The organism is Dactylosporangium sp. NPDC049525, assembly GCF_040676755.1.
In the GTDB taxonomy this organism is placed as follows: Bacteria; Actinomycetota; Actinomycetes; order Mycobacteriales; family Micromonosporaceae; genus Dactylosporangium.
The window spans coordinates 1-40,738 of sequence record NZ_JBFAPO010000080.1 but is presented as its reverse complement, the minus strand read 5'-3'; the positions used below and the strand labels follow the sequence as shown (position 1 = coordinate 40,738).

Sequence of the window (40,738 nt, the reverse complement as noted above, 5' to 3'; positions counted from 1 at the left end):
CCGGCCGCGGCGGCCCGGATCGCCGCGACGAGGTCGGTGAGGTCGGTCGGGCCCGACGGGTCCGCCGCGGCGGACACCGGACGGGGGCGGCCCAGGTCGTCGACGCGGCGCAGCGCGACGCGGACCGGCGGGCCCGCCTCGGCCGTGCCCGGCCGGGGCCCGCCGACGCGGGCGGCCTGGAACTCGGTGAGCTCGCCGTGGCCGGTCCGCAGGAACGCGCGGCCGGGCCGGCGGTGCGGGATGCGGGCGGCGTCGGGTGCGTCGATGACGTCCTGCGAGTCGGCGACGGACGTGACCCGCAGGCTGATGCGCAGGTTGACGTTGGCGCGCAGGTCGGCGGTGACCACGCCGCCGGGCCGCTGGGTCGCGAGGATCACGTGGACGCCGAGGCTGCGGCCGCGCATGCCGATGCCGACCACCCCCGGGACGAACTCCGGCAGCTCCTCCACCAGCGACGCGAACTCATCGATGATGATGACCAGCCGGGGGAGCCGGGCCGCGGTGCGCGCCCAGTAGTCCTCGATGTCGGTGGCGCCCGCCTCGGCGAAGAGCGTCTCCCGGCGGCGCAGTTCGGCGGCGAGGGAGTCCAGGGCGCGCTTGGCGAGGTGCCCGTCGAGGTCGGTGACGAGCCCGACGCAGTGCGGCAGCTCGGCGCAGGCGGCGAAGGCGCTGCCGCCCTTGTAGTCGACCAGCACGAACGTGAGCGCGTCCGGGGTGTTGGCCAGCGCGAGCGACGCGACGAGGGTCTGCAGCAGCTCGGACTTGCCGGCGCCGGAGGTCCCGGCGATCAGGGCGTGCGGGCCGTCCCGGCGCAGGTCGACGGTCACCGGCCCGGCGGTGCCGGTGCCGAGCACGGCCGTGGTCGACCGGCCGTCCCGGGAACGGCCCCAGCCGGCCTTGACGGCGTCCGCGTCGATCTCGCCGACCAGGTCCAGCAACCGCACACGCTCGGGCAGCGCGGTGTCCGCGCTGTGTTCGCCGAGCGGGCGCAGCGCGGCGAGCGCCCGGGCCGCCGCGGCGGCGGCCGGCAGGGTCAGGCCGTCGACGAGCACGTCGGGCTCCGGTGGGTGCCCGCGGCGGCGCAGCATCGCCCGGGAGCCGGTCCCGTCGGTGCCGACCAGGGTGGCGCCGCACTCGTCGGGCAGCGACGGCTCGTCGGCGTCGAGGCAGATCGCGTGGACGCCGGCGGCGGGCCCCGCGGCGAGCAGGCCCGCCAGGCCCGGCAGGTCGCGCAGGCGGCGGGCGCCGTCGAGCACGACCAGCATCGTGCGGCCCGGCGGCGGGCCCTGCCGCAGCGCCAGCCGGCGCTCCTCGATCCGCTCGTCGACGAGCCTGCGCAGCTCGGCGAGCCGCGCGTCGGCCTGTGTCGCGTCGGTGGCGACGAGCCGGGCGCAGTCGGCGGCCAACGTCGGCAGGGTGTGCGGCAGCCACGTCACCCAGTCCCAGTCACCGGCCGCGTCCCGGCCGGTGAGCAGCACGATGCCAAGATCCGCGGGGGAGCGCAGCGCCGCCGCGTGCAGCAGCAGGGCACGCGCGACGGCGAGCGTCATCGGTCTGGGACCGGCGACCCCGAGCACCCCGGCGTCGGCGAGGTCGACGCACACCGGTACATCACGGACCACCGGAAGCTCCGGCAACGGTTCGTCGGCCGTCGGCTGGTCGGCCCGCAGCAGCAGGCGGGCCGGCCGGTCTTGCAGGCCGAGCCGCAGGTGCAGGGCGTCGGCGTCGGTGCGGCGTCGCTGCCACAGCGTGGCGGCCGGCGCCAGCGTGCGGGCCACCACCTCGGTCGGGTCGGGATGGGCGAGCCGGGCCGCGATCTCCTCCGCCGTGGCGGCCGCCGCCAGCGCCGCCTCGAAGCCGGCCGCCGCGGTCGCGTGGGCGGCCATCGCCCGCCGGTGGTCGCGCCGCCCGTGCCGCCGGTCCTGGACCAGGTTCGCCAGCGCCAGGATCGGTGACATGGCCATCATGAGCAGCAGGTAGATGGCGTACCCGCCGGGCGGCAGCACCAGGTACAGGGCGCCGCAGACGACGGCCGGGGCGAGCGTGGCCAGCCACGGGAACCGGAACCCGGTCGGTGGTTTCGGCGGCGTCGGCACCACCAGTTCCGGCAACGCGTCCGGCGGTGCGATCCGCGGCGGCCGGTTGATCAGGCGCAGACCGTCGGGGCCCGGGGCGGACTCGGCCGGCCGGCGGTCCGGGCGCCGCACGGCGAGGACCGAACCGCCGATGCCGAGCACCCGCCCGGCCTCGTCGACCTCGAGGCGGGCCGGCCCGGTCAGGCGCCACCGGCCGAGCCGGATGCCGTTCGTCGAGCCGGGGTCGGTGACGGTGGCGGCGCGGCCGTCGCGCTGGGCGTGGACCGTGACGTGCGTGCGGCTCACCTCCGGGTCGGGCAGGCGCAGGACGTTGCCGTCGCCGCGGCCGACCGTCACCGTGCCCGCCGGGGGCAGCACCGCCGACAGGCCGCAGTGCAGGCCGCCGACGACGGCCACCTCCGCGGTGCCGGCCGCCGGTGTCCGGGCGGGACGGACCCCGCCGCCGGACACGGCGAGCACCGCGCCCGGTCGCAGGCCGCACGCCGACAGCGGGGCGTCGTCGCTCAGCCGCGCCCGCCCGTCGAGCAGGACGGGCCCGGCGGCCGGTGCGGCGGTGGTGAGGGCGAGGTCGGTCAGGGCGCGACGGAGGTCGGCGACCGTCGCCGAGGGCTGCGCGGCGACGACCACCGGCACCTGTTCCGCGCCGGTGTCGACCACCAGGTCGAGGTCCACTGTGGGCTGTGGTCAGTTCGCGGCGTGGTCGATGGCGACCTTGCGGCGGTCGACCTCGTGCGAGGCGTTCGTCAGCTCCCGGGCCAGCGCGTCGAGCGCCGGGCGGAACTGCGACTCCCACGCGTGCCGGAACCGGTCGGAGGCGCCGCCGGTCCACGTCGTGGTGCCGATCAGCGTCGTCAGGGCCCGCTTGAGGTCGTCGACCTCGCCGCTGCAGGTGTGCAGCCGCCGGGACAGGGTTTCCAGCTGGGAGAGCTCGGCCTTGATCATCGGGGTCCTCCTGGGTTCGGTTTCGGACGACCCGAACCTAGGCGCCGCGGCACCGGCCCCGATATCGGAAGCACTCCCCAATCGCGCGGCCAGAGGCCGATTACAGGCCGATCCGCACGAGGTCCGCCGGGGTGATGATGCGGTTGGTGAGCACGTACTCGGCGAGGCCCTGCAACGCGGTGAAGCCCTGCAGGTTGGGCACGCCCGCCTTGGTGAGCCGGGCCCGCAGGTACTCGATCCGCTTGATCAGCGTCGTGCGCTCCCAGCCCAGTCGCTTGGCGGCGGCGCCGTAAGGGCGGGGGACCGGGTCGTAGCGGTCGCCCTCCAGCAGATAGCCGGCGAACATCGCGACGAGCGCGAGACGGTCCGCGTCGTTGACGACCACGCCCGCCCCGGCAACCGTCGGCAGGCCGGTGACCATGCCGTCCTCGCCGGGGTCGGCCGGCTCCGGCCCCGCCAGGACCAGCTCGTGGCTGCCGAGGGAACCGTCGACGAGCACCCGGATGCGTCCCTCGACGGGGTTGCGCTCACCGGGGCCGAGCACCCGGCGCAGCCCGAACCGGTCCACCAGCGCCAGCGGCCGGCTCCCGCTGCGGTTCGTGACGAACCAGACGTCGCCGACCTGCGTGACCTGCCCGGCGATCCGGGAGATCCCGCCGTCCTCGGGGTGCAGGCAGACGGTGCAGCTGGTCGCGCGACCGAACGTCAGCGTGCCCCCCGCGGGCACGCTGTGCGTCACTCCGGCCTTGCTCGTGACCACAAGATCCGCCACGGCGCTCCCTCCGCATTGGGGACGAGTTGCCAATGCACCCGCCTGACGCACTTTGTAACCTGTCGGGGCACGCGGCACCAAGCGGCGAAGGGTTTTCCATGCCTCAATGGCTCCGCACCATCCTCCTGCGCATGCCCCGACGCATGCCCCGACGCCCGGTGACCCGGGTCGGCAGCGCATTGCTGACCGTCGCGGTCGGCGCGGGTACGCTCGCCGCCGGGCTCGGCGTCGGCTACACGGTGACGCAGCCCGCGCTCGGCGACGGCTCGGCCTTCCTGGCCCGCGGCCACACCGTGGTCCACGTCAACGGCGAGTCCGGCCGGTCGGACGCGGAGGTCGCCATGCAGCTGGCCACCGGATCGGAGGAGCTGCAGACGGTGCGGCTGCCCGACGGCCGGCTCGCCGTGGTGAACAAGAAGACGGGCACGGTGACGTACCTCGACGCGGCCACCCTGACGCCCGGCGGCGCGCCGGTCCCGGTCACGCCGCCCGCGGCCACCGCCGCTGCCTCTACCGCTGCCGCTGCCGCGTCCTCGAAGCCGACCGGTCAGGCTTCGGCGAAGCCGACCGCCAGCGCGTCCGCCGCCACGAGCCTGCCGCCCGCCGCTGGGCAGGTCGAGCCGATCGCCACCAGCCGCGACGGGTATCTGGTGAACACCGCCGACAACACCGTCACCGTGATCCCCGGGCCCGGTCAGCCCGCCACCGCGCCCGTCCGCGTCGCCGACGGCATCCTCGCCGTGGTGCCCGCCGGCGAGTCCGCCTGGGTCCTGACCGGCAAGGGCGACGTCATCGAGGTGCTGGCCGGGCAGGCGAAACGCACCGTCCACCTGGGCGAGGCACCGGCCGGGATCACGGTCGCCGACGGCCACCCCGTGGTCGTGACGCAGCCGGGCAGCGCCTACACCGTCGACGGTGACGCGCCCCGGCTGCTCGGCCCGATCGGCGTCACCGGCAACAATCTGCTCACCGGATCGTGGCGCGGCGCCGGGCGGTACGCCATCGCCGTTGATCCACGCTCGGGCAGGCTCGGCGCGCTGGACCCGCGCACCAGACACCTGACCACCGTGGACCTGCCGCTCACGACGGGTGCCCAGCTCGGCGCGCCCGTCGTCCTCGACACGTGGGCGTACGTCCCCGAGTACACCAAATCGGTCCTGCTGCGGGTCAACCTGAAGACCGGCCGCGCCGAAGCCAAGCCGCTGGAGGTGCCGGGCCGCAAGGGCCGCTTCACGCTGGAGGTCACCGGCGGGCGGGTGTGGGCCAACAACCAGTACGACCAGCGTGCGCTGCTCGTCGACGCCGACGGCCACGAACACTACGTCGACAAGGGCGCCAGCCCGGACGTGACCGACTCCCAGTCGCAGAACACCGGCGACACCACGACCGGCCAGGGCGGGAACCCGGGCGACACCGGCTCGCAGCCCGCCCCGGGCGGGACGCCGTCCACGGAGAAGGTCGCCGTGCCGAGCTTCGCCGCGGGCACCAACTACAAGGACGCCTGCGCGCGGCTGGTCGAGCTGAAGCTGCGCTGCGGGCCGGTCGCGGACGGCACCAGCGGCGGCGCCACCGGCAGCGTGAAGGGCACCGACCCGCCGGCCGGCACCCAGGTCCTGGTCAATTCCCGGGTCGTCGTGCGATACGTGTCGCCGGTGCGGACACCCACCCTGGCCGGCCTGTCGCGGTCCGACGCCTGCCGGGCCGTGCGGGCGGCCAAGCTGACCTGCGCCGAGCGCCCCGACCGGACCGCGCCAGTCGCCTCGCCCGACCTGCTGGAGCGCGTCACCGCCCAGAACCCGGCGGCGGACCGGCCCGCCGACCGCAACGCCACCGTCACGATCACGTTCCCGGTGACGATCGCGCTGCCGGACCTGACCGGTCAGACGCAGGGCGAGGCATGCCAGCGGGTCCAGCAGTACAAGATGCGCTGCGTGGTCGTCGTGGGTGTGCCCGCCACCCGCGCGGGCCAGGTCCCCGGCGCCGTCTACGGGCAGAACCCGGCGGCCGGCACGGTCGCGGCCACCGGCGACACGGTCACCGTCACGGTCTTCGCCGGCGACGCCACCGTCGGCACCTACACCGGCCTGCCGATCGACGCGGCGTGCGCGGCGGTCGAGGCGGACGGGTTCGCCTGCGTGCGGGCGGTCGGTCGCAGTGCCGCGGGCACCGGTCAGCAGCCCGGCGTCGTCTACGCACAGAGCCCGGCACCGGGCACCGTGCAGCCGGTCCGGCGGCCGGTCACCCTGACCTTCTACAGCTCGGACACCACCCTGCCCGACGTGACGAAGATGGCCCCGGACGCGGCCTGCGCCGCCCTGGCCGCGCAGGCGCTGGACTGCGCGCGGGCCGAGGAGCCGAACCCCTCCACGAACGTCGTCTTCAGCCAGGACCCGCCGCCCGGCACCGTGCCGATCGGCACGCGGGTGACCATCCACTACTCACCCTGGGGCCTGGTCAACTACTGGATCTACCAGCACAACTCGTTGAACGTCTGGGTCCTGCGCGCCGAGGGCAACATCCCGGCCGGCTACGGCCGGCAGCAGTTCCAGGTCGGTCTGGCGTACGCGCCGGGCACGGCGCTGCCGGGCGGGCTGGCAATCCACGGCTTCAGCTGCACCACGGGCGGCACGAGCTGCAACGGCATCTCCACCAACCACTTCTACTCCCGGGTCGAGTCCTACCCCGGATTCGACCGCTCCGAAGCCGCCGTCTTCTTCGACTGCGCCCGCGGCGGCAGGGCCATCTACCGGACCTGGAACGCCGGCATGCCACGGTTCTACGGCATCACCAGCCAGCCACCGGCCGACCCGTCACTCGGGGAGCTGCTCGGCTGCGTGTGGTGAACGGGCTCGAGCCCCGCTCCGGCATCGCCCGGGGCGGGGCTCGTCGTTCACCGCACCACCGGCGAGGACCCGGCCGTGCCACGCCGACCTTGCGGGCCGGAGAGGCAGGCGGCGATCCGCAGGGCCAGGGCGTCGCCCCAGGTCTTCGCGTTCGCCTTCGCCTGCGCCAGGTCCGGGGTGAACAGGACAGGGCGCCCCAGCTGGACCCGCGCCACCAGGTTGCCGTCCCACCACGCCACCTCGTACCTCAGGTCGCCTCGCAGGTCGCCGCCCGCCGGCCGGGTGGGCTCGGTCAGGCTCCAGTAGCCGTGCGGGCCGACCTTCGTCCACGTGCCGAAGCCGTGGGAGGTCGCGGGCGCCGAGGCCGCCGGGGTGGCGGCCGGTCCGGCCAGGGACTGGAACGCGGGCTTGGCGCCGGTGGTGACGCCGTCGAAGACGTCCGCGGTCGCGGTCACGGTCCAGGGCTCCCCGTAGAACCGCAGCGACCAGGTGCACCGCAGCTCGACCTCGTCGATGTCGACCCGCCGCGACGCCGGCTCCGCTTCGACCTCCGTGACCGCGGGATCGAACGGCGTGAGCCCCACCGCCGCGCAGAGCCCGTCGGGCGGCACGACGTAGTGCCCCGGTTCGCGCCCGCCACATCCGGCCGCCCCGGCAAGCAGCGCCACCATCATCAGCAGCCTGCCGGCTGTCCTTCGCATCGACATCCGTCAAGGCTGGCGGGCGGGCAGCCTTGCGGTCCAATACCGGCTGCGGTCCCTGCCATAAGTTGCGCTTATCGCCGTCCGATGACGCCGGGCCGGCGCGTTCAGCCGGCCAGGGCGGCCAGGAGGGCGAAGACCTCAGCCGGGGTGATCGCCACGACACCGACGCAGCCGCCGGTCGGGTCTGCTTCCGCGGCGTCGGCGGCCAACGGGCCGGGCAGCTCGTCCAGGACGCGGAGCAACGGGAATGCGGGCCCGCGGTCGACGACCTCCAGGGTCCCGGCGGCCGAGACGTGCGCCGCCGACCAGTCGCCGTCGGGTTGCGTCATGTCGCCGCGGCCGACGAGCCAGTCCAGCCGCCAGCGGGCGAAGCCGTCGAGGTCGTCCCGCGAGCCGAGCGTCAGCTCCACCCGCTCCGGAGCCGGGCGGGGCGACAGGCCCACCGCCTCGGCGAGCAGCGCGGGCAACGTCGACGCCGGCACCGGCACCGTCGCACCGCATTCGGCGACGGGGCCGCACCGGCGGGCGGTGAGCACCGCGCCGTCGAGCTCCAGCCAGGCCTCGGCGAGTGGTACGCCGTCCCGATCCGGATCCCCGGCGCCCGGACGTGCCCGGCGACCCGCCATCGCCCGCCGGGCGGCGGCGCGGTCGGTGAGGTAGCGGTGCATGGGCGAGACCCAGCTGAACACCGCCCCCTCGCGGTCCAACCGGGTCTCGACCACGATGCCCTCACCGTCAGGGGCGGTCGCTGCGTGTACCAGATGCACAATGCGACCCGAGGTCTCAGCGTGGATCGCTCGCACGGCGGCGAAGCGTGCGGCCAGGCCGGCCGTCGCGTCGGCGACGATGGCGGCCAGCGGCGCGGTGCGTGCCACGCCGGCGGGCAGCGCGACGCGGACGACCGCGGCCGGACCCGGCATGCGCTCCCAGTCCGTCACAGGCCCACCAGGTTGCCGGCGCCCTCGATCGCGCCCTTCGCCTTGGCGCCGGCGCCCTTGACGACCGACCCGGCCGCATCGCCCACGGCGTCGACCGCGTCGGCCGCCGCGTCGCCGACCTTGTCGGAGATGTGCAGCTTGCTGTCGGCGAAGCCCCACGCCATCCCGGCCCCGAAGCCAATGACCGCGCCGGCGGGACCACCGGCGGCGGTGCCGAACATGGCCGCCGCGGCCGCCGAGCCCATGGCGCCCGCCCCACCGGCCACGGCCGCGTCCGCCGCCACCGAAGCCGCGGTCCGAGTGACTTTCTGGGTGTTGGTGAGGTACGGGTTGCGAAGGTTCGAGTAGCCCGTCACCGCCGCGTCGACACCGACGAGGGCCCGTCCCGCGCCCCGGCTGAACGCGCCGAGCTTCCCCGCCGCGCCGGCGCCCTTGGTCGCCCCCTTGAGCCGCGCGTACTCGGCCCGGAACGCGTCCCAGGTCAGCGGTCCGCCGCCGCCACGCAACTGCCGGAACACGCCACCGAACGCGGTGCCGGCCGCGCCCGCGCCCTTGAGCTCCGGGATCGAGAACGACTTGGCGTAGAAGGTCAGCAGCGGCAGGCTGAACCCGGCCGCCTGCAGGGCCGGCGACTCGGCGAACTGCGCGGCGGAGACGCGGCGCAGCAGCTCGTCGGGGATGCCGTCGAGCCGCCGCGCGGCGGTGCGCAGCTCCCGCTCGGCGGCGGCCACGGTGTGCCGCACCCGCGCGCCGATCGCCGGTGGCACGCCGGCCGGCATGTCGATGCCGCCGAGGCCGGCGATCGCGCTGTCGAGGGTGTCGAGGAGCGCCGTGACGGCAGGGATGGCGACCCGCATCGCCGCGGCGTCGACGGTCATGGTTGCGCTCATTGCTCGGCCAGCTCCATTCGCCACTTCGCCAGCCGCCACTGCCGTTGATCGGCTTCGAGCGTGTCGGCCGCCCGCTCCAGCGCGTCGGCGCCGGCCCGCACCTCACCGGCATGCCGGTGGGCGGCGGCAGCGGCGCCGGTGAGCTGGGCCCGGATCCGCGAGGCGGCCGGCGACCGCCACCCGCCGATGCTCGGCTGGGGCACCGCCCCGAGCGTTCCCGCCACCCGCCGCAGGGCGGCCGCGGTGGCCCGGATCGCTTCGGCGTCACCCGCCGGATAGGCGCCCAGACCGGGCACGGAGCCGCTGGTCGACACCTCGGAGAAGCTCATCTGCCGCACAGCTCGACGCTAGGCCCGCACCGGTCCCGGGAAAATGGGAAGCCCTCGCCATGGCCGCGCCGGACGCGGACCCGTTGGCTACAGCCGGAACTGGCCGACCAGGCGGCGCAGGTCCTCGGACATCGCGCCCAGCTCGGTGACGGCGTCCTGGGTGGCGGTGACGCCATTGGTGGTGGTCGTGGTCGCGTCCGCGACGCCGGCGATGTTGCCGGCGATCGTCTCCGCGCCGACGGCGGCCTGGGCGACCGAGCGGCTCATCTCCGCGGTGGTGGCGGACTGTTCCTCGACGGCGGAGGCGATCGTCGCCTGGTACTGGTTGATCTCCTCCACGACCTCGGACATCCGGCGGATGGCCTGGGCGGCCGCGCCGGTGCCGGCTTGGATCGTGGTGACGCGTTGCCGGATGCCCTCGGTGGCCTTCGCGGTTTCCTGGGCCAGGTCCTTGACCTCGTTGGCCACGACGGCGAAACCTTTCCCCGCCTCTCCGGCGCGGGCGGCCTCGATGGTGGCGTTGAGCGCGAGAAGGTTCGTCTGCTCGGCGATCGCGGTGATGAGCTTCAGCACGGAGCCGATTTCCGTCGACGACTCGGCCAGCTTGTCGACGGTCTCGTTGGCGGCGGCCGCCTCGCGGACCGCACCGGAGGCGACACCGGCCGCGTCGGCGGCGTTGCGGGCGATCTCCTGGATGGCGACGCCCATCTCCTCCGCACCCGCGGCGATCACGTTGACGTGCCGGGACACCGCGTCCGAGGCGGTCGACGCCTCGGTCATCTGCCGGCTGGACGCCACGGCGGCGTTCGAGATCCCCTGGTTGACCTTCTCAAGGTTGCGGGACGCGCCGGCCAGCGCGTGGGAGCTGCTGCTCACCTCGACGATCGAACCGTGGATGCTGTCGATGGCGTTGTCGAGGGCGACCGCCATCTGCCCGATCTCGTCGCGACCGGTGACGCCGGAGCGGCTGGTGAGATCGCCCTGGGCCAGTGCCTCGATGACGTTGCGTACCCGGCGGACGGGACCACTGATCGCCCGGATGACCGGTACCGACAGCAGCAGGAAGAACAGGATGCCGATGGCGATCACGCCGATGGTCGACCAGCGGGCGGTGGCCTGGGCCTCCCTCATCGTGGCGCGTTCCCGTGCCACCTGCGCGTCGATCGCGTCCTGCAGCGCGCCGAGCTTGTCGTCGACGGCGTGGTTGCGTTCGGCGACCTCGGGTTCGCGGGCCCGCACCGACGCCTGGTCCCGCTGGGCGTCGCGGACGAACGTGTCGATGAACGTGTTGAAGGCGAGCGCGTCGGCCTTGATGTCGTCGACGTCCTGGCGGATCGCGGGCGGCAGCTTGATCTGGTCCAGCTCGGCGATGGTGTCGGTGACCGACCCGAGGTCGTCGGGCAGGTCCGCGATGATCGCCGCGATGTCGCCCTCGGCAAGGGCTCGGTAGGCGTCCACCTTGAGCTCCGCCTCGCGGGTGTCGAGGTGGTGCATCAGGCCACTGGCTTCCTGCAGGTCACGTACGATGCGGGCCTGATCGGTCAGCTTCAGCTGCGCGGCGATGCCGGTGGCGCCGGTGACCGCGGACACCACCACTCCCGCGGCGCAGAGCACCCCGATTTTCTGCACGATGCCGATATCGGCGAACATGCCCACGTGCGCACCCCCGATCCCACCGTCCTGCTCCCTAGCAGCTACATCGGCGGCACGGGACCGGTACTGAGCGCGAACCACGAACAGCACCGGAAAATGTCCCGGCAGCACACCTGACGGCGTGGTTGCGGAACGCCGGGGTGGTGCGCTGGAGTGGCGGGATGAAGGAGGCCGACACGGAACTCGTTGCGCGGCAGGCGGCCCTGCAGGCCGACGGCGCCCGGCTGCTGGCCCGGCTCGATCGCCTCGGTCCGCTCGCGCCGACCGGCAGCTTCGTGTCCGGCCTGATGGTGTGGCGCGATCTGGACGTGATGCTGCTGGGCGGGCCGTCGTTCGGCCCGCGCGACGTGCTGGCGCTGCTCGACCGGGTGGTCGACCTGCCCGACCTCACCGGCTTCGACTACGTCGACGAACGCGGGGACCGTTCCCCGACCGGGCAGCGACGCGACGAGCGTTTCCACGTGGCGCTGCGGGTCGGTGCGTGGCGGGTGGACCTGTCGATCTGGCTGCACGACGACCATGCGGATGTGACGGCGTACCACCGAGGGCTGGCAGCCTCGCTCACCGGCGAGCAGCGGCTGCGGATCCTGCGCATCAAGGACGTCTGGCATCGGCGCCCGGAGTACCCGGACGAGGTGAGCGGCTTCGAGATCTACACCGCCGTCCTCGAGCACGGCGTCGCCACACCCGAGGAGTTCGAGGCGTGGCTCCGGCCACCGGCCTGACGGACCGGCCGGCGCCGCTGCGGGCGTCACGGACCCGGGCGAGCAGGTCCTCCGCCTCGCGGGTCCGGCCGAAGTAGACACCGGCCCAGCGCGACGTGTACGCGGTGAGGCCCGGCCACGGGTTGCCGTCGCTCCACACGGGACGGTGGATGCCGGCCCGCCGGACGTCCCACGCGGCCTTCACCCCGACGGCGACCAGCAGGCCGGCGCCGATCGCGGGGGAGTAGGTCGCGATGGGCTGCAGCGCGGCCGGCCAGTGCGACGGGTCGCCGGTGATCAGGTTGGTGATCAGGCCCATACCGGTGCCGAGCAGGAAGGTCCCATACCCCGTGCCGACCCACCGGCCCATGCCCGTGATGGTACCGGCCGGCAGCCACCCGGTCAGACCTCCGACGGCGGGTCGCAGCACCCGCCGGGTGCCCGGCCGGCTCGGGTCACACCGGCGGGTCCTCGCCGGCCAGCAGCGCGACGACAAGGTCTGTGAGCGCCGGATCGGCGAGGGGCACGGCGGCGAGGAACTGGGGCGTCTCCGTCGGCCGGGTCGCCAGGGCGTGGGCCAGCGCGGCGCGGCACCGCTGCGGATCCATGGCGGCCCAGGTGCGGACGCATGCGGCGATCGCGCGGTCGGTGCCGGCCGCTCCGCCCTCGCGGGACAGCAGGCAGGCGAACGCCTCGCCCGCGACCTCCCGGGCGCGTGCGGTCTCGCCGGCGCGCTCGTACGCCTGTGCCCGCGCCGCAAGCGCCGGCGCCCGCTGGTCCGGGCGGGCCTTCGCCAGCCGCTGCAGGAGGGCGTCCGCGCGGTCCGGCTGGTCCAGTTCGGCGGCCGCGACGGCGAGCGTGGACAGTTCCCCGCTGATCGCCGCGGGCACGGCTCCCGACCAGTTGAGGCTGGCCTGGACGCCGAGGTCGATCAGGGACCCGACGACGTCCGCGCGCCCCCGGGCGGCGGCGACGGCGGCGAGCGCGGCCACGGCGTCCGCGATCGGCGGGGCGCCGTCCGTCACCTGCCGCACCACCGGCTCGAGGTCGCCGCGGATTCCGTCGAGCGCCGGCATCGACCAGCCCGCCCGCTCGGGCGGCCGGGCCAGCCGGCAGAAGTCGTCGACCAGCGGGCTGCCGGCCCGCAGCGCCAGGAGCGCGACCCGGGTCGCCGGGTCCGGGCCGAGCATCCACACCCCGCCGGGCGCCGGCGCCTCCCGGTCCAGCTCTGCGGCGCGGGTGAGCAGCTCCAGCGCCGTTTCGAAGCGGCCGGCCTCGGCGGCGCCGGCGGCGGCCTTGCGCAGGTGCGGGGCGCGGAGGGCGGGCTCGACGAGTTCGTCCACAAGAGACAGCCGGCCGGTGCGCCCGGCCGCCTCGGTGAGGGCCGGCAGCATGCGCGCCCGCAGGTCCTCGTCGTGGCCGGCCGAGGCGATCGCCAGCAGCGGCTGCGCCTGGTCCAGACGGCCCACCTCGGCAACCGCCCCGGTCAGCGCCAGGAGCTCCCAGAACGGCAGCCGGGTGCGGCTCATCGCGCGCAGGATCCGTTCGGCCGGCTCGGGTCGTCCGGCCTCGGCCAGTGCGACGACGAGGTCCAGCCGCGGCTCGACCTGCTGGCGGCGGGGCCGCGGGTCGGCCAGTGCCAGGGTGCCGGCCTGGTCGAACAGCGTGCCGGCGCGCTCCTCGTCGCCGGTCTCCGCCGCGGCCTGGGCCAGCCGGGTCAGTGCCGTCAGCCGGGCGTCCGGGTCGGTGACGTGTTCGACCAGTCCGGTCGCGGCCGCCCGGTCGCCGAGCAGCTCGTGCACCGTGGCCAGGCGGACCAGCAGCTGGTGCTGGCTGCCGTCGTAGCCGAGGCGGCGGACCGCCCCGCCGGCGACCTCCAGGCACCGGCGGGCCCGCTGCGGCTCGCCGACGCGGGCCGCCGTCGCGGCCACCTTGGCCAGCGCGAGCAGCGCCTCCCGCAACCGCAGCTCGCTCATGCCGTGCACGACGGTGCCGTCAGCCTCCGGCACCGTCAGCAGCCGGCCCGCGGCCGTGTCGAGCAGCCGGCCGGCCGCGTCGCGGTCTCCCGCCGCGGCGGCGGCCCGGGCAAAGCCGGCGTGGACGCGTGCCGTGTACGCCGGGTGGCGCGGGTCCGGGAACGACCGGACCGCCGCGTTCACACCCCGGACCTCGGCCGACGCGAACGCGATCAGCGACAGGTAGTACGCCCGCATGCCGGCGTCGCGCAGCCCGTCCAACTGGCCCTCCGCCTCGGCGACGAGCTTGCGGGCGTGCCGCCGGTCGCCGATCGCGGCGTACGCCTGGGCGACCTTCGCCAGCGCCTCGGCCCGCCGGTCGGTGTCCGTCCCGCCGGACGTGCGCCGCAGCGCCGTCTCGGCCTCGCGCAGCAGGTCCCGGGCGAGGCCGGGGCGGCCCAGCCGCGCGGCGGCCCGGCTGAGGACCGTGCGGTCGCGGGACGTGAACCAGTCGAACCCGTGCTGCCGCGCCGGGTCGCGGGCCGCGTCCAGCATGCGCCGGAACCGCTCCGCGTCACCGCCGGCGGCGGCGACCTCGGCCAGCCCGGCGTACGCCTGAGCCGCCGGGCCGATGTGTTCGGCCAGGAACTCCGCCCGGCTCCAGTCGCCGAGCCGCGCCCACGCCACCGGTATCGCCGCCGGATATCCGTAGCTGCGGTCGGCGATGAGCTCGATCTGCCGGTAGTTGCGCATCGCCAGGATGCACGCCTCGCCCAGCTCGCGTTCTCGGCCCCCGTCCATCGGAGCACCGTACCGCTGCGCCCGCCCGCACCATCCGGCCGCCGACGGGTCGACGGTATCGCTCCATACATCGTTCTGTGATGACATACCTTACGCACGGTCACATGAGGACGAGTGCGGGGGACAACGATGCGCGACGCCGGTCAGATCTGGCGCGCCGCGACTGCGGTGGGACTGGTACTGGGCACCGCAACCGTGCTCGTCGCGCCGCCTGCGGTGGCGGCACCCGTCAACTACGACATCCTGATCACGCCGGGGAACGGCGGCGGTCAGGACATCGCCTACACGGTCCCGGCCGGCGTCTGCGCCATCGCCTGGAAGGTGTTCGGCGGGTCGAACCTCGCCCCGTCCGACGCGACCATCAACGGCACGTTCACCGGCACCGGCAGCGGGAAGATCCTCGGCCAGTACACCGCCTGCCCGACGGGCCCGGTCACCCCGAACGCCGGCCCGCCGGACGCGCCGACCGCCCTCACCGCCGCGGCCCGCAACGGATCGGCGACCCTGACGTTCACGCCCGGCGCGGACAACGGCAGCCCGATCACCGGCTACGAGTACAGCCTCGACGGCGACACCTGGCAGACCTTCCCGACCGCTGACGGCGCCGCCGGCACCCGCAGCGGCACCGTCACCGGCCTGAGCAACGGCAACCAGGCCGCGATCCGGATCCGGGCCCGCAACGCCGCCGGCCCGTCACCGGCCACCGCCGCGGCCACGGTGACGCCCACCGCCCCGCCCGCCGCACCCGCGGGGGTCTCCGCGGTCGCCGGTACCTCGTCGATCACCGTGACCTGGACGGCGGCCCCGGCCGGCGGTGCGCCGGTCACCGGGTACACCGCGATCGCCAGCCCCGGCCCGGCGACCTGCTCCACCCTCGTCAGCGACCCGGCACCGACCAGCTGCGTGCTCGGGGCCGAGGCCGGCGTCACCTACACCATCACGGTCGTGGCGAACTCCGCGTCCGGCGACTCACCGCCGGCCGGACCGTCCACCGCGGTCGTTGCGGCACCACCGGCCGCGCCCGCCGCGCCACCGGCGACCAATCTCACCCTGACCACCGACAAGGGCCGCATCAGTACCGCCGAGCCCGGCCAGCAGATCGTCGTGATCGGCACCGGCTTCGCGCCGCACTCCACCGCCACGATCACCATCTACTCGACGCCGGTCAATCTCGGCACCGTCATCACCGACGCCGACGGCAACTTCAGCAAGCCCGTCACCGTGCCGGCCTCCCTCGCCGACGGCACCCACACCGTCCTCGCCCAGGGCGCCGCCCCGGACGGGTCGCTGCGCTCGATGGCGCTCGCCGTCACCGTCGACACCACCAGCACCACCCTGGCCGTCACCGGGCACAACCTGACCGGCCTGGCCCTGGCCGGGCTGACCGCGCTGCTCGTCGGCGCCGCCATGCTGCACCTCGCCCGCCCCGCCCGGCGCTACCGGCGGGTCCTGCCGTTCGGGGTCGCCCACAGCTGACCCGATGCCGGCCCGCGTCCTCTCAGGCCATGCGGTAGCCGCGGCCGACGACCGTGACGATCGGGTCGGGGTCGCCGAGCTTCTGGCGCAGCGTCTTGACCGTGGTGCGCACGGCGGTGGTGAACGGGTCGGCGTGTTCGTCCCAGACCCGGTTGAGGAGGTGCTCCGCGCTGACGACCTCGCCGTCGGCGCGCAGCAGCTCGGTGAGGACGCCGAACTCCTTGCGGGTCAGGGTCACCGGCCGGCCGCCGCGGCGCACGTCGTGGCGGCCGACGTCGACGCTGAGGTCACCGTGGCGCAGGACGGTCGGGATCCGGTTCGGCGCTCGCCGGCCGAGCGCGGTCACCCGCGCGATGAGCTCAGCGAACGCGAACGGTTTGGCGAGGTAGTCGTCGGCGCCCAGGTACAGGCCCTCGACCCGGCTGTCGAGGGACGCGGCGGCGGTCAGCATCAGGATGCGGGCCGGGGAACCGAGCCGGATGAGTGCCCTGGTCACGTCGTCGCCGTGCAGGACGGGCAGGTCACGGTCGAGGACGACGACATCCGCGGCCACGTCGGTGACCCGGCTGACGGCGGCGGCGCCGTCGTGGACGACGTCGACGACCATGTCGTGCTCCCGCAGGCCGTCGGCGATCAGCTGGGCGAGGACGGTGTCGTCCTCGACGACCAGTACCCGGAGCACGGCGGTCACCGGCCCGGAACGGCGACGGTCACGGACAGGCCCCCGCCGTCGCGCGGGACGAGGGTCCAGGTGGCGTCGTGCGCGGCGACGACGGCCTCCACGATCGCCAGCCCCAGCCCGGCACCCGACGCGCCGGTCCGTCGGCCCTCGCCCCGCTGGAACGCCTGCCGCAGCGCCGGCAGCTCGGCGGACTCCACGACCGGCCCGGTGTTGTCGACGCGCAGCCAGGCAGTGCCGCCGTCGTGCCCGGTGTCGTGGCCGGCGTCGTGACCGGTGGTCAGCCACACCTCGCCGCCGGCGACGTTGTACCGGGCGGCGTTGTCCAGCAGGTTGCGCAGGACCAGCTCCAGCTGCACCGGGTCGCCGGTGCAGCGCGCCGGCGCGAGCCGGTGGTGCAGCCGCGGGGCGTCCGGCGGCCAGGCCGCCACCGCGCCGGCGGCCACGGTGGCCAGGTCGACCGGCTGGCGCACGGCACCGCGCTGCGTCTGCGCCAGCTGCAGCAGGCTGGTGAGCATCGCGTCGCTGCGCGCGGCGGCCGTGGCGACCGTCTGCAGCGCCTGACGGTACTGCTCCTCGGTGCGGACCGGGCGGGACAGGGCCATTTCCGCGGCGGTGCGGATGATGGTCAGGGGCGTGCGCAGCTCGTGCGAGGCGTTGGCGACGAACAGCCGCTGCCCCTGGAACGCGAGGGCGAGCCGGTCGAGCATCGCGTCGAACGTGACCGCGAGGGTGCGCAGCTCGTCACGTGGCCCGTGCAGCCCGATCCGGGCGTCCATCGCGTCGTGCGACAGCGCCGCGGCGGTGCTGGTGATCTGCCGCAGCGGGCGCAGCGCCCGGCCGGCGACCAGCCAGCACAACACCAGCGAGACGACGGCCAGCGCGACGAAGACGCCCCCCGTCTCGAACACGATCGTGCGCAGCGCGTCGCTGCGGGCCGTGGTGGTGGCCATTTCGACCGCCGTAGCGGGCTGCGGACTCGCCTCGATGACGTTGCCGGTGCCGGTGCCGGTGCAGATGGGCGCGATGGCGGTGCTGTCGGCGACGGTGAGGTCGGCGACCAGGGCGTCGCTGGCGCTGAAGAACTCGCGCCGCACGAACAGGTACATCAGCGTGAGCACGACAGCGCCGGTGCCGGCGAAGACAGCCGCGTACCAGAGCGTGAGGCGACCGCGGATGGTGAGCCTGGTCATCCAACCATTGTGGTCTCAGCCAGGTGGCGTCCGTGTGTGGTCGGGCGACACGCTGCCGCCACCGCCGGGTGCCGACGATGGCCGCATGATGAAGCTGAAGATCCTGGTGCCGGCGTTGGCGTTGGCCGCGGTGCTGCTGACCGGTGCCGGGGTGTGGCTCGTGGTCGGCGGGCCCGGCGGCGGGAAGGCCGACCCCGGCGCGTCGGCCGGGACCGATCAGGAGCAGGCGTTGAAGTTCGCGCAGTGCATGCGCGACAACGGCGTCGACATGCCTGACCCCGGTGACGGGAACATCGTGACCGGTGCCGGCGGGGACGGCTCGGGTCCGATCGGGGGTGCGGACGCGGTGGACCTGGACGCCGACGGTGCGGCGTTCGAGGCGTGCCGCAAGTTCCTGCCCAACGGCGGGGAGATGCGCAAGCCGACCGCGGCGGAGCTGGAGCAGCAGGTGCGCTACGCCCAATGCATGCGGGCCCACGGCATCGACTACCCGGACCCCACCGCCGACGGCATCCAGCAGCTGCCCGGCATCCCGGTGGACGACCCCGGCGCGATGCAACGGTTCGACGACGCCGCCCGCGCGTGCGACGCCGCGAACAGCCCGGCGCCGAAGCGATGAGCCGGCGCATCGTCGCCGGTGTCATCGGCGGTGCGGCCACCGTCGCCGTGGCCGTCCTGGCGACCCTCGGCTACGGCGGCCGCGGCCACGGAGACACCACACCGGCCGCGGCGCCGCCGAAGACCGCGCCGGTCACCCGTTCCACCCTCGTCGACGCGATCCGCCTCACCGGCAAGCTCGGCTACGGCGCCGCCGAACCGTTTGCCGGGCGGCTGTCCGGCACCCTGACCAAGGTCCCGGCGCCGGGCACCGTGCTGCGACGGGGCGACGTCGCCTACCGCGTCGACGACCAGCCGGTGGTCGTGCTGCTCGGCGAGCTTCCCGCGTACCGGGACCTCGCCGTGAACGTCAAAGGCCCCGACGTCAAGCAGTTCGAGGAGAACCTGCGCGCGCTGGGCTACCGCGGCTTCACCGTCGACACGGTCTTCGACAGCTCGACAGCGGTCGCCGTGAAGCGCTGGCAGCAGAAGCTCGGCCTGGCCGAGACCGGCGTCGTCGAGCTCGGCCGGGTCACCTACGTGGCCGCACCGGTCCGGGTCGCCGAGCAGAAGCAGCACGTCGGCGAGCAGGCGGCGGCCGGCACGCCGGTACTGACGACGACCGGCACCACCCGCACGGTCGCCGTCGAACTCGAGAGCCGGCAGGCCGCCGTGGCCAAGGTCGGCACCAAGGTCCAGGTGCGCTCCGCCGCCGGGAAACCGGTCGAGGGCAGCATGACCGCGGTGACCACGTCGCAGGACGAGGGCCAGCGCAAGACCGTCGTCACGGTGAGCGTGGCGGACCAGTCCGCACTCAGCGGCGACGACGGCGACACCGTCGACGTCACCGTCGTGCGGGCCGAGAAGAAGGACGTCCTGACCGTGCCGATCGTGGCGCTGCTGGCCGTCGGCGACGGCTACGGCGTGGAGGTGTTCAGCGGCGGTGCGCGAAGGACCGTGCCGGTCACCGTCGGCATGTTCGCGCAGGGGCGCGCCGAGGTCAGCGCACCCGGCCTCGTCGAGGGCACCCAGGTCGGGGTGGCCGGACAATGAGCATCCTGTCGCTCGTCGACGTCCGCAAGGAGTACCCGGGCGGCGTCGTGGCCCTCGACGGCGTCTCGCTGGACGTCGACGCCGGCGAGCTCGTCGCGATCGTCGGCCCGTCCGGCTCCGGCAAGTCGACCATGCTGCACCTCGCCGGCACGCTCGACCGCCCCACCAGCGGCCGGGTCCAGGTCGCCGGGCACGACATCGCCGGGCTCCCGGACCGCCGGCTCGCCGGGCTGCGCGCCCGCACCATCGGGTTTGTCTTCCAGCAGTTCCACCTCGCCACCGGCGTCGCCGCGCTCGACAACGTCGCCGACGGCCTGCTGTACCTCGGGGTCCCGCTGCGGCAACGCCGGGAACGCGCGCGGGCCGCACTCGAACGCGTCGGGCTCGGGCACCGCCTGACGCACCGGCCCCACGAACTGTCCGGCGGCGAACGGCAGCGGGTCGCGATCGCCCGCGCGGTCGTCGGCACGCCGCCGCTGCTGCTGGCCGACGAACCGACCGGCAACCTCGACACCGCCGCCGGCGCCGGCATCCTGCACCTGCTGCGGGACCTGCACGCCGCCGGCACCACGGTGCTGGTCATCACCCACGACCGTGACCTGGCCGCCGGCCTGCCACGGCAGGTTGTCATGCGCGACGGCCGGATCACCACCGACACCCACACCGACGCCACCGGCGGGCGCACACCGGCCGTTGCCGCGCAGGCCGGAGGCCACGATGCATGACCAGCGATCGGCCCGGCGGCACGCGGCCGACGAGCTGCGTCCGACCCGGCTGCGCCCGCTGGACGTGGCCCGCGTCGGCGCGATCGGCCTGCGCACCCGCCCCGTCCGCGCGGCACTCTCCGCGCTGGGCATCGCCATCGGCATCGCCGCGATGGTCGCCGTCGTCGGCATCACCGCCTCCAGCCGGCTCGACCTGGCGCAGCGCCTCGAGCGGTACGGCACGAACCTGCTGACCGTCACGCCCGGCGTCGACCTGAAGGGGGAGCAGGCGCGGCTGCCCGCCGAGGCGGTCGACATGGTCGCCCGCATCCCCGCCGTCGAGCACGTCTCCGCCACCGGCGCGGTCAAGGCCGCGGTCTACCGGACCGACCGCGTCCCGGCGACCAACACCAACGGCATCGCCGTCCTCGCCGCCCGCACCGACCTGCGGGCCGCCGTCGGCGCCACGCTTGCCGACGGCGCCTGGCTCAACCCGGCAACCGAACGCACCACCGCCGTCGTGCTCGGCGCCACCGCCGCCCGGTACCTCGGCATCCGCACCCCCGGCCCCGACACACGGGTCTGGCTCGGCGGGCAGTGGTTCACCGTGATCGGCGTCCTGGCCCCTGTGCCGCTGGCCGCCGAGCTCGACAGCGCCGTCTTCGTCGGCGCACCCGTCGCCCGCGACCAACTCGGCTTCGACGGGCACATGACCACCGTCTACACCCGCATCGCACCCGACGCCATCGACGACGTCCGCGCGAAGCTCGGCCGTACCGTGAACCCTGAACACCCCAACGAGGTCCGCGTCGAACGCCCGTCCGACGCCCTGCGGGTCAAGGCGGCCACCGACCGCACCTTCACCGCGCTGCTGCTCGGCCTCGGCGCCGTCGCACTGCTCGTCGGCGGCGTCGGCGTCGCCAACACCATGATCATCTCAGTGCTCGAACGCCGCGGCGAGATCGGCTGGCGCCGCGCCCTCGGCGCCACCAAGGGCCAGATCCGCATCCAGTTCCTCACCGAGGCGATCCTGCTGTCCGCGCTCGGCGGCGCCGGCGGCGTGCTCCTCGGCGTCGCGATCACCACCGGCTACGCACTCACCCAGGGCTGGCCCGTCACCGTCCCCGGCTGGGCCCAGGCCGTCGCCGTCGGCGCCACCCTCGCCATCGGCGGCATCGCCGGCCTCTACCCGGCCATCCGCGCCGCCCGCCTCGCCCCGACCGAAGCACTCGCCCTCCCATGACCCCCCGCCGGCACGTCACGCAGATCGACGCCGGCGATGACCTTCCCCGACTGCCGCCCTGCCGCCCACGGCGGCCTGCACCTGTACATCGACGCCGCCGTGCCGCTGCTGGCCGCCGCCATCACCCGCGACCCGATGCCGGTCGCCGGCATCACCATCGCGGCGGAGCTGCCGTCGCTGCTGGTGCGGTGCGCCATCGCCGCCCTGCTGGCGGTCGTCGGGTTCACCGACGCCACGCACATGGTCCTGCTCGTCGCCTTCGTGCTGGCGCTGGGGGTCTGCGAGGTCCTCTTCGACGTGGCCGCGCCGACGATCCTGCCGCGCATCGTCGGCAAGGACCAGCTGCCGCGCGCCAACGCCCGGCTGTCCGCCGTGGAGCTGAGCACCAACGAGTTCCTCGGGCCGCCGCTGGGTGGTGTGCTGTTCCGGCTTGCGCCCGGCGTGCCGTTCGTCCTCGACGCGCTCAGCTTCGCCGTGAGCGCCGCGGCGCTGCAGCGCATCCGGGGCGCGCTGCGGGCCGAGCACGCCGGGGAGCACACCGGGAAGCACGCCGGGGAGCAGGGCGGCACCGGCGTGCGCCGCATGCTGCGCGACATCGCCGAAGGCGGTCGCTGGCTGCGGCACCAGCCGCTGCTGATCGGGATGACCGCGGTGGTCACGTTCATGAACCTGGCCCGGGCGATGACCCTCGCGGTCTTCGTGCTCTACGCACTGGAGCCGCTGCGCCTCGGCGCGATCGGGTTCGCGGTGCTGAGCAGCGCGGTCGCCGTCGGCGCGGTCGCGGCGACGTTCGTCGCGGACCGCCGGGGTTGGCGGCACGTCGGCCCGATCATGCCGGCGTCGGCGATCGGCCACGGCGCGACCACGGCCGCCATGGGCCTGACCTCGAACCCGTGGGTCGCCGGCGCGGCCAGCGCGGGCTGCGGCTTCGCCACGATGACGTGGAACGTGCTGTCGTCGTCGGTTCGTCAGACGGTCGTGCCGGACCGCCTGCTGGGCCGGGTCGGCAGCGTCAACCGCTTCGTCAGCCGGGGCAGCCTGCCGATCGGCGGGCTCTTCGCCGACTGGCACGGGCTACCGGCGCCGTTCTTCGCCGGCGGGCTGGTCGTCGTCGTCGCGGCGCTGGCGGCCTCGCGGCTGCTGCTGGGCATCGGTGCGCTGCTGAAGGAGCAGCAAGAAAGGAACAGCAAGACCGGGGGCCGATGGCCGAAAGCATACTGAACTAATATGATTTTCGAGTCGGAGGTTCGTAGCTGAGCGAGGGGGCCGGTGTGTCCGCACCAGGCAAGCCAGGCAAGCCAGGCAAGGCGGTGGTGGTGACCGCCGCCGGCAGTGGCATCGGCCGGGCCACCGCGGAACTCTTCGCGGGCCGCGGGTTCGCGGTCGTCGGCGTCGACAGCGACCCGGCGCGCCTCTCCGAGCTCGACAAGGTGGACGGTGTCGTGACGCTCCTCGGTGACGTCGCCGAGGAGCGGACGAACGAGGAGATGGTGGCGCTGGCGCTGCGCCGGTTCGGCCGGCTCGACGTCGCCGTGCTCAACGCCGGTGCCGGTGGGGCGCCGCCGCTGGAGGACGGCGGTGCGATCGCGGCGCTCGACGCGATCCACGCCGTCAACGTCCGGGGTGCCGCGCTCGGCATCCGGGCGGCGGCGCCCGCACTGCGCGCGGCCGGCGGCGGGTCCGTCGTCGTCACCGCCTCGGTCGCCGGGCTGCGCGGCGACCCGTACACGTGGGCGTACAACACCACCAAGGCCGCGGCGGTCAACCTCGTGCGGTCGGCCGCCCTCGACTATGCCTACCAGGGCATCCGGATCAACGCGATCGCGCCGGGCCTGACCCGCACCGCACGCACCGCCGCGGTGCTCCAGGATGTCGGGCGTGCCGACGAGCTGACCCGGCGCATCCCGCTCGGCCGCTGGGCCGAGCCGGAGGAGCAGGCCGAGGTCATCTGGTTCCTGGCCTCGCCGGCCGCCTCATACATCACCGGCACGGTCCTGGCCAGTGACGGCGGCCTGAGCGCCAGCAACGGGCTGTTTCTCCCACCCGTCGCCGAAGCCCACCGACCGGGCTGACGGCGCACGCGGCTCAGGGGCGCTGCCAGCCGAGCGCCGGCGCCACCGACTCTGCCACGTCGTGCAGGATCTGCTCGTACTGCGTCCGGTCGAACTCGTACGGCAGCTCGAGGCGCAGCTCGTCCACCGCCTGCACGGCCGCGTCCGCGCGCAGGCGGTCCACGATCTCGGCGCTGGTGCCGATGACGTCCGGGGCGAACAGCGTGCGGCGTTCCCCGTGCGGCCTGCGGGTGCGGTCGCGACGGGCGTCGGCGTAGGCGAGGTACCGCTGCCGGGTCGCGCGGTCGGCGCTGTCCAGGGGGACGATCACCCGGCCGACCGCGATCCGGGCCGGGCGGCCGATGACGGCCCGGTATTCGGTGATGTGCGCGAGCTGCGCGGTCACGAAGTCGTCGGTGTCCTCGCCGGAGACGATGTTGCCGGCGAGGAGGTTCAGGCCGGCCGACGCCGCCCAGCGCACCGACCGGAGGCTGCCGCCGCCATACCAGAGCCGGTCCACGAGGCCTTTGCTGTACGGCTGCAGCCGCGGGCGCTGCACGTTGCCGGGGGAGTGCACGACCGTGTCGGGGCCGCCGATGAACTCGCCGCGCAGGTTGTCCCGCAGGCGGGCGATCCTGTTGTAGGACAGGTCGAAGGAGCGCCAGTCGCCGTCGAAGACGAGGTCGCCGATGAGGTCGGCGTGCGGCGGGGTACCGGCGCTGAACCCGACCTGCAGCCGGCCCCGGGACAGGACGTCGGCCATCGACAGGTCCTCGGCGAGCCGGAACGGGCTCTCGTAGCCGATCGGGATGACGGCGGTGCCGAGCTGCAGGCGGGTGGTGCGCTGGCCGGCCGCGGCGAGGAACACCGCCGCGGACCCGACGCCGTGCTCGAGGTGGCGCTGGCGGATCCAGGCGCCGTCGAAGCCGAGCCGTTCGCCGTACTCGAACAGCTGCAGGGTCGCTTCCAGCCCCGCATACGGGTCGTCGTCGGGGAAGTTGCCCGGTGTCAGGAAGGCGAGGGTGCGGACGGTCACGACGACCGCCAGCGGCCGTGGTGCACGACCTCCTCGATCGGGCGGCGGTCGGGCCTGGCGATCGGGCGCAGCGGCCGGTCGGCGGGGTAGCCGGCGCCGATCAGGTAGGAGATCGTGTGGCCCGGCGGCACGCCGAGGATCGCGCGCGCCTCATCCTGGTCGCCCACGGACGAGTGGCCGGTGCCGATGCCGAGGTCGGCGGCGGCGACCAGGATCGCGTACGCGGCCTGGCCCAGGTCGAACTGGTCGACCAGCCGGGTGCGCTCGTCGTCGGCGTCGGGCACCACGAGGGCGATGGCGGCCGCCGCGCCGGCGATGTGGTGGGCGCCCCGCCACACCGTCGCCAGCCGCCGCAGCTGATCCCGGTCGGTGACCACGACGAAGTCGCGGTGCTGCCGGTTGGACGCCGACGGGGCCCGCCACCCCGCCTCGACGATGCGGCCGAGGTCCGCCGCCGGGATCGGATCCGGACCGTACTGCCGGACATTGCGCCGCGCCGCCAGCGCGTCCCAGGTCTCCATGCCCGGAACCATATCATTGTAAACCGATCGTGTTACTAGGATATTGTGCCGCCGGACGCTGGTGGGTCAGTCGTCCGGCGAGCTCGCCGTGTTCGCCGGGCCCGGGTGGGTGACCCGCCGGACGAGGTCCTCCCAGCCGAGGGCCAGCCGGTCCTCGATCGCCGATTCGGGCGGCCCGCTGCCGTCCAGTGGCATGTAGAGCAGCAGCGGTACGTCCAGCGCCGCGGTCAGTTGCATCGCGAGGATGTCGAGGTCTGCCGCGCCGATCGACATCTGCCGCAGCAGCACCCGGATGTGCATCTGCGCCACCATGGCCGGCGGGCCGAACGGCACCGGTGTGCGGCCGTCCAGCCCGGCCCGGGCGATCTCACGGTTCTCCAGCAGGAACCGGATGCGCTCGCGTCCGAATGCGATCAACCGGTCCAGCGGCTCGGCGCCGGGACCCAGGGGTGGCGGCCCGGACAGCACGCGTCCTTGGAAGGCTCGCTCGCTCTCGTCGAGCAGTGCCATGAAGATGCCGGCTCGGGTGCCGAACCGCCGGAAGACCGTGCCTTTGCCGAGGCCGGACCGCTCGGCGAGGGCGTCCATGGTGAGTTTGTCGACGCCCGCCTCGGCCAGCATCTCGCGCGCTGTCGCGACCAGCACCGCCCGATTCCGGGTGGCGTCGGCGCGCTCTCTGTTCACGCGAACACCCTATCCGCCGTGGTGTGGCTCACGCGCCCTTGCCTCAGCGCGTAAGCGGGGTAGAGTCCGTTTCACCAAGCGGGGTAAAGTCCGCTTACGTGAGGAAGCGAGTGCTGTTATGTCCCAGTTCGATGTCCTGCCCGATGAGCGGACCGTCGCCTCGACCGTGGCCGCGCTGGAGGCGCACGGGTTCGGCGTGGAGGTCGTCGACGACCTCGCGGCGGCCCGCAAGACCGTGCTGGCCCGCATTCCGCACGGTGCCAGGGTGTGGAGCAACACCTCGATCACGCTGGACGAGACCGGGATCGCGGCCGAGATCGACGCCGCCGACGGCCCGTACGAGTCGGTGCGCCTCAAGGTCACCGCGCAGAACTTCGCCAGCCGCCAGATGAAGGAGCTCGCCGCCGCGCCGGACTACGCGCTCGGCAGCGTGCACGCCATCACGCAGGACGGCGAGCTGCTGATCGGCTCCGCGTCGGGCAGCCAGTTCGCGACCGTGGCGTGGGGCGCGGACAACGTGGTCCTGGTGGCCGGCCTGCAGAAGGTGGTGCCGGACCTGGAAACCGCGCGCCGCCGGGTGCGCGAGCACAGCCTGCCCCTGGAGGACGTGCGCGCGCAGGCGGCCTACGGGCAGAACAGCCGCCTCAACAAGACGCTGGAGCTCTACGGCGATATGCCGGGCCGCACCCACCTGGTCCTGATCCGCCAGGTCATCGGCTTCTGAACCGGCCGGCGCGGCGGACGCACCACAGGCACGCCACACGGCCGCGAGGCCGGGTGGCGTGGGCCTGACCTACGAGGCCAGCCGCTCGGCGGTGTTGCGGCCTGAGCCTGCGAGGCCGGCCTCGGTGTCAGCCTGGTTGATCTCCGACCACACCGCGTCGAGGGAGAGGCCGAGGACGTCGGCGATCGCGGCGATGGTCGGGAAGGCGGGGGTGGCGACGCGCCCGGACTCGATCTTCCGGAGGGTCTCCGGTGAGACGCCTGCGTCCAGCGCGGTGGTGAGCATCGATCTCGCCCCCCGGGCGCGGCGCAGGAGGGCGCCGAGGCGCTGCCCGCGTTCGACCTCTGCGGTGCTGAGCGGCAACCTGACCATGGCTCCGATTCTAGTACCGGGATAATATGGCCGGGATACTTATTGGTCGGACGAGTAAGGCGCCGCATGATCGAGATCTTGGACCCCACTGACCTGCCGCGGGCGAAGGACGCGGGCGCCCTGGTCGCCGGCATCCTGCAGACCCTGAAGGGCCGCAGCGCGGTCGGCACGAACCTGCTGGACATCGACCAGTGGGCCCGCGGCATGATCGCCGAGGCCGGGGCGCAGTCCTGCTACGTCGACTATGCGCCGTCCTTCGGGCGCGGGCCGTTCGGCCACTACATCTGCACGTCGGTGAACGACGCGGTGCTCCACGGGCTGCCGCACGACTACGCGCTTGCCGACGGCGACCTGCTGTCGCTCGACCTCGCCGTCTCCGTGGGCGGCGTGGTCGCCGACTCCGCCATCAGCTTCATCGTGGGTGACGTCAGGCCGCCGGAGAGCATCGCGATGATCGACGCGACCGAGCGCGCACTGAGCGCGGGGATCGCCGCGGCCGGCCCCGGCGCTCGCATCGGTGACCTCTCCCATGCCATCGGCTCGGTCCTCAGCGCGGCGGGGTACCCGATCAACACCGAGTTCGGCGGTCACGGGGTCGGTTCGACGATGCACCAGGACCCGCACGTGCCGAACACGGGGCGGGCAGGTCGCGGGTACAAGCTGCGCCCGGGGCTGCTGCTGGCGCTGGAGCCGTGGGTCATGGCGGACACCGCCAAGCTCGTCACCGACGCCGACGGCTGGACGCTCCGAAGCGCGACGGGCTGCCGGACGGCGCACAGCGAGCACACGATCGCCATCACCAGCGACGGCGCCGAAATCCTCACCCTGCCGGCACAACCGTGAGGTGACGAGCGCAGCGAGCCGGTGAACGGCGTCACATGTACCCCCGCGGCCTGCTTTTAACGACAGGATGTCGTAATCTTAGCGACAGGTTGTCGTATAAAGGAGCGTGGCGTCGTGACCAAGCGAACCCAGCAGCTGATCGTCGTGACCGGAGCCTCCACGGGCATCGGCGCGGCGGCCGCCCGCGAACTGGCCCGCCAGGGATTCCACGTCCTGGCGGGCGTGCGCCGCGACCGTGACGCCGACGCCATCCGGTCGGCCGACATCGAGCCGGTCATCCTCGACATCACCAAGCCCGAGCAGGTGGAAGCACTCGCCGCGCGGGTCGCCGGCGACCCGCGGGCGCTGCACGCGCTCGTCAACAACGCCGGCATCCAGGTGAACGCCCCGGTCGAGGCCCTGCCGATGGAGCAGTGGCGGTGGGTGTTCGAAGTCAACCTCTTCGGCCACATCGCCGTCACGCAGGCGCTCTTCCCCGCGCTGCTGCGCAGCAAGGGTCGCGTGATCAACATCAGCTCGGTCGGCGGCAAGGCCGCCATGCCCACCTACGGCGCGTACGCCGGCGCGAAGTTCGCCCTGGAGGCGGTCAGCGACTCGCTGCGGCGGGAGGTCGCGCCGCTGGGCATCCAGGTGGTCGTGGTCGAGCCCGGCGGTGTCCGCACGGAGATGGCCACCCGCGGGATCGCGACGGCGAACCAGCTGGCCGCCCGGATGACGCCGGAGCAGGACGAGCGCTACGGCGGCCTGGTCCAGGCGATCAACACGCTGATGGCCTCGGGCACCGCGTCGGGCGTGACCGCCGATGCCGCCGCCGGGGTCATCGCGAAGGCCGTGACGACGCGCAGGCCGCGCACCCGGTACACCATCGGCCGGGACGCCGCCCTGCTCACCCGGCTGGTCCGGATGCTGTCCGACCGCACGCTCGACCGCGTCATCGCCGCCACCCTGCGCCGCCACTACCCGAAAGGCGCCACCGCGTAGCCGGCACCCGCTTCCCGCGTCGCGCGTGAGGTGCGGCAGGGGCGGGCCGGGGCGTAGGGAAGGCCGCGGTGGGAGAGGATGATCGGATGCCGCGAATCCGGGGAGCCAGCATCGAGGAGCACCACGAGATGGTGTGGGCCGGCCTCGCCGACGCGATGCGGCAGCTGCTGCTCGAGCGCGACTACGACTCGATCAACATGGGCCACATCGCGGCCCGGACCGGGCTCGCGCGCAACACGCTGTACAACTACGCCCGCGACAAGAGCGCGCTGGTCCTGGCGCTGACCCACCGGGCGGGCCGGCCCGCGCTCGAGCGGGTGGCCGCGATCGCCGCACGCTCCGCGGACCCCGCCGCGGAGCGGCTGCGGGAGATCATCGAGGCGGTCCTGGAGGCCTTCACGGACCAGGTCATGCAGCTGATGTTCCGGCCGGCCCCCGGCCTGCCCGCCGCCGAGGTGCCGAAGGGGCCGGACGACCCGTTCCACGCGATCGTGGTCGAGGTGGAGCACGTCGTCCGGGACGGCATCGCACGCGGGGAGTTCCGCGACGTCGGCGACGTACACCTCGCGGTGGAGCTGCTGTCCGGTGTCATGCGCGCGGGCGCCGAACGCATCGGCCGGGACCCGGCCGCCTTCGCCGCCACGGCCCGCGCGGCGCGGGAGATCGTCCTCGCGTCGCTGGCCCGCGGCGCGGATCAGGGCCCGCCGGCCCGCCACTGAGCGAGGTTGCCCCTCGTCGCGAGGGTTACACGTCGATGTGCGAGCCCATGATGACGGTGCGGTCGCGGGGCAGGGCGAAGTGTTCGGCGGCGTCGGCGGTGATGTGGGAGGTGGCGATGAACAGGCGTTTGCGCCACCTGGCCATGGTGGGTTCGGGCCCGCCGCGAAGTTCGATCTTGGACAGGAAGTATGAGGCGTGGTCGAGGTCGAGCGGCCCTTCGGTCTGGTCCGGGTGCAGCGCCCGCAGGGCGGCGGGGACGTCGGGGGTTTCGATGTAGCCGTACCGGACGGTGACGTGGACGATGCCGTCGTCGGTGTAGCCGAGGGCATCGACGGTGGCCCGTTCGGCGGCGGGGATCCGCGGCACGGGTTCGGTCTCGATGGACATGATGACGACGTGCCGGTGGCGGATGTGGTTGTGCTCGACGTTCGCGCGCAGCGCCAGCGGGGCGGTCTGCGCGCCGCGGTTGAGGAAGACGGCCGTGCCGTGGACGGTGCTGGTCGGTAGCGTCCCGTCGGCGAGTTCGGCGACGAACTCGGTCAGAGAGCCTTCGCGTCGTTGGCGTTCCGCGGTGACGATGGCCCGGCCGCGTTGCCAGGTGGTCATGATGGTGAACGCGGTCAGGCCGATGAGCAGGGGCAGCCACGCACCGTGCAGGAGTTTGGTCAGGTTGGCCGCGACGAACAGCCCGTCGATGAGCAGCAGCACCGCCGCGCCGGTGGCGAGCAGCCAGGTGGGAGTACCCCAGCGGAGCCGGGCGACGTAGAAGAACAGCAGGGTCGTGATGGTGATGGTGCAGATGACCGCCATGCCGAACGCGAACGCGAGCGCCGCCGAGGTGCGGAACGCGAAGACGAGCGTGAGGACGGAGATCATCAGCAGCCAGTTGATCCACGGGACGTAAATCTGCCCGATGGTCGACGCCGAGGTGTGCGCGATGCGCAGCCGCGGCAGGTAGCCGAGCCGGGCCGCCTGCGCCGCGACCGAGAACGCGCCGGTGATCACGGCCTGGGAGGCGATGACGGTGGCGGCGGTGGCCAGCAGCACCATTGGCCAGCGCCCCCAGTCCGGCACGAGCAGGAAGAACGGGCTGCTGACGCTCGCGGGGTCGGCCAGGATCAACGCGCCCTGCCCCAGGTAGCTGAGCACGCACGCGGGGAAGACCAGCAGCATCCAGCCCCGGGTGATCGAGCGCCGCCCGAAGTGGCCCATGTCGGCGTACAGCGCCTCGGCGCCGGTGACGGCGAGGACGATCGCGGCGAGGGCGAAGAACGCGACGCCGAAGTTGCCGGCCAGGAAGCCCAGCGCGTACGTCGGCGACAACGCCTTGAGGATGCCCGGATACCGGACGATGCCGAGAACCCCGCACGCGGCGATGGCCACGAACCAGGCGATCATCACCGGGCCGAAGACCCGCCCGACGGCGGCGGTGCCGCGCCGCTGCACCGCGAAGAGCACCACGATGATCGCCGCGGTGATCGGCACGATCAGCTCCTCCAGCGACGGCTGGACGACCTTGAGGCCCTCCACCGCGGACAGCACGGAGATCGCCGGGGTGATCATGCTGTCGCCGAAGAACAGCGCGGCGCCGAAGATGCCCAACGCCGCCAGGACGCCGGCCGTGCGGCGACCGCGAGGCGCGCTCCACCGCCGCAGCAGCGTGATCAGCGCCATGATGCCGCCTTCGCCGTCGTTGTCGGCGCGCATCGCCAGCAGGACGTACGTGACCGTCACGATGATCGTCACCGACCAGAAGATCAGGGACACGACGCCGAACACGTTGTCGGTGGTGAGCGGCACGGGGTGCGGGTCGGCGGGGCTGAACACGGTCTGCAGCGTGTAGATCGGGCTGGTGCCGATGTCGCCGAACACCACGCCGAGCGCGCCGACCACCACCGCCAGGCGCACCACCTCACGCCCGCCGGTAGGTCGGCTGGTCAACATGGCCCCCAAGCGACAGCAGGAACGATCATCGCGCCAATCAGCACGGTACCGGGTCGGATGGGACGGCCGTAGCGGTTACGCGGTGCCCTGCGTCTCACGCGCCTTTGCCGGCGTCCGGCTCCGGCGCCGGGCCCTGGAAAGCCTGGCCCTCGGCGGGCGCTGCCGGCCACGGAACCGGCTGCCGCCGGTCGTCGGCGTGCCGACGTCCGGAGCCGGCTGCGCAAGGCCGGCGCCGTCGCCGTCGAAGCGACCGGCGCCGGGCGGCCGGGCGCGCAGCCAGTGCTGCCCCCACCCGAGCACGGCCGCGAAGCCGAGCGGGATCAGGAACGGCCAGGTGCCGCCGCGCAACGTGAGCTCGCCGAGATCGTTGACCAGGAAACCGACGTAGACCAGCATCGCGACGCCGGTGACTCCCAGGACCGCCCGCGGGTCCGCCACCTTGGCTGAGTAGACACCGACCACGACCGCCATCACGGCCGCCCGTGCGGCGAGCTCACCGTCAGGGAACAGCGCCCCGGCGACCACCGCGGCGCCGACCACCACCGCGCAACCCGCCGCCAGGCTGATCCCGGCCGGCGTGCGCGGCCGATCGTTTGGAGCGGAACGAGGGTGTTGCATCGCCGTCATCGCCCTTCCCAAGGCCGGCAACCGACCGGACGCCGGCCGCCACCTCCATCACAGCCGCCGCCGGACGGGACAACCAGGGTCCTTGACGAAACCAATACGCGCAGGTCCGGTGTCGGCGATCACCCCGGCCAACCTGCCGGACGGTGGGTTTCCTGGCTGTAGGACACTGCTCGGGGGCAGGAGCCGGGCCCTGATCACGTCGCACGGCGCGTCGGTGCCTCAGGTGCAGTGGGGGACGGAGCGTGCGGATGACGAGGCAGAAGAGCCGGATCCGGCGGTTGCTGCCGCTGCTGCTCCTTGTGGTGTTCGTCGCCTGGATCATCTTCGTCATTGTGCTCATCACGCTGCAGCCCGATCTTGGTAGCGGCAGCCGGATGGATTGACCGCAGCCGCAACTGGTGCCCGACCACGCGGCAACCGCGTGGCGCTCGTCGTCGTTCTGAAAGGTGGTGTCGGCACATGGTGCAGCGCAAGGGATGGCAGCTTCCGAGTATCCGCTTGTTGTCCACCACCCCGCCGCCCGAGCCGGCCGCGGCACCGCTCCGTGAGGGCCCGGCGGTGATCGACTGCGCCCTCTACAGCGCCGGTATCCGGCAGCCCGGCGAGCAGACCGTCGGAGAGCTGTTCGCCACGGCCAAGGCCACGGCGGACGCGTTCGTGTGGATCGGCCTCCACGAGCCGACCGAGGCGGAGATGGCCGAGGTCGCCGAGGTCTTCGACCTGCACCCCCTGGCGGTCGAGGACGCGCTGTCCGACGAGCAGGGTCCGAAGCTGGAACGGTACGAGGACACGATGTTCCTCGTCGTGCGGGCGGCCAGCTACGTGGAGCACACCGAACTGACCGAGACCAGCGAGGTCGTCGAGACCGGCTCGGTGCGGATGTTCGTCGGGGAGAAGTTCGTCGTCACCGTCCGGCACGGCTCCATCGGCGGCCTCACCGCGGTCCGCGCCGACCTGGAGGCCCACCAGGAACTGCTCACGCAGGGTCCGTGGGCGGTCGTCCACGCGATCTGCGACCGGGTCGTCGACGTCTACCTCCAGATCGCCGCGGCGTTCCAGCGGGACCTGGACTTCGTCGAGACCCAGGTCCTGCGCAGGGAGGCCGGGACCACCATCGGGCAGATCTACCAGCTCAAACGGGAACTGGTCGAGTTCCGCGGTGCGGTCCTGCCCCTGCAGCAGCCCCTGACCATGATCCTGGACGGCCGCACCATCAAACTGACCAAGGAGATCCGCCGCTACTTCCGCGACGTCAACGACCACAACAACCGGGTCGTGGACCGCATCGCCGGCTACGACGACCTGCTCAACTCGTTGTTGCAGGCCCGTCTGGCCCAGGTCACCGTCGACCAGAACAACGACATGCGCAAAATCGCCTCGTGGGCGGCGATGGCGGCGCTGCAGACGGCGTTCGCCGGCATCTACGGCATGAACTTCAAGTACATGCCCGAGCTCGAATGGCGTTACGGCTACCCCGGCCTGCTCATCGTCATGCTCATCACCACTGTGCTGCTGTACCGGTACCTGCGCCGAGCCGGCTGGCTCTAGCAGCTGCATCGCGAGGGCGAGCGGACGACGGGGCGGGGCCGGTCAGCTGACGTACACGGTGGGCCGCCTGCTCGGATCCGGTTCGGCCTCGTGCAGCAGGTGCCGGGTGAGCAGGACGGTCTGACCCGTGCCGAGCACCAGGAACTGCAGCCACTGTGCCAGCGGATGCCGGTCCGGCCAGCAGAAGAGCACCCCGGGCGTCAGCCCGGTCCGGTCGCGCAGGTGCAGCAGCACCGCCGCGATGGCGTCCGCGACGTCCCAGGACTCCGTCCGCAGCACCGTCTGCCCGTCGCGGCGCTGCCCGGTGACGGTCAACGCGGCGACATGCCTGGCGGTGCCGGGGACGGCCACCTCGAGCACCAGCGCAGCACCGCCCTCCGGCGGCGGCACCACGCTCGGGAGCGCACGACCAGGGTCGACCCGCCCGTCGGGGCCGGGCTCGCTCGCGACGAGCCACAGGCGGCCCTCGCACGCCACCTCGTCGACGAAACACGCCGCCGCCTCGTCCAGCTGCACACCCGGCAGCTGCGGGGCGTAGATCCGGCAGAGCCGCGCGCCGATCCAGATGACCAGCAGCAGGACGAGCGTCCCGCCGGCAACGACCAGCTGCACGGCTCAGCCCGCCGGTCGCGGCCGGCCGACGGGCTGCGGCCGCGACGTGATGGTCGTCCACAGACCGACGTCGGCCGGCGCGGTGCCGGTCGGCACGTCACGCCCCGCCGTGGTCGGCGTCGCGGCACAGCAGGTCGGTGAGCGACTCGCGGCGCACCAGGGTGCGGGCCTGCCCGTCGGCGACGCTGAGCAGTGCGGGCCGGCCGACGAGGTGGTAGTTGGAGGCCCGGCAGTGGTGGTAGGCGCCGGTGCCGGCGACGGCGAGGAGGTCGCCGGGGTGCACGTCGGCGGGGAGTTGCAGGGTGGGCACGATGACGTCGTCGACGTCGTTGTGGCGTCCGACGACGGTGGCCGGTTCCAGGTCGGCGCGGCTGGCGCGGCCGATGAGGGCGGCGGTGTGGGCGCCGCCGCAGAGGGCGGCGGTGGGGCAGTCGGTCATGCCGCCGTCGACGGCGACGACGCGGCGGCCGTCCTGACCGCGGATCACGGACATGATGCGATACAAGGTGAGCCCGGCCCTGGACACGATCGCCCGTCCCGGTGACACGGTCAGCGCGGGTTCGGCGAGCTGGTGCCGGCCGAGCTCCAGGTGCAGGACGGCGCGGATCCTGCTGGCGAACGCGTCCAGGGCGAAGCCGAGGTCGGCGCCGGAGTAGGCGACCGCGTGGCCGCCGCCGAGGTTCAGCCGGGTGACGTCGACGCCGTGGCGGGAGTGCATCGCGGCGCAGAACTCGACGAGGCGGCGTACCTCCCGTTCGTACACGCTGAAACGGCTGACCTGATGGCCGACGGAACAGTCGAACCCAGCCAGGCGCAGTCCCCGCTGGGCGGCGATGCGGGCGACCGCGGTCTCGGCCTCGCCGGTGCAGATCCGCGGCCCGAACCGGTGGTCGGACCCGTCGGCGGGCTCGGGCCCGGCGAGGACCCGCAGCAGCACCTGCTGCCCGTGCGGGGCGGTCGCCGCGAGCCGGGTGACCTCGGAGAGCGACTCCACGACGATGGTGCCGACCCCGGCGGCGTACGCGGCGTCGAGGTCCTCCGGGGTCTTCGCGCTGCCGTAGAGCACCACGCGGTCCATCGGGAAGCCCGCTGCCCGCGCGACGTGGAGCTCACCGGCGGAGCCGACGTACAGGCCCAGTCCTTCCTCGGCGATCCACCGGGCGACCCCGATGCTGAAGAGGGCCTTCGCGGTGTACGCGATCCGTCCGGCGCCGAACGCGGCCAGGTACTGGCGGCACCGCAGCCGCACGTCGGCCTCGTCGACGACGTAGGTCGGTGTGCCGTGCGCGGTGGCGAGGTCGGTGAGGCCGACGCCGGCGACGACGAGGTCACCGTGCGGGGCCCAGCGCGCGCCTGCCGGCCAGACGTCGCCGTTCAGCGACGGCGGCAGCGACGCCCGCAGCGATGGGATGATCTCGGCCAAGGTCATCGCCCTGCCCTCCGCAGCGAACGGTGCCGGCGGGCCGCGGACTGCGGCGCCTGAAACGTGATGCCGGTCCCGGACGGGTGCCACGGCAGTTGCGGGCAGTGCAGGTCCGGCGCGGGGGTCAGGTCCGCCTGGCGCACGACGAGGTGGGTGGTGGTGCTGACCGCACCGCCCTCGGTCCGCATGGCGGTGAGCAACTGGTCCAGCGCAACCAGGTCCGGGCAGTGGACCTGCACGGCGAGGTCGATGTCGCCGATGACGTGCCAGGCGGCGACGACCCCCTCGGTGCCGCTGAGGAACCGCTCGAAGGGAACCGGACTTGGATCGCTGAGCCGGACGAACACCAACGCTTGCAACGGGCCAGGGTTGCTGTCCCCGAGTTCGTACGTGGTCATGACATCTACGCTGGCACCGCAGGTCAGGCCCGCCAAGGCCTCTATACGCAATCCATACGCGCCTCATACGGCGACCCGTTCGCCGTCAAGGCTGGAACCGGTAGCCCATACCGGGTTCGGTGAGCAGGTGCCGCGGCCTGGCTGGGTCGTCCTCGAGCTTGCGACGCAGCTGGGCGACGAACTGGCGCAGGTAGTGCACCTCGTTGACGTAGGTGGGGCCCCACACGTGCTGCAGCAGCTCGCGGTGGCCGATCAACCGCCCCGGGTTGTGCACGAGCAGTTCCAGCAGCCGCCACTCGGTGCGGGTCAGGTGCTGGCGCTCCCCGTCGTCGCGCCGGGCGTCATGCGTCGCCAGGTCGATGGTGTACGGGCCGATCCGGACCTGGGCCGGCGCCCCGGTCGGGCCGTGGCGGCGAGTGACGGCCCGGAGCCGGGCGAGGAGCTCGTCGATGTTGAACGGTTTGGTGACGTAGTCGTCGGCGCCGGCGTCGAGGGCGTCGATCTTGTCGGTGCTGCTGCGGCGCCCGGACAGCACGATGACCGGCACCGGCGTCCAGGCGCGCAGCGCGCGGATGACCTGGACCCCGTCGAGGTCGGGCAGCCCGAGGTCGAGCACGACGACGTCGGGATGCTCGGCCTCCACTGCGGCGATCGCCTGGGTGCCGTCGGCGGCGGAGATGACGTCGTAGTGGCGGGCCTGCAGGTTGATCCGCAGCGCCCGCAGGATCTGTGGTTCGTCGTCGACGATGAGAATGCGGGTCATGCGGTGCCGTCCGTTGGGCCGTGGTGGAACTGGTCGAGGCGTTTGAGCAGTGCCGGGTCGGCTTGTTCGTCGGGGGTGGCCGGGTAGGTGTCGGGTTCGGCGGTGCGGAGGGTGAGGGTCATGGTGAGGCCGCCGCCGGGGGTGTTTTCGGGGTCGAGGTTGCCGCCCATGGCTTCGGCGAGGCCGCGGGAGAGGGCGAGGCCGAGGCCGACGCCGGTGGTGTTGTCGCGGTCGCCGAGACGTTGGAACGGCTGGAAGACCCTGTCCCGGTCGGCGGTGGGAATGCCCGGGCCGTGGTCGATGATGCGGACCTCGACGAGGCCGGCGTGTTCGCTGACGCTGATGAGGGGTGGTTGTTCGGGTGGGCTGTAGCGCAGGGCGTTGGCCAGGACGTTGACGAGGATGCGTTCCAGCAGCGTCGGGTCGGCGTAGACCTCGGGCAAATCGTCAGGGACGCTGATCCGCACACCGGCAGCGATGTCGCCGAGGTCGTCGACGCTGCGGGGGATCGCCTCGCCGACGCTGATCGGTTGAGGATGCATGCCGAGCGCGCCGGCCTGCAGCCGGCTCATGTCGAGAAGGTTCTCGACGAGGCGGTTGAGTTTGTCGAGGGATTCTTCGGCGGTGGCGAGGAGTTCTTCGCGGTCCTCGGTGGAGAATTCGATGTCGTGGCTGCGGAGGCTGCCGACGGCGGCTTTGGCGGAGGCGAGGGGGGTGCGCAGGTCGTGGCTGACGGCGGACAGCAGTGCGGTGCGGAGTTTGTCGACTTCGGCGAGGGATCCGGCTGCGGCGGCTTGTTCGGAGAGTCGTTGCTGGCGTAGTGCGATGGCGGCGTTGGCGGCGAACGCCTCGATCAGCCGCCGGTCCGACGCCGCCAGGGTCGGGCCGCGCAGCACCAGCGACAGATCGTCGTCGATCGGCACTTCGGTCTCCCCGTCGGCAGGTGACGTGCACGGCTGACCGCCGTCGCTCGCGGCGATCTGCCACGTGTCCGCCTCGCCGCGCGACCCGGATTCGGCGTCGCGGCGCTGCAACAGCGTGACGCTGGCCAGTCCGAACGATTCGCGAACCCGTTCGAGTAGGGCTTGGAGTGGCTGGTCGCCGTGCAGGACGCTGCCGGCGAGCGTGGCCAAGGTCTGCGCCTCCGCCCGGGCACTCGCCGCTTCTCTGGTCCGCCGGGCGGCGAGGTCGACGACGGTGGCCACCGCCGTGGCGACGAGGACGAATGCCAGCAAGGCGAACAGGTTCTCCCGTTCGGCGACCGTGAACCGGTGCAGCGGCGGGGTGAAGTAGTAGTTGAGCAACAGGAAGCTGCCGACGGCGGCGAACAGCGCGGGCCACAGCCCGCCGACGAGGGCGACGGCGACAGTCAGCATGAGGAAGGCGAGGATGTCGCTGGGCAGCGAGATGTCCGCCTGGACCGCGTTGAGACCCACGGTCAGCAGCGGCAGCCCCACCGCCGCGAACGCGACACCCACCAGCCGGCGGCGCAGCGTGAGCCCGCCGGTCGTCCCGAGGCGGAGCCTGCCCCGCCTGACCTGCTCGTGCGTGACGAGATGGACATCGATGGAACCGGACTCGGCGGTGGCGGTCACCCCGACGCCAGGAGACAGGATCTGGGCGAGCCGGTTGCGGCGGCTGGCGCCCAGGACCAGTTGGGTGGCGTTGACGCCGCGGGCGAAGTCGAGGAGCGCGGCCGGCACGTCATTGCCGACGACCTGGTGGTAGGTGCCGCCGAGGGTTTCGACGAGGATGCGCTGCCGGGCGAGGTTCGCCGGGTCGGCGCCGGCAAGCCCGTCACCGCGGATGACGTGGACGGCGAGGAGGTCCGCGGCTTTGGTGCGGGCGGCGACCCTGGCCGCGCGGCGGATGAGGGTGTCGCCTTCGGGACCGCCGGTGAGCGCGACGACGACGCGTTCGCGGGTTTCCCAGGTGGTGTCGATGCCGTGCTGGGCGCGGTAGTGGTCGAGTTGGTCGTCGACTTTGTCGGCGAGCCAGAGCAGGGCGAGTTCGCGGAGGGCGGTGAGGTTGCCGACGCGGAAGTAGTTGCCGAGGGCGGCGTTGACTTTTTCGGCGCGGTAGATGTTGCCGTGCGCCATGCGTCGTCGCAGTGCTTCGGGGGTCATGTCGACGAGTTCGATTTGTTCGGCGCGGCGGACGACGGCGTCGGGGACGGTTTCGCGTTGGGGGACGCCGGTGATTTGTTCGACGACGTCGTTGAGGGATTCGAGGTGTTGGATGTTGACGGTGGTGAGGACGGTGATGCCGGCGTCGAGGAGTTCCTCGATGTCGTGGAACCGTTTGGCGTGGCGGCTGCCGGGGACGTTGGTGTGGGCGAGTTCGTCGACGACGACGACCTCGGGGTGGCGGGCCAGGACCGCGTCGAGGTCCATTTCGGTGAACTCCGCGCCCCGATAGGTCATCGCCTTGCGGGGGACGACCTCCAGGCCGGACAGCATGGCTTCGGTGAACGGCCGGCCGTGGGTTTCGACGAAGCCGACGACGACGTCGGTGCCGCGTTGCTGGCGGCGGCGGCCTTCTTCGAGCATTTTGTAGGTTTTGCCGACCCCGGGCGCGGCGCCGAGGTAGACCCGCAGTTGTCCGCGCGCCATCGTTGCACCGCACTCTCTCCGCCACAGGACGGGTCGTCGCCCGGCCCGCCGCCGGGATGGCGGCGGGCCGGGAACAGGTCAGCCGCGGACCGGGTGCCCGGCGTCGAGGGCCAGGTTCAGCTGCAGGACGTTGACGCCCGGTTCGCCGACGAACCCGAGCACCCGCCCGGTGGTGTACTTGTCGACCAGCTTCTGCGCGTCCGCCGGCGACATGCCGCGGGCGGCCGCGACCCGGTTCACCTGGAGCCGGGCGTAGGCGACGCTGATGTGCGGGTCGAGCCCGCTGCCGCTGGCGGTGACCGCGTCGGCCGGGACCGCCGGCTGGTCCGGTGCGTCGCCGCGGACCGGCGTGACGACACCCTTGCTGTAGTCCTCACCGAACACGGCCAGCTCGACCTTGACACCGTCGTAGGTGGCGATGAACGGCTCGGCCGGTGCCGTCTCGTTGAGGCTCACGACCCGGGTCACCGGGCCGGTCGCGCCGTCGCGGTGGAACACGGCGAGGACCGCGCCGACACCGTCCGGTGTGCAGTAGGGCCGGGCGCCGTCGACGCCTTCGAGTTCGCCGATGGCCTTGCTGCGGGCGCAGACCTGGGTGAGCAGGCTCTGCTTACCCTCATCCTCCTTGTCGGCAGGGTCGGCGAGGGTGTCCACGACGTTCTCCGGACCCAGGTTGCTCGCCGACGTGGACCTCGGGTCGTACCCGTCGCCGGCGGCGGACGGCCGGGACTGGAAGTACTGCTTGAGTGGGTTGCCGTCGGTGTCGGTGAACGCTTGGCCGATGAGGCGGCTGCCGACGGTCTTGCCGTCCTTGTCGATGAGGGAGCCGTCGGCGCGGCTGGACAGGCCGGGGATCTGGCCGATGCCGACCATGAGCAGTGGGTAGACGATGCCCAGGAGGATGGTGAGGACGAGCAGGGCGCGGAGCGCGGCGAGGTGTTGGCTGAGCCAGGCTGGTAGGCGCATCAGGAGATCCCTGGGATGAACTGGATGATGAGGTCGATGGCTTTGATGCCGATGAAGGGGACGATGACGCCGCCGGCGCCGTAGACGAGCAGGTTGCGGCGCAGCATCGACGCGGCCGAGCCGGGCCGGTACTGCACCCCGCGGAGGGCGAGGGGGATGAGGGCGACGATGACGATGGCGTTGAAGATGACCGCGGACAGGATCGCCGAGGTGGGCGAGTCCAGGCGCATGATGTTGAGTTTGTCCAGGCCGGGGTAGATCGCGGCGAACATGGCCGGGATGATCGCGAAGTATTTGGCGATGTCGTTGGCGATGGAGAACGTGGTCAGGGCGCCGCGGGT

The 40,738-nt window shown here is 73.3% G+C and carries 38 protein-coding genes and 1 pseudogene; 15 read left to right on the top strand and 24 right to left on the bottom strand.

Annotated features, from left to right (window positions below; translation table 11 throughout):
- The 3 genes from AB0K00_RS52165 to AB0K00_RS52155 form a co-directional block, all read right to left on the bottom strand.
- Positions 1 to 2,768 (bottom strand): FtsK/SpoIIIE domain-containing protein (locus AB0K00_RS52165; protein ID WP_363538316.1); only part of this gene is annotated, 2,768 nt, incomplete at its 3' end.
- A 12-nt stretch (positions 2,769 to 2,780) separates the two neighbouring features.
- Positions 2,781 to 3,038 (bottom strand): WXG100 family type VII secretion target, encoded by a 258-nt coding sequence (locus AB0K00_RS52160; protein WP_327009878.1) that lies wholly within the window; start codon positions 3,036 to 3,038, stop codon positions 2,781 to 2,783.
- Between the two features lie 100 nt (positions 3,039 to 3,138).
- Positions 3,139 to 3,810, bottom strand: coding sequence for a hypothetical protein (locus AB0K00_RS52155; RefSeq protein ID WP_363538315.1), 672 nt, complete (start codon positions 3,808 to 3,810; stop codon positions 3,139 to 3,141).
- 131 nt (positions 3,811 to 3,941) lie between these two features.
- On the opposite strand from AB0K00_RS52155, the gene AB0K00_RS52150 reads away from it, so the two are divergent.
- Entirely contained in the window at positions 3,942 to 6,653 is a 2,712-nt protein-coding gene (locus AB0K00_RS52150) for a PASTA domain-containing protein (protein ID WP_363538314.1), read from the top strand.
- A 47-nt stretch (positions 6,654 to 6,700) separates the two neighbouring features.
- Here AB0K00_RS52150 and AB0K00_RS52145 read toward each other — a convergent pair whose 3' ends face one another.
- The 5 genes from AB0K00_RS52145 to AB0K00_RS52125 all read right to left on the bottom strand — a co-directional run bounded on the left by AB0K00_RS52145 (position 6,701) and on the right by AB0K00_RS52125 (position 11,164).
- Complete coding sequence (locus AB0K00_RS52145) at positions 6,701 to 7,354, bottom strand: hypothetical protein (RefSeq protein WP_363538313.1); 654 nt, start codon at positions 7,352 to 7,354, stop codon at positions 6,701 to 6,703.
- A 107-nt stretch (positions 7,355 to 7,461) separates the two neighbouring features.
- A complete protein-coding gene (locus AB0K00_RS52140) occupies positions 7,462 to 8,295 on the bottom strand; it encodes a hypothetical protein (RefSeq protein ID WP_363538312.1) in 834 nt (277 codons plus the stop codon).
- The gene (locus tag AB0K00_RS52135) at positions 8,292 to 9,185 is read right to left on the bottom strand and encodes a hypothetical protein (protein WP_363538311.1); all 894 of its coding nucleotides are present in this window, start codon (positions 9,183 to 9,185) and stop codon (positions 8,292 to 8,294) included. Before AB0K00_RS52135 ends, AB0K00_RS52140 begins: the two co-directional genes overlap by 4 nt.
- The gene (locus AB0K00_RS52130) at positions 9,182 to 9,523 is read right to left on the bottom strand and encodes a hypothetical protein (protein WP_363538310.1); all 342 of its coding nucleotides are present in this window, start codon (positions 9,521 to 9,523) and stop codon (positions 9,182 to 9,184) included. The genes AB0K00_RS52135 and AB0K00_RS52130 overlap by 4 nt, the downstream gene beginning before the upstream one ends.
- Before the next feature lie 78 nt (positions 9,524 to 9,601).
- Entirely contained in the window at positions 9,602 to 11,164 is a 1,563-nt protein-coding gene (locus AB0K00_RS52125; RefSeq protein WP_363538309.1) for a methyl-accepting chemotaxis protein, read from the bottom strand.
- Between the two features lie 164 nt (positions 11,165 to 11,328).
- Between AB0K00_RS52125 and AB0K00_RS52120 the strand changes: the two genes are divergently transcribed.
- Complete coding sequence (locus AB0K00_RS52120) at positions 11,329 to 11,892, top strand: hypothetical protein (protein WP_363538308.1); 564 nt, start codon at positions 11,329 to 11,331, stop codon at positions 11,890 to 11,892.
- Between the two features lie 434 nt (positions 11,893 to 12,326).
- On the opposite strand, the gene AB0K00_RS52115 is transcribed toward AB0K00_RS52120, so the two are convergent.
- A complete protein-coding gene (locus tag AB0K00_RS52115) occupies positions 12,327 to 14,627 on the bottom strand; it encodes a hypothetical protein (RefSeq protein ID WP_363538307.1) in 2,301 nt (766 codons plus the stop codon).
- Positions 14,628 to 14,756: 129 nt separating this feature from the next.
- Between AB0K00_RS52115 and AB0K00_RS52110 the strand changes: the two genes are divergently transcribed.
- On the top strand, positions 14,757 to 16,103 hold the full coding sequence (locus AB0K00_RS52110; RefSeq protein ID WP_363538306.1) for a fibronectin type III domain-containing protein: 1,347 nt from the start codon (positions 14,757 to 14,759) through the stop codon (positions 16,101 to 16,103).
- Between the two features lie 22 nt (positions 16,104 to 16,125).
- Here the strand turns inward: AB0K00_RS52110 and AB0K00_RS52105 are convergent, their stop codons facing one another.
- Both AB0K00_RS52105 and AB0K00_RS52100 read right to left on the bottom strand, forming a co-directional pair.
- Positions 16,126 to 16,785, bottom strand: coding sequence for a response regulator transcription factor (locus AB0K00_RS52105; protein ID WP_363538305.1), 660 nt, complete (start codon positions 16,783 to 16,785; stop codon positions 16,126 to 16,128).
- Positions 16,786 to 16,790: 5 nt separating this feature from the next.
- On the bottom strand, positions 16,791 to 17,975 hold the full coding sequence (locus tag AB0K00_RS52100) for an ATP-binding protein (protein WP_363538304.1): 1,185 nt from the start codon (positions 17,973 to 17,975) through the stop codon (positions 16,791 to 16,793).
- 85 nt (positions 17,976 to 18,060) lie between these two features.
- Between AB0K00_RS52100 and AB0K00_RS52095 the strand changes: the two genes are divergently transcribed.
- From AB0K00_RS52095 to AB0K00_RS52070, 6 genes are read left to right on the top strand one after another with little or no spacing between them, the layout of a single operon-like run.
- The gene (locus AB0K00_RS52095) at positions 18,061 to 18,594 is read left to right on the top strand and encodes a hypothetical protein (protein ID WP_363538303.1); all 534 of its coding nucleotides are present in this window, start codon (positions 18,061 to 18,063) and stop codon (positions 18,592 to 18,594) included.
- Positions 18,558 to 19,625, top strand: coding sequence for a peptidoglycan-binding protein (locus tag AB0K00_RS52090; RefSeq protein WP_363538302.1), 1,068 nt, complete (start codon positions 18,558 to 18,560; stop codon positions 19,623 to 19,625). The genes AB0K00_RS52095 and AB0K00_RS52090 overlap by 37 nt, the downstream gene beginning before the upstream one ends.
- Before the next feature lie 2 nt (positions 19,626 to 19,627).
- Complete coding sequence (locus tag AB0K00_RS52085) at positions 19,628 to 20,350, top strand: ABC transporter ATP-binding protein (protein ID WP_363538317.1); 723 nt, start codon at positions 19,628 to 19,630, stop codon at positions 20,348 to 20,350.
- Positions 20,343 to 21,572, top strand: coding sequence for an ABC transporter permease (locus AB0K00_RS52080; protein WP_363538301.1), 1,230 nt, complete (start codon positions 20,343 to 20,345; stop codon positions 21,570 to 21,572). The genes AB0K00_RS52085 and AB0K00_RS52080 overlap by 8 nt, the downstream gene beginning before the upstream one ends.
- Positions 21,573 to 21,608: 36 nt before the next feature.
- Positions 21,609 to 22,793, top strand: coding sequence for an MFS transporter (locus AB0K00_RS52075; RefSeq protein WP_363538300.1), 1,185 nt, complete (start codon positions 21,609 to 21,611; stop codon positions 22,791 to 22,793).
- Between the two features lie 50 nt (positions 22,794 to 22,843).
- Complete coding sequence (locus AB0K00_RS52070; protein WP_363538299.1) at positions 22,844 to 23,644, top strand: SDR family oxidoreductase; 801 nt, start codon at positions 22,844 to 22,846, stop codon at positions 23,642 to 23,644.
- A 13-nt stretch (positions 23,645 to 23,657) separates the two neighbouring features.
- On the opposite strand, the gene AB0K00_RS52065 is transcribed toward AB0K00_RS52070, so the two are convergent.
- The 3 genes from AB0K00_RS52065 to AB0K00_RS52055 form a co-directional block, all read right to left on the bottom strand.
- Positions 23,658 to 24,659 (bottom strand): LLM class flavin-dependent oxidoreductase, encoded by a 1,002-nt coding sequence (locus tag AB0K00_RS52065; RefSeq protein ID WP_363538298.1) that lies wholly within the window; start codon positions 24,657 to 24,659, stop codon positions 23,658 to 23,660.
- Positions 24,656 to 25,180 (bottom strand): nitroreductase family protein, encoded by a 525-nt coding sequence (locus AB0K00_RS52060; RefSeq protein ID WP_363538297.1) that lies wholly within the window; start codon positions 25,178 to 25,180, stop codon positions 24,656 to 24,658. The genes AB0K00_RS52065 and AB0K00_RS52060 overlap by 4 nt, the downstream gene beginning before the upstream one ends.
- A 66-nt stretch (positions 25,181 to 25,246) precedes the next feature.
- Positions 25,247 to 25,864 (bottom strand): helix-turn-helix domain-containing protein, encoded by a 618-nt coding sequence (locus tag AB0K00_RS52055; RefSeq protein ID WP_363538296.1) that lies wholly within the window; start codon positions 25,862 to 25,864, stop codon positions 25,247 to 25,249.
- A gap of 118 nt (positions 25,865 to 25,982) precedes the next feature.
- On the opposite strand from AB0K00_RS52055, the gene AB0K00_RS52050 reads away from it, so the two are divergent.
- A complete protein-coding gene (locus AB0K00_RS52050; RefSeq protein WP_363538295.1) occupies positions 25,983 to 26,588 on the top strand; it encodes an LUD domain-containing protein in 606 nt (201 codons plus the stop codon).
- A 69-nt stretch (positions 26,589 to 26,657) separates the two neighbouring features.
- Here AB0K00_RS52050 and AB0K00_RS52045 read toward each other — a convergent pair whose 3' ends face one another.
- Positions 26,658 to 26,960 (bottom strand): helix-turn-helix transcriptional regulator, encoded by a 303-nt coding sequence (locus AB0K00_RS52045; protein ID WP_363538294.1) that lies wholly within the window; start codon positions 26,958 to 26,960, stop codon positions 26,658 to 26,660.
- Between the two features lie 66 nt (positions 26,961 to 27,026).
- On the opposite strand from AB0K00_RS52045, the gene map reads away from it, so the two are divergent.
- The 3 genes from map to AB0K00_RS52030 all read left to right on the top strand — a co-directional run bounded on the left by map (position 27,027) and on the right by AB0K00_RS52030 (position 29,503).
- The gene (gene map / locus AB0K00_RS52040) at positions 27,027 to 27,803 is read left to right on the top strand and encodes a type I methionyl aminopeptidase (RefSeq protein WP_363538293.1); all 777 of its coding nucleotides are present in this window, start codon (positions 27,027 to 27,029) and stop codon (positions 27,801 to 27,803) included.
- Positions 27,804 to 27,917: 114 nt separating this feature from the next.
- On the top strand, positions 27,918 to 28,784 hold the full coding sequence (locus AB0K00_RS52035) for an SDR family oxidoreductase (RefSeq protein ID WP_363538292.1): 867 nt from the start codon (positions 27,918 to 27,920) through the stop codon (positions 28,782 to 28,784).
- A gap of 86 nt (positions 28,785 to 28,870) precedes the next feature.
- Complete coding sequence (locus tag AB0K00_RS52030; RefSeq protein WP_363538291.1) at positions 28,871 to 29,503, top strand: TetR/AcrR family transcriptional regulator; 633 nt, start codon at positions 28,871 to 28,873, stop codon at positions 29,501 to 29,503.
- Positions 29,504 to 29,528: 25 nt separating this feature from the next.
- Here the strand turns inward: AB0K00_RS52030 and AB0K00_RS52025 are convergent, their stop codons facing one another.
- Positions 29,529 to 31,448 carry a potassium transporter Kup gene (locus tag AB0K00_RS52025; RefSeq protein ID WP_363538290.1) on the bottom strand — a complete coding sequence of 640 codons (1,920 nt, stop codon included), beginning with the start codon at positions 31,446 to 31,448 and terminating at the stop codon, positions 29,529 to 29,531.
- Between the two features lie 75 nt (positions 31,449 to 31,523).
- Complete coding sequence (locus AB0K00_RS52020) at positions 31,524 to 31,991, bottom strand: hypothetical protein (protein WP_363538289.1); 468 nt, start codon at positions 31,989 to 31,991, stop codon at positions 31,524 to 31,526.
- A 332-nt stretch (positions 31,992 to 32,323) separates the two neighbouring features.
- On the opposite strand from AB0K00_RS52020, the gene AB0K00_RS52015 reads away from it, so the two are divergent.
- Positions 32,324 to 32,458, top strand: coding sequence for a hypothetical protein (locus tag AB0K00_RS52015; RefSeq protein WP_363538288.1), 135 nt, complete (start codon positions 32,324 to 32,326; stop codon positions 32,456 to 32,458).
- 118 nt (positions 32,459 to 32,576) lie between these two features.
- The gene (gene corA / locus AB0K00_RS52010) at positions 32,577 to 33,623 is read left to right on the top strand and encodes a magnesium/cobalt transporter CorA (protein WP_363538287.1); all 1,047 of its coding nucleotides are present in this window, start codon (positions 32,577 to 32,579) and stop codon (positions 33,621 to 33,623) included.
- A 42-nt stretch (positions 33,624 to 33,665) separates the two neighbouring features.
- Here corA and AB0K00_RS52005 read toward each other — a convergent pair whose 3' ends face one another.
- From AB0K00_RS52005 to AB0K00_RS51975, 7 genes and pseudogenes are all read right to left on the bottom strand, one after another.
- The gene (locus AB0K00_RS52005; RefSeq protein ID WP_363538286.1) at positions 33,666 to 34,235 is read right to left on the bottom strand and encodes a hypothetical protein; all 570 of its coding nucleotides are present in this window, start codon (positions 34,233 to 34,235) and stop codon (positions 33,666 to 33,668) included.
- Positions 34,236 to 34,332: 97 nt separating this feature from the next.
- Positions 34,333 to 35,664, bottom strand: a complete 1,332-nt coding sequence (locus AB0K00_RS52000) for a diaminopimelate decarboxylase (protein WP_363538285.1) — start codon at positions 35,662 to 35,664, stop codon at positions 34,333 to 34,335.
- Positions 35,661 to 36,056 (bottom strand): Lrp/AsnC ligand binding domain-containing protein, encoded by a 396-nt coding sequence (locus AB0K00_RS51995; RefSeq protein WP_363538284.1) that lies wholly within the window; start codon positions 36,054 to 36,056, stop codon positions 35,661 to 35,663. The genes AB0K00_RS52000 and AB0K00_RS51995 overlap by 4 nt, the downstream gene beginning before the upstream one ends.
- An 85-nt stretch (positions 36,057 to 36,141) precedes the next feature.
- Positions 36,142 to 36,819, bottom strand: coding sequence for a response regulator (locus tag AB0K00_RS51990; RefSeq protein ID WP_363538283.1), 678 nt, complete (start codon positions 36,817 to 36,819; stop codon positions 36,142 to 36,144).
- The gene (locus AB0K00_RS51985) at positions 36,816 to 39,431 is read right to left on the bottom strand and encodes a sensor histidine kinase KdpD (RefSeq protein ID WP_363538282.1); all 2,616 of its coding nucleotides are present in this window, start codon (positions 39,429 to 39,431) and stop codon (positions 36,816 to 36,818) included. The genes AB0K00_RS51990 and AB0K00_RS51985 overlap by 4 nt, the downstream gene beginning before the upstream one ends.
- Before the next feature lie 78 nt (positions 39,432 to 39,509).
- The gene (locus AB0K00_RS51980) at positions 39,510 to 40,397 is read right to left on the bottom strand and encodes a potassium-transporting ATPase subunit C (RefSeq protein WP_363538281.1); all 888 of its coding nucleotides are present in this window, start codon (positions 40,395 to 40,397) and stop codon (positions 39,510 to 39,512) included.
- A pseudogene (locus tag AB0K00_RS51975) lies at positions 40,397 to 40,738 on the bottom strand (potassium-transporting ATPase subunit B); the annotation flags it as partial. The gene AB0K00_RS51980 and the pseudogene AB0K00_RS51975, both read right to left, overlap by 1 nt.

Bases quoted from the DNA above. Each gene is read 5' to 3' on its own strand.
- AB0K00_RS52045 (WP_363538294.1), bottom strand. From the start codon at position 26,960: ATGGTCAGGTTGCCGCTCAGCACCGCAGAGGTCGAACGCGGGCAGCGC.
- AB0K00_RS52030 (WP_363538291.1), top strand. From the start codon at position 28,871: ATGCCGCGAATCCGGGGAGCCAGCATCGAGGAGCACCACGAGATGGTG.
- AB0K00_RS52080 (WP_363538301.1), top strand. From the start codon at position 20,343: ATGCATGACCAGCGATCGGCCCGGCGGCACGCGGCCGACGAGCTGCGT.
- AB0K00_RS52075 (WP_363538300.1), top strand. From the start codon at position 21,609: ATGACCTTCCCCGACTGCCGCCCTGCCGCCCACGGCGGCCTGCACCTG.
- AB0K00_RS52050 (WP_363538295.1), top strand. From the start codon at position 25,983: ATGTCCCAGTTCGATGTCCTGCCCGATGAGCGGACCGTCGCCTCGACC.
- AB0K00_RS52150 (WP_363538314.1), top strand. From the start codon at position 3,942: ATGCCCCGACGCATGCCCCGACGCCCGGTGACCCGGGTCGGCAGCGCA.
- AB0K00_RS52115 (WP_363538307.1), bottom strand. From the start codon at position 14,627: ATGGACGGGGGCCGAGAACGCGAGCTGGGCGAGGCGTGCATCCTGGCG.
- AB0K00_RS52125 (WP_363538309.1), bottom strand. From the start codon at position 11,164: ATGTTCGCCGATATCGGCATCGTGCAGAAAATCGGGGTGCTCTGCGCC.
- AB0K00_RS52000 (WP_363538285.1), bottom strand. From the start codon at position 35,664: ATGACCTTGGCCGAGATCATCCCATCGCTGCGGGCGTCGCTGCCGCCG.
- AB0K00_RS51980 (WP_363538281.1), bottom strand. From the start codon at position 40,397: ATGCGCCTACCAGCCTGGCTCAGCCAACACCTCGCCGCGCTCCGCGCC.
- AB0K00_RS52095 (WP_363538303.1), top strand. From the start codon at position 18,061: ATGATGAAGCTGAAGATCCTGGTGCCGGCGTTGGCGTTGGCCGCGGTG.
- AB0K00_RS52025 (WP_363538290.1), bottom strand. From the start codon at position 31,448: ATGTTGACCAGCCGACCTACCGGCGGGCGTGAGGTGGTGCGCCTGGCG.
- AB0K00_RS52060 (WP_363538297.1), bottom strand. From the start codon at position 25,180: ATGGAGACCTGGGACGCGCTGGCGGCGCGGCGCAATGTCCGGCAGTAC.
- map (WP_363538293.1), top strand. From the start codon at position 27,027: ATGATCGAGATCTTGGACCCCACTGACCTGCCGCGGGCGAAGGACGCG.
- AB0K00_RS52145 (WP_363538313.1), bottom strand. From the start codon at position 7,354: ATGCGAAGGACAGCCGGCAGGCTGCTGATGATGGTGGCGCTGCTTGCC.
- AB0K00_RS52135 (WP_363538311.1), bottom strand. From the start codon at position 9,185: ATGAGCGCAACCATGACCGTCGACGCCGCGGCGATGCGGGTCGCCATC.
- AB0K00_RS52160 (WP_327009878.1), bottom strand. From the start codon at position 3,038: ATGATCAAGGCCGAGCTCTCCCAGCTGGAAACCCTGTCCCGGCGGCTG.
- AB0K00_RS51985 (WP_363538282.1), bottom strand. From the start codon at position 39,431: ATGGCGCGCGGACAACTGCGGGTCTACCTCGGCGCCGCGCCCGGGGTC.
- AB0K00_RS52110 (WP_363538306.1), top strand. From the start codon at position 14,757: ATGCGCGACGCCGGTCAGATCTGGCGCGCCGCGACTGCGGTGGGACTG.
- AB0K00_RS51995 (WP_363538284.1), bottom strand. From the start codon at position 36,056: ATGACCACGTACGAACTCGGGGACAGCAACCCTGGCCCGTTGCAAGCG.
- AB0K00_RS51990 (WP_363538283.1), bottom strand. From the start codon at position 36,819: ATGACCCGCATTCTCATCGTCGACGACGAACCACAGATCCTGCGGGCG.
- AB0K00_RS52100 (WP_363538304.1), bottom strand. From the start codon at position 17,975: ATGACCAGGCTCACCATCCGCGGTCGCCTCACGCTCTGGTACGCGGCT.
- AB0K00_RS52015 (WP_363538288.1), top strand. From the start codon at position 32,324: ATGACGAGGCAGAAGAGCCGGATCCGGCGGTTGCTGCCGCTGCTGCTC.
- AB0K00_RS52120 (WP_363538308.1), top strand. From the start codon at position 11,329: ATGAAGGAGGCCGACACGGAACTCGTTGCGCGGCAGGCGGCCCTGCAG.